Consider the following 57,671-nt stretch of genomic DNA (forward strand, 5'->3'; position numbering starts at 1 on the left):
TCTCTTATTAGGCCTAGTTATATAGTCCCTATTCATGGAGAGACAAGGATGCTTAAGGCTTTGTCTAGAAACTGTGGAGAGATTGGCTTTGATACCAATAAGGTGTTTATTGTTAAGAATGGAGATGTTGTTCATTTGTTGAATAAGGTTGCTTATGTTTCAGATGAGAAGGTTGATGCTTCTCTTGTTTATATAGATGGAGACGAGACTACAAGCGAAGGTTTAGAGATATCTCAAGCTAGATCTGATTTAGGCAATAGAGGATTGGTTCTTCTTCATGTTTATTTAGATAGTGCTAAAGGTGAAGTTCATTGTGTTTCTCCTTTAGCTAATGCTGGTAGTTATTTTGTGTCAGATTCTAATTTTTCTAGAACACTTCAGTACAACTTACAACAGGATGTGAAGAAGAAGATTAAGGAAAAAGTTTCAATAGATGAGATTAAGAGTAGTTTGGAAAAGGCAATTTCTAAGGAGTTGTATAACCAGAAGAAGCAGAAACCAATAGTTGAAGTCTTTATTACTGATTTATCTAAGGAAGATATGATGAAGGATCCTATTATGCCTAAGGAAATAGAGGGAGCTACTCCTGCCCCTGCAAAGAAAGAGGGAGAAGACAAAGGAGGTAATGGAGATTTAGATGATGCAGGACTTATAGTTGGAGCCGAGGATTCTACTGAAGGATCTGTTGTCTAGTTAGTAAGATATTTTTGATTTCTTCCGCTATATCTTCTATAGTTCTTCCATCGCTATTTATTTCTATGGCATCATTTGGTTTAGTAAGGGGATCTAGTTCTCTTTTTGAATCTGCAGAATCTCTCTGTTCTATTTCTAGTTTGATATCTTCTATGGTTCTGTTTTCAAGCATATTTGTTTGTTTGAGTTCTGTGTATCTTCTTTCTGATCGGGTTTCTATGCTTGCGGTTAGATAAATCTTTAGTATGGCGTTTGGAAATACTTTACTTCCTATATCTCTTCCTTCCATAACTATGTTGTTCTTAGAAGCTATTTCTTTTTCTATTAGTTGGACATAATTTCTAATAGAGGCTATAGCAGCGATTGTTGAAGCTTTTTTAGTTATGTGTTTTGTTTTTAATTCTTCTGGGGAGATAGATTCTCCGTTTAGAAACCAAGTGTTGTTTTCAAATACAAAGTTTTTGTGTTTTGCTATGTCAGTTATTGCATAATTAATGGAATTATCAGGTATTTGATACTTGTCTAGATATCATGCGATTCCTCTAAAGATAAGGCCTGTATTTACGTATAGGTAACCTAAAGTTTTGGAAAGAGATTTTGCTAATGTCGATTTTCCTACTCCACTGGGACCATCTATTGTTATTTGTGAATACATCTATATATAGTATTTAATATTTAAACATCATGAATAATAATAATTATCATCCAGATCTTGAACGTGTAGATAATTGAGAGTATAGTCCTGATCCAGCAACTATTAAGGGAATTGCTAGAAGTTCTGAAGCTATAGATACTGAAAATTTTTTTAGTAATAAGAAGAAGAAGTGGTTTTTGCTTTGAAGTTGCTTGTTGATAGTAATCATTATTATTGCTATTAAATTTCTATTAAATATCAGCATAGTTGAATTTTTCATTAAGTTAAATGCAGTTAATCAGGTACCTTATTTCTTAGCAACACTTCTATTTGGTTTCTCTACCTTTTTTTTCTGCGAAGTATTCATAAAAGTAAAGATTATCAAAGAAAAGCTGGGAAGTCAATTGCAGCATGTAAGCAAGCTTGAGTGATTTAATTTTTCTGTTATTTCTTTCTTAATCCAATCTATTACTCCTTTTTCTGTTGGTTCTGAGCCTTACAACATTTGATGATTGCATAAAAGAGGGGTCTCTCTTAGAGAAGCAGGGGCTGCTACTGCAGTTAATTCAATATGTTGATTTATCAGTCAATTTATAGTTACTTGACCTTCCTTTATTTACTTGACTGTTAATAATTGAGAGAAGATTTCAAGTCTCAATATCACTAATACTTATTGATTGATTTTGGTCGGTCTATTAATTGACATTATTGTTGGTACTTTTATATTCGTTATTAGTTATGTAAATAAAGCTCATTTCTTTATCTCTAAACAAGTCAATGAAATTAAGAGATACTTTGGATTTTCTTATTTAACAAGAGATGAATTGTTTCAGAAGTATTTGCATGAGAGTTCATTCAAAACACTTTATGTTCAATTTTTGTTGCACAGATCTACTCTTAAATTGATTCTCTTATATGTAATTTCTAATGTTTGGTCTTATATGTTGTTTGTTGCTATACATAGGTTATTTCTTTCAGTTGAAGGTACTGATGGAAAAGGATATTGAGATCCCAACTTCTCTGCTTTAAATTCCTATAACTTGATTAATGTAGCTACAACATCTAATAACTTTTTCCCATTGCCTAGTGCTGAGGGTTCTTTGCAAGTTGTGTTGCAGAAATTGATGGAGGATATGTCTAGTGTTAGATCAGGTGTAGATATGACAACGGAAGCAACTAAAAAAGCACTAGCTTCGGCTAATGATAATACTATTTTTCTATGACGTATATTTGGTAAATACTTTGGTTTATTTTTAGGTTTAATCTTTATTCTTTTCTTTGGAGTTAATGCTAAGACTAGAAATGGTAACTTCAGTGAGAAATTACAGAAGATTAGAAGTTGAAAAAAGACTGGCCAAACTCCTCACGAACTAGTCGTCTAATATATTGAAGTCTTGCTTTTAAAGAGATTTCAGTTAGTGCAAGTTGTTTACAAATTTCTTTGTTCTTATAACCTTGAGACTTCAATAGGATTATTTCTGCATACTCAGCATTTTTTGATTGCAGGAAGAAGATTACCCTTTCAAAAACCTCTCTCAAGTTAATTTCTCTTATGTGTTCTTCTTCGCTTGATATATCTTGTCTGATTTCTGCATGTGTTTTCTCTATTTCTTGTGTGTAATTAGTAATTACCCTATAGTTAAGTGTAGTCTTTAAATCTGAATATATTTGATATCTGATCATCAAATAGAAGTAGTTCTTGAAAGACAAACCTCCTTCTTTTTCTATCTTTATGTTTTTCAAAGTTTTTTCGAATGACTGATAAACAAGACTTACAATTTCATCGTCAGTTGGAATTATTAAATCTGTATATATAAGGCTGCTTATTACTTTTTTAGCTCATTTACAACCATCTGAAAAGTATAAGGAAAGAAGAGTGTTTTTTGATATTCTATCTTTTTCTTCCTTTGCTTTTTTAATTAACGCTGCTATTATTTTTGGGGTCTCTGTCATTGTTATTCAAATTACTTCGAATGAATGCGATTCTATGTTTTAAAGCTCTAAAAGTGAAAAAAATATATTTGTTTATAAGTTTAGGTGACTAATTTGTTTGAAATTTGAATATTTTATTCCAGTTTATTTATAAGAATTGTTGATTATTTCCTCCACTTTTTTTATTTTTTTACTTATATTTAAGTTCTTTAATTCCATTGGATCGATTTCTATTTTTTCTTCTTTAATTTCTTTAGGTTTAGATTTATTAGAAATAGGTTTTCCGTGTAGCTTATTGTCTAGATATCTAGTTATTTCTTCTCCTATAGGTGCATTTTTAATATTCAAAATTTTTTGTACTACTGATTTACCACATAGAATCAATAATTCTTCAAAGGATTCACCTATTTTTTCTATGAAGACGTTAAGAGGTGATTTTTGTTCTAGAGAGTGAAAGTGAACGTTATTTCTTAATTTGGTGACAAAGTCTAGATGTCATTGTCAAGCTTCATCAATAGAGATTAGGAATATTCTTTTTAAGAAATCGTTGTATTGTTCTAGTACGTATTTATTTTTTTTTATTTCTAGAGCTTTAGTTAGAACATCAGAGATGATTGCTTCTATTTCTGTTGTGTTTTTGTGTTCAAAGTCCATTTCTTTGAAAACTGGGTAGAAGAAGAATTCGTCATTTAAGCATTGAATTAAATTTCTTACATTAAGTCTCTTAAGTTCGTTGTTTTCTACAAAGTCTTTCATTAAGCTCTTTACTATTTTTTTTGCGACTTTTATTAGTATTTCTTGGTTGTTTTTGTTTGTTAATAGGAAGTATCTTTGCTTATAGATAAGTTGTTGTTGTTTAGATAAGATTTCGCTGTATTCAACCAGATTTTTTCTGGTATCGAAGTTTATTGACTGTATCTTTTTTTGAATATTGGTTAGAGTTTTTGAGATGAATTTGCTGTCGAAGAATTCGTCTTTTACTTTTTTAGCTAATTTATCGAATCTGTCTCCTCCAAATCTTTTGAATATATCGTCTTCTAGTGAGATAAAGAAAATTGATTTTCCTGGGTCTCCTTGTCTTCCTGATCTACCTCTTAATTGATTGTCTATTCTTCTGGATTCGTTTCTATCTGTACCTAAGACGAATAGTCCGCCTAGTTTTTTTACTTCATCAGTTAGTTTTATGTCTACTCCTCTTCCTGCAATGTTTGTAGCGATTGTTACAGCGTGTTTTCTTCCTGCTTGGGCGATGATTAAACCTTCTTTATCGTGGTTTTTGGCATTAAGAATTTCGCAAGGTATTTTTTGTTCTATTAGCTTTTGACATATTCTTTCTGAGTCAAAGACTGAGGAGGTACCAACTAGAACTGGTTGTCCAGTTATGTAGTGTCTTTTTATTTCATCTACTATTCCTTTTATTTTTGCTTTTTGAGTACCAAATATGATGTCTGGTAAATCTTTTCTGATTACTGGTTTATTTGTTGGAACTTGTACAACAATCATGTTGTAGGTTTCTGAGAATTCTTGTGCTTCTGAGATAGCTGTTCCTGATAGTGCCGCTATTCTGTTGTATAGTCTGAAGAATGATTGATATGTGATGTTGGCAACTATTTTGTTTTCTGGTTTAATTCTTATTCATTCTTTGGCCTGTATAGCTTGATGTAATCCTGCGTTGTAGGTTTGACCGTAGAGCAATCTACCTGTATAGTAGTCAACAATTATTATTTCTTCTTCTCCCTGACTATTTGTCGCAACAATATATTCTTTTCCGTTTTCGAATAGGAAGTTGGCAACTAGAGCATTTTGTATTTTGTGTATTAGTTCTGAGTTATCGAATACGTATAGTTTGGGTATTCCAAGTGCTTTTTCTATCTTTAGGATTCCTGTACTTTGTAGCGAAATAGTTTTTGTTTCGTGATCTATTATGTAGTCTTCTGGCTTTAAGTCTTTTACAAGCAAGTGAACATCTATGTATTTACTTACTCCTTCTTCTGCTGGACCTGAAATAATTAGGGGCGTTCTAGCTTCATCAATTAGGATTGAATCACCTTCATCTATTATTGCGAAGTGTAGTTTTGGTATAAGGATATCGTTTTCTGAATAGACCATGTTATCTCTTAAGTAATCAAAGGCTAGTTCTGAGTTAGTTGTGTAAGTTACATGACATGCATACATTTTTTTCTTAAGCTCTTTGCTTAAGTTTGAGGTTATGAAACCTACTGTAATTCCTAAAAAGTTAAGTATTTTTCTACAGAATTCTGCATCTCTTTTTACTAGGTAATCGTTTACTGTAACAACGTGAACCCCTTTACCTTCTAAGGAAGCAATGTAAGCAGCTAGAGCAATAGTTAGGGTTTTTCCTTCTCCAGTTTTCATTTCTGCGAAGTTTCCTCCGTAGATAATTAATGCGCTAGTTAATTGAGTTCTGTAGGCAAACATGCCATGAGCTCTGTAGCATGCTTCTCTTACTGTAGCTAGAGCTTCAGGAAGCAGGTCATCCATGCTTTCCCCTAGCTCTATTCTTTTTAAATAGCTTTGTGTTTTGTGTTTAAGTTCTAGATCAGAATAGGATCTGAATTCTTTCGTTAAATCGTCAATCTGGTTAAGTACTCCTTGGATCCTATTTAGTATTAAATGAGATGGCTTGAATACCGATACTATGTTCACTTTCTAAATTCACTTAGGGAAGTTTTCTGACCTCTAGACAAATAATATTTGGATACTTGTTGTTTAAATGAAGATATTTGACCTACATCTCCTTCAATTAAATCATATTTAGGGAATATTATTTTTCCGTTTTCATATAAACCTTTTGATCTAATAGGTTCTACGTAACCTTGTTTATCTGATGCATCGTACATTCTATATAGACCTATAACATGTCCATTCTCATCTGTAGCTAGAGAACCAGAAGCCCCGGCTCCAAGAATAGAGTTGTCTAGTAGATAGTTGTATCCTCAGTTGTTGTAAGGAATTCCATTCCAGTAAATAGATGTTTTGTTTCCGTATCTGAATGTTTCATCTATTTGTCCAACATCCACATGGCCTATGATTGGTTGATTATCTTTATTTTTTATTTCGTGTTCGTCTACAGATGAAAGTCTGTGATTTAGATAAGTTAATCTACTTGCTCCTTGTCTAACAGGAGAATAGTTACCGTAACTTCTGTATTTGTCTGGTACATTTGATGCATACCCTGCTATGAAGTAGTCGACTTTTTCATCAAATAATTGATCACTTGTCTTTTTAAGCATTAGTTCTTCTGAGAAGAAGTCAAGGGCTTTATTTTTTAGACTTCCGTTTGTTCTATCGTATTTTCCGTAGAAGTCTCTAGTTATTAATTTGGCAGTTTCTTCATTTTTGAAATCTATTTCTAATACTGCAAAGTCTTTGTAATAGTTAGTTTTTGTTCATTTGTAGCCTAGCCCCCTTGGATTTAGTCCTATGTAGTTCATTGGGGCATAGAAGAGCTTTACGTCTTCTTCTACGAAATATAGGTATTCTGGTTCTGTTGAATTTCCCCATGCTTTAGGTTCGCTTGCGTTGTATGCGTATGTATTTCCTATTGAATAATGAGAAACTTTACTTCATAGTTCTGGAACAAAGTTAACTAATTCTTTTGTGTCAGTTGTTTGACTTATCTGTTTAGTTTTTTCTTTGAATAAGAAAACAGGTGTTTTGTATTCTCCTCTTCTTAAACAACCACGTCATCTAGGTTGCGGTAGAAGTTGCTGGTAGGGATTATCTCAGAAGGAGATTTGGTCTATTACGTGAGCATTGGTTGCAACAAATCATTTAGTTGGATATTTTTGGCTTCCTGTTGGAAGAACATAGTCTAGAAACCATCCTGTTCCTGAACCACATGAGGTTTGTATTTTTATGCTGTAGTCTTGAATTATGTGTATTCTCTCTTGGCCTCTATCTGCGTTGATTGGTTTATTTCTTACTTGATAGTAATCTGGATAGTAAGTTCTAAGGTCATAACTGTCTCAGTGCTCTTTAACTCCTTTTGTGTTGTGACTGTTGTAGGCAGCTAGAGAAGGAGAGTAACCAGATTCTTGAGATTTTTTTAAATCTTCTACTAGTTCTATGTTTTCTGAAGCAAATGGTATATGTATGTAATTTGCATATCATTTTGAGGGATTGTTAGCATAATAAAGACCAAGACCAGTTGCTCCGAAAACTGGTATAAGTACTGATAATAAGAACGTCCTTTTCATCTTTGTATTAGATTAACTGAATCTTAAGATAATTATTCATTTTTGCCTGCCATTATATTAATTCATATAAAAAGTATTGTTTTTTATAGATTAATAGTTGTATTGATAAGACAATTCTTAGAGTATTTTTTAATTTATTTTCTTGGATTTAAGTTAGTTGACCTTAAAAAAGTTTTTGCATTTGGATAATACTTATCTAATTGTGATCTGTAGCTCTCTTTTTGACCCGGAACTCCTCTAATTAAGTCATATCTAGGAAATACTATCATTCCATTTCTGTATACACCTTCGGATCTAAGTGGAGTTACTGTTGATCATAATCCATTTAGTCGAGACGTGTATAAACCTAGGACTCCTCCATCAATATTAGTTACTAGAGAGCCGGAAGTTCCTGGACCCATTCCCAAATTATTTACTACGTATTTGTAACCTCATTCCTGGTATTTTTTTCCTCCTCAAAGTAGTTTTGAAAATGGACATTTTTGAGTGATTAATCCTGTGTTAGCGAAACCTATGAGATCTTGATTATTGTTGTTTTTTACAGAGGTAGGTCTACCTTCTATGCTTGTACTTCAACTTTCTAGGTGAGAAACAGTTCCAGTTGCGGGATTGTAATTGTCAATTGGTTTGTATTGATGTTGTGGATCGCCTGCATATCCTAGAGAGAATAATTGTGGATTTTCACTTACCATTTGGTTTCCGGTGTACATATACATTAGGTCTGGATATAAGAAATCTAGTCTTTTAAATTTATGGTTCTTTGTATAGTACTTGTTGTAAATATTAGAAGTCATTACTCTGGCCTCTTCTTCGCTGCTGAACTCAATTTCTAAAATTGCAAAATCTTTAAAGTAATCTTCGTAACGTCTTGTTTCTGTGTTGAATTTTGGTCCTAAGAAGTTAAGTGGAACATAGAAGAGTTTTGGGTCTTCTATTCAAGAGAAAAATACTTTTCTTTCTGTATTCTTTTTTCTAGTTACAGTTGGAGTTTGAAACCTATTTCAACTTAAAACTCTTTCAGGTTCTTGGATGTTTATTTCTTGTCTTCTATCTTTCGAGATGATGATTGGCGTGTGTTGGAAATTGTAGTTTCAACATCATCCATTAGGTTGTGGTTGATTGTATGGATTGTTTTTGAATCTCATACCAATAAGCACATGAGCATTGGTTGCTACAAATCATTTAGTTGGGTATTTTCCATCTTCTGGAATTATGTAGTCTAGAAACCATCCTGTTCCTGAAAAGCATGGATATTTAAGGCTGAAAGTATGATCTCTTATTCTTTGCATAGTTTCTCTTACTTCTTGAGAAGTTGGTTTTGGTAAATTGGATATGTATTCTTCGTATTTCTCTACTTTTACTGTTGGATGTTCTTTGGACATAAGATCCAGCCATATTAGATCTTCGTTTTCTGGGGTTATTTTTTCTGTTAGCGCTGGCAGAGGTCTTCCTAGCCCATATTGCCTTAAATCTGCTCTTAATTCTGGATTTGATTCTATGTATCCTCCTTGGTTTTCTGTTCATGCAACGTTGGTTGGGCCAACTATGCTTGCATATGCTACTTCTGTTAAGCCGTGAGCTCTAAGTCAGGATAGTGATGGGTAATATTCAAACATTTTTATAAATTTGTTTAGCTACGAGAGGTGATTTTATTTTGAATTTTGTTTAATTGAGTTTTAATTTTTATTTATTGTTTTTAGAGGTTATTTTTTTGCTAATTATTGAAATATATTTGTTGTGAGAAAATTAATCAAAGGGATACGTAATTAAGTATTTAGGGGAGTTATGTTAAAGATTGGTGTAAATATGTATATAGGAGGTGAGTTTTTATATATTTCAAATAGATTATTAGGGCTTAGTATTAGTTAGTTGTTTTTGAGCGCTATATTAATTCTTATAAGTCTAGTTATTGATTATGTTTAAGTCTTTGAAACTTCCTTCAAGTGTTAATTTAAAAAACCCTTATTTATTTGGAGTACCTTTAACAGCTTTAACTGGATCTTCTGCTTATTCTATTTACAAGAATGTTGATTTTGTTCCCCATATAGAACATCACTATCTTGCTAGAGTTCAGTTAACTAAGAATGATGGAGATAGCTCTAGTTCTGATATTCAGGAATTAGCTAAAGAGGATAGAGGTAGATTAATTAATTATTACAAGAGGTATGACTCTAAGTATTCAAGTGTTAATACTTCTGATGATTATACAGACGATAAAGCAACTTTTTTCTTGCATGTAAGGGATAAATCTACAGCTCCTAATCTGAATAATCTTTGACTTAATAATGTTTCTTTAAATCAGCTTTCTATAGATAGATATGGTTATGAGTATGATGAAAGCGGTAATAAGAAAACAGATTCTAATTCAGCAAAGCTAACAAAGTTAGTCGAATGGAAGAATATAGATCTTTCTAATTTTGCCTATAAGACTATTAAGGAAACTACTATTCCTTCTATTTCTTTCAATATAAAAGAAAACATTCTTAAAGATCAAGTTTCTATCTTGATGAACGAGGAAGAAGGCAAATATAAGATAGAGGAAAGCGAAAAAGATGCAAGTAATGATTGGTTTGTTTGATTAGATAAGGATTTATTAACTCTAAAACTTAATTATGCTCTTCAGACTTATGTTTTTAATCAGAGCGGAGCGCATGTTGAATCTACTGTTAAATCAATTGTTGGAGAAAGCTCAAGTAGAAATAATGATCAAAGTATCAAGTGAGAGTCTATTCAAAACAATTTGAAGGAGTTGCCAGAGGGATATGAACAGTTTGCTAAAGACTATATATCTTCTTTTGTAGATACATCTGCTACCAACGGAAAGCCTTCTAATTGATCTACGGTTGTTAATAAAGTTACTTCTACCGATCAATTCATAAAAACAGATGAATTGAATCAAATTTACAATAGATTTCAAAAGACTAGTAAAGCTATTACTTTATTTAAACCTCATGTAGTAACTAAGATCACTTCAGGGAAAACAGGTAACTGGAAAGTTGTTTTAGATTTAGAAAAAAAGGAGGAGGAAAAGAAAGAAGAAGAGAAGAAATTAGAGGACGACAAGAAACAAGAAACAAAGTATGAGGCAAGAGATATTAAGAAACTAGAAACCAGCACTACAAACGATGAAAAAGAAAAAAACAAGATTAATTTAATTTTTGATGTGTCAACTGACACAACTGTTAAATTTGATGAGTTATTTAATAGAGTAAGTAAATATAGCGTTAAGAACTTTAAGTTTGACGATACTGTAAAAACAGTTTCAGCTGTTTATTCAGCTAGTGATTCAGATAGAGCAAAAGAAGCTTTAAGAATACTTGATATTCAACATGAGAATGAGTATGGAATTTATAAACAAGAAAAGTGATTGCCTAGCATATTGTCAGTTGTTTTTTTATTAGGAATAATTGCATATTTAACTACTTCATTTAAAAAACCAGGAGCTATTTTTTCTGCTGGAGTAGTTGTGTCAGCAGTTAATGTTGCTGGAGTATTTTTTGCTTTAGGTTCTAAGTTATCTTTGGTAGGTCTATTTGCTTCTTTTATAGGTGTTTTTTATGCACTTTTCTTGAGTTTGTTTGCTCTTAGTTTCCTTAAGAAAATCTTTTCTATTGAGTTTTTAGATAGGTCTAATGTTTGGGTTGTGTTTAAGAGAGGAATTGTTACTGCTACTGATGTATCTTTACCTCTGTTTGTGTTTTCTACTTTTATTGCTTTCTTAGCTCCTTTGCATTTAAGAGAGTTTGGTATTGTTCTTTCTTTATTTGTACTTATTTCTTACTTATGTGTATCAGTTATGAGTTGCTTGATGGCATTGAAATATGCAAATTCTAAGTTCGCTTCTATTGCTGATAAATATCAATCTGAAGAAGTTAGCTCAGATGTTTTATTGAGAGTATGTAATAGAGGTTTTGGTAATTGTAAGTTACTTACAGGTATTGGTAGTTCTTTAGCTGTAGTTCTATTGGTGGCTACTGTTCTTTTCTTTACAGTTGGATTTAATTCTTTCTCATTCTTAAAAGATAATTCTTTAATTACTTTTGATTTAGGTAGTTGATCTTTAGGGTCAGGAAAAACTTTGTCTGATTCTCAAAGTAAACTTTCTGATTCTGCAATAGCTCAACAATTACAAAGTTATCAACAGTTTGGAATTGGTTCAGGAACTACAAAGAGTTTCTTGATTCATGGATCTAATTGAGCTGGACTTAAAAATTTATTGAGTAGTAATTTAGCTGCAGGAACTTACTATATGCAATCTACAGATATGTTTAGTGATATACAGACTACAAAAGATTTATTTAAGGCTGTTGGATTTGCTGGAGCTTTAATTGCAATCTATCTATTTATTAGATTTGGTTTTAAAAACACTCTTATTTTCTTGTTGAATAATCTAATTTCATTTGCTTTATTTGTGTCTCTATTGCTTGTTACAAGAATAGTTGTGAGTTCTTCTATCTTCTTAGTTGTTTGTTCTTTCTTTGCTATTTCAACTATTTATCATGTGTTGTTGTTTAGTCTGGATAGTCATACTAAATCTACTTGATACTTACCTCTATTAGTAGATATTAGAAATATTCTTTATACAAAGATGAGATTCTCAATTTTGTGATTTATTTGTTGTCTTTCTTTAAGTGCTTTAGCTGGTTTTTGAATGATTTCAATATATGTAGGTCTTTCTGTTGTTATCGTTCACTTGTTAGTTACTTTCGTTTATTTCTTTTTGTCAGATAGATTTGAATTTATTAGAGATAGATATATGTGGAAAAGAGAATCTCTGAATACTGTTGTTTCATATGACAATACTGGTGCAGCTAGATTATCTGAGGAGGAAGAATCTCTTGATCCTTATGATGAGGAGATAATCTTAGGAGTTAATAAGAGTTGTTAGTTTTTAATGCGTATAGATAAAAGCCATTTAAGTTTTCCTGTATCTGGTTATTCAGTTTTTTTGATTGATAAGGATCAGTATAGGGTAGTAAAGGTAAATGATGATTTGTTGTCAAGTGAATATATAGAGGAAGAACATTTTTTAGATTCTGGAAGTTATTCTGTAGATTTAAAAACTCTTAGTCTTGCTGTAAATGGTGAACTAAGGCAGGATGTTGTTTGGTTTCAGGTAATTGAAGATAAGGCAGATAAATATGAGGTTAAGAGAAGAGCTATTGGATTTATTGATTATGTTCTGAGTATTCTTACACTTGGTATATACGGTTTAATACTTCTTAAAAGAAGCAATAATTTCAATTTTGAAACTACTTCTAATTTACAGGATGCGCAAGAGAAGTGTTGCAGGTTATCTCTTATAGAGGATGTAGTTGGGGTTTCTGATTTATTTGAAGATAGTTCAGAAGTATCAGTTGCTAAGAATTTAAGAGATGATTATGATGGTTTTTCTAGTATTCAGCAGAAGATAAGTGAATTAGAGGGTAGACAGAAGAGATTAGGTTCTGAAGAGGAAGTAGAAGTATTTGTTGAACTTAAAGATGAATTTGGCGATATTCAAGAAATTAAAGATCAGGTTAATGAATATAGAAATATTAGAAATTCACTTGGATCTAGTCAGAGTATTGAGGATGCTATTAGGTTAAAGAGAAATTATGGTGGTTTTGAAGTTGTTGAGAGAAAGATTAGTGATTTAGAGAACAAGAAGAATGAGCTCTTAATGCAGAGAGCTAAGTTAAATCTTGATGAAGAGTTTGATGTTGCTTTATCTTTAATTAGAAAATATGGAAATTTTTCAAGTATTAATTCTAGGCTAGAGAGAAGCGATTTAGGTGCGCCAGTTGGTGGATTAGAGGAAAATAGTGAATATAGAAGATTAAGAGATGTTTTTAATAAATTTGGTTCTGATGAAGAAATACAAGAGGCAATAGAGTTTAGAAGGAGACATGGTAGTTTTGAGAAGATAGAGAATGAAATAAATGATTTGAAGAAAAACAATTTTGAGTTATCTAATCAAGCTCAGAAGTTGTTGGGATCAGATGAATTTGAACAAGTTATAGAACTTAGAGATACCTATGGTAGTTGAAAGAAATTAAAAGAGAGAGTAAATGATTTAGAGGGAGATAGCCAACTTTGACAGCAAGTAGAACATAAATGAGATTCTTTAGATGAGTTGAATGATTGGACTCTTATAAAGAATAAGTTTAGAAATGCACAAGCTTTAGAAGAACAAATTAGAGAGTTAGAAAACTATAAATCCCTAATATCTCTTGGGGATTTAGGAGAAGTTAATAGTCTTAGAAATGAATTTGGTAGTTTTGAACAAATAAGAAGCAAAATACATTCTTTAAGTGTACTTAAGGAAGAGCTAACTAATAAGTTAGCAGTTATAGGAAATCAAGATGAGATTCAAAGAGCTATTGAACTGAAACAACAGCACGGCTCTTTCAATACCATACTTGAGAAATTAGAGGGAGTTCAAGAGTTACAGAAATTAAGGTTGGAGAATCAACAATTTAGAGATAAGGATGAAGAGATAAAAAAACAGATAACAGATCTTCAAGTTAGAAATTCTCAGTTAGATGCAAACAATAGACAACTATTAGGTCAAGAAGACTTTGATAGTGTAGTAGCTCTTAGAAATTCTTATGGTAATTGAAATAAATTGAAGGAAGAGATTAGTTCTTTATCAGAGAAAAATAGATGATTTGAAGAGAAGCAAAGACAATTGGGTTCAGACAAGGATTTAGAGGAAGCAGCAGAATTAAAAGAAAGATTTGGTAGTTTCCAGAAAATTCAAGATGATTTAGAAGGAGTTGATTCTTTGAAGAATGAGTTTGGTAATTTTGAACAAATAAGAAACAAGATTCATTATTTAGATTCAGATACTAAATCTTTAAGAGAGCAGCTGACAGTTATAGGAAATCAAGATGAGATTCAAAGAGCCATTGAGTTGAAACAGCAACATGGTTCATTCGAAACTATGTCTAATAAATTACAGAAGATTCAGGATTTAGAACAACTAAGACTGGAGAATAATCAACTTAGAGAGAAGAATCAGGAATTAGAAGAATGAGTTCCTATAAGAAATAGATATGGATCAGCAGGAGTTGTTGTGGATGAGATTAGAGAACTAGAGAACTATAAATCTTCAATATCATTTGGGGATTTAGAAAAAGTTAACAGTCTAAGGAATGAGTTTGGTGGCTTTGATCAGATAAGAAACAAGTTAAACAGTTTAGAAGTTGAATCTAATAATTTAAGCAGACAATTGATTTCTATTGGAAATCAGGATGAAATCGCTGCTGCTGTTCAATTGAAACAACAGTATGGATCGTTCCATAATATGTCTGAGAAATTACAAGGAATTAATGAATTAGAGCATTTGAGGTTAGAGAATAAGGAATTAAGAGACAAAGATAAGCAGTGAGAGAATTTAGCTAATAACAAAACTTTAGAGCAAGTTTTAAAAATGAGACTTGAACAAGAGAATGAAAATAAAACTGCTAAAGGTAAAGATTTAGAGTTGGAAATAGAGAATGTATTGGCTGATTTAAGTAATAATGGAGCTGTAGATATTTTGTGAGAGGCTCAACATTATATACCTAATACAAAAGAGAAAGCTGATTTTTTAATTGAATTTAAAGGTAATAAAGGCAATACTTTTAGGGTAGTAGTAGAGAGCAAGAGAAAAGAAGAAGTTGATTCTCTTCAGGAGTTATCTGGTGTAGATTCTCAGATAACTCCTGAGGATTGAAAGAAGTGAATGAATCAATTGTGTAGTTATTACACAAAAGCAGAGAAATCCATACAACTTGGTCTACTTGTAACTAACGCTCATGAAGTAGAAAAAATTGGGTTTAGAAAAATAGGTTTTAAAGATCTGGATAGTAAATATTCAAGTCAAGATATGAATTTATTGTTGGTTCACATTTCAGTATTTAAACAATTGATAACTCTTATTAGGGTGTTGAACAATGTATATGAGCCTGATGTTGAATGAACTTTCGAAAAACAAGAGGCATTCTATAGCGATCCTGATATGAGAAAAAGTTATGAGAAGTTGATTGCTTTCTTCAAGCATTGCAATAAGAATTTCAATTCTGCTGTTAATGCTTCTAAAGAGTGTTCTAAAAAAGCTTCAAGTGTTGAGAAAAACCTTAAAAAATATCTTGAATATTTTGATGAGGTACAGAAAGACTTTGAAAAGGTACTTGATAATGCAGAATATTACATGGATAAACCTTTGTTAGAAGGAACTGTTCCTCTAGAAGAGGAAATGATAGTTGGGGAAGATGAAGAATAGTTTGTTTCATTTATAGGAAGCGTTATTAAATCTAAAGATTTTGTCTGAATTCTTAAAAAATTGAAGAATGAACCTTGTTCTTCTTTAGCTATTCTTTCAGAAGTTAGAGTATTTTTATTAATTAGAAATTATGAGTTTATGTTTATATTGTCTATCTTAGGTTTTTATTTTGGATTTAACTAGTTTTTCAATTAATTTCACGGCTTTATTTATAGGTACTGTTTCAACTACCTGAGCCTTGACAGATAGTACTGATGGGCATGCAATTAGAGTTTGAGATCAGTTTGGAGAGCACTTAAGAAAAATTGAAGATTTAAATGAGAAAGGTGTTTGGGATAAGTGAGTTGAAAGATGGGTTTATTTGGTTGTTTCTTCATTTAGTCAACCTAATAAAAAAATAGAAACAGATTATTGAAAAGAAAAAGTTCTTGAACAAGATATATGGAAAAAGTTTTTAGACGAAAAAAGTGGTAAGAAAACTTCTTCTGCAGCTGATGATAAAGAGAGAGTAGCGGAAGCTCAAAAAGATGAATATAAAACTACTTTGAAACCAGCAATTAAAAGATTGCAAGATGAATGTAAGTGAGCTTACGGAAGATATATAAATAAGGATGTTACTTGGGAAAAGTCTTGATTAAATTCATGATCCATAAGAACGAAAGGCGGGGAAAATAAAAGTGAGAATTATAAATATTGAAAAGATGTGTTCATAGGCTGTTCTGACAAAGGAGATAATAATTCTGCTCCTTTTTATTGATTATCAAGCAGTTCTATTCATTTGTATGAAAAGAATGATAAAACTGCACAGAATAAAAGTTAGACCGCTTTAAAAAACAGATAATTGTTAAACCAATCAATTTAGCTTTAGTATTTAATTTTTTTAATTCTTAACTTATTTTTTTGATTGTCTTTTTATAAAAAACAAAAAAGCACACATCACTATATATAAATAGTTTTCTTATGACAACAATAAATATAGCTGTAAATGCTGTTTCTTTGATTACTGGAACTGCTGCAATAACTTATGTTGCTACTGGGGAAAGTCTAGATTGAACAGCTGTAAGAGTTTGAGATCAATTCTATAAAAATTTGTTGTCAATAGAAGATTTAGAGACTAACGATGAGAATTGAGTTCTTTGAGCGGAAAGATGAGTTTCTTTGGTTCACAATACATATGACTCTACTAATACTACTATAGAATTGAAACTTAAAACTGATTATTGAAAGAATCAAGTTATTAAGGCTGATAGCAATAATAAATTAAAAGAGGGGTCAAGAAGTACGTTAGAAAATAAAAAAACTTGAGCTAAAGATACAGCACAAAGAAAAGAATTATTGGAATCAGTAAAGAAATTACAAGATGAATGTAAATGGGCTTATGGTAGATATATAAACAGATCTATTAATTGAGACAGATCTTGATTTAAGTCTTTATCTAGAAGAGCAACTGGAGAAGATAAGAAAGATACTGATGAAGAAAACTATAAATATTGAAGTGATGTTTATTTAGCTTGTTCTAAGAGTGGAAGTGTTAGTGAATTACCTATTGCTTGGTTGACAGAAAAAAATATTGAACTATATAAACAACATTATGTTCCTGAACAAAAAACTGAATAGATTTTTTTGCAATATATAAATGATCGTTAATTAAAAACTATACAGCTTGCTTGTTGATGTCAGAAACGATTTTATAGGAGTTATTTAATTTCTCTTTTTCAATATCATTTATTGGAATTTCAACAACTCTTTCAATACCTGACTTACCCAACACACAAGGAACGCCCAATACAACATCTTTCAATCCGTATTCTCCATCTAAATAAGAACCGCAAACCATAATTTCTTTTTCATCTCTAGAAACAACACTTAACAATTTAGCCATTGCAGCACCAATACCGTAGAAGGTAGCTCTTTTTCTGTTGATAATTTCATAAGCTTTTCTTGCGACTGCTTTCTCAAGGATCTCTGAATAGTTTTCTTTTGTATATTGAGAACCTAACTGAGAAATGTGTTTTTGTCCTACTTGGATAGTTGAATATGTTGTTACAGATGAATCACCATGTTCCCCTATTACGTAAGCACCTTCTACGCTTGAAGTGGCCACTCCCATGTCTTTTGAAATAGCTAATCTAAGTCTTGCTGTATCTAATACAGTTCCTGAACCAATTACTTTAGATTTACTGAATCCTGTAGCTTTTAGATAGGCGTAGGTCAAAACATCAACTGGGTTAGCACATATAAATGTAATTCCTGTGAATCCGGAAGCTTTAATTTTTTCAGCGATTTCTTTAATAATTCTTACATTATCTTGAACCATTTGAAGTCTTGTCTCTTCTGGTTTTTGTGGTCTACCAGCAGCAATCATTATGTAATCTACGTCTTTAAGATTGTTGTAATCTGTAGCGTAGATTTTGAACTCCCTTGGAACGGATGCAATAGCATCTTCTAGGTCTAGAACGTTTCCGTCTCTTCCTGCTTCAAAAATATCTATGATTCCGTATTCACTTGCTAATCCCTGATTGATGGCAGAATAAAGGAATGAAGTCCCTACTGCACCTGAACCAATTAATACTACTTTGGGCATGTCGTCTGACTTTAGGATACTACAAAATTATATATCATTATTTGACGCAATAACATTATCTTTGACTACTATATCTGGCGGTTATGGTGAAGTGGTTAACACTCCTGATTGTGGTCCAGGCATGCGTGGGTTCGAATCCCACTAATCGCCCCATTTTTATTTGTTAAATAAATGCGTATACATGATTCATTTACTGATAATGAAATCTCTTTAGAGGAAGAAGAACAGAAGAAAAAGAGGCTTTTTAATAGAGGAGTTAAGCTTTCTTGAGCTTTATTTTTTCTGACTTTTGTTTTTTTTGTTTCTTGAATAACTGGTCATCCGAGAGAGCGTCTACTTGTTTCCAATACTAATTTTTTTTCTGAGGTTTTCTTTTTTTTGAATCCTCATTTATTTAGGAAAGTTTTTTTAGAAGGTCATGGACTTGTTTGATTGCAAGGAGCAGTTAGCATGGGCGCATTTGTTTTTTTGCTTTGTTATATAGTCTCTCTTATTTCTTTTGCTTTGATTATTGCTTGTGCTACTTGGTTATTCGTTATTTCTTATTACACATCTATCAAGCCTTTTCATTACATCTCTTGTCTGTCGGTGTTTCCGATAATAGGTTGATTACTTATTAATTGGTTCATATTTAAATTAGCTGTTTATCAATTTCAACGAAAAAGAAAGAAGACTTCTAAATTTGATGATGATTTTTTGCCGGAAGAGTTTGAGAGTGACGAGGCTTTGGAAGAATTGAGTCCAGATAAGTTAGCTACTAGACCGATTACTGTTCCTTTCGGTAAGAGGAATTATGATTTGTATTTCAAGAAAGGTACTAGGGATTATTTGCAGGAGTTTTATGATAAGTTAACTTCTTATATTTCTTAATTCAAAAGTTTTGTTTTTTAGTTGTTGTATGTTTTCTCCCTCTAATGAGTCGCTAAAGATTAATTTATAGGCAGTTAAGACTGGATAAGGATATTTCTTTTTATCTTTTTCTTGCCCGTATTTTTGATCTCCTCTGATTGGATAACCTAGATTTCATAGATGAACTCTAATTTGATGGGTTCTTCCTGTTATTAATTTCACTTCGAGTAGGGAGTTATTTTCGGAAATTAAGTGTTTTATTAATTTCACTTCACTTATTGCTTGTTTGGCACCTTTTGTGGTTTCTTCTACTACTTGCACTCTGTTTTCTTCAGGTAATTTAAGTAGGTAATTTTTTATTATTTTGGTCTTGAATGGAATCAATCCTGAAACTATCGTTGTATAGTATTTTTCTATTTTTCCGACTTTCATAGCAGTGTTTAACTCTAGATAGGCTTTGTAAGTTTTTGCTCCTATTAGTAGACCAGAGGTATTTCTGTCTAGACGGTGTATGAATGTGGGTTTTCATTGTTCTTCTGCATCTTTGTTTTCTCAATTTAAGTGATTCAATAGTCTATTGTTCATGTTATTTAGATTGTTGTGTTTGTCTGCTTGGACTGGAATTCCTATTTCTTTAGAAACTATTATTACTTTTTCATCTTCGTAAATTATTTGAAGAGGTCTTAATTTGCTTAGATTTAGTTTTTTTTCATTAGGTATTTCTGGATTAGACACTCCGTAGAATTCGACTACATCTCCTGTTTTTAGTTTGTAATTAATTTCTGTTTTTTTGTTGTTGACCAGAACATTTTTGGTTCTGATCATTTTTATTGCAAAAACTTTGGTTCAATTTGGTTGTACTATTTTGAGATATTTAAGTAGTAGATAATTGTCGTATTTTTCCGAAATTTTTTTAAATATCTTTTTCAACAAAAGAACAAAAAGTAAAAAATTAGCAAACGAATATTTATTCTGCTAAATATGGGTTTAATATTTATAAATATAGGAGTATAAATCAGGATAAGATATATTTTCTATTAAAAATAAATAGGGCGTAATTTATGGCAAAGGAAATAATTATCGGTATAGATTTAGGGACTACAAATTCATGTGTTGCTGTTGTTGAAGGGGGAAATCCTAAGATTCTTGAAACAAATGATGGAAAGAGAACAGTTCCTTCAGTTGTAGCTTTCAAAGGAGACGAAATAATAGTTGGGGATAGTGCTAAGAGACAGATGGTGACTAATAAAGACACCATTTCCTCAATTAAGAGATTGATTGGTACTGGAAAGAAAGTAACTGCTATAGGTAAAGAATTTACTCCTGAAGAGATTTCTGCTTATATTCTTAAGTACATAAAAAAATATGCTGAAGATAAATTAGGACAGCCGGTTAAGAAAGCAGTTATTACTGTTCCAGCTTACTTTAATGACTCCGAGAGACAAGCGACTAAAAATGCTGGTACTATTGCTGGTTTAGAAGTTGTAAGAATTGTTAATGAACCTACTGCCGCTGCCCTTGCTTACGGTATTAATAATGTAGATAAGGAACAAAAAATAATTGTTTATGACTTAGGCGGGGGTACTTTTGACGTTTCAGTTCTTGATATGTCTGAAGGTACTTTTGAAGTATTGGCTACTTCTGGAGATAACCATCTGGGTGGAGATGATTGAGACCAAGCTTTGATGAGTTGACTACTTGATGAGATTAATAAAGAACATGGAGTTGATTTGAGTAAAGATAAGTTGGCTCTTCAAAGAATTAAAGATGCTGCTGAGAAAGCAAAAATTGAGTTGTCTTCAGTTACACAAACCCAAATTCTTCTTCCTTTCATATCTATGGTTGGAGGGCAACCTTTAAACGTTGATAAGACCGTTACAAGAGTTCAGTTTGAATCTTTGACTAGGAATCTTCTGGATAGAACAAGAAAACCGTTTGAGGATGCTCTTAAGGAATCTAATTTAAGTGCGGGCGATATTGATCAAGTATTGTTGGTTGGAGGTTCTACAAAGATGCCTGCTGTTCAAGAGTTGGTTAAATCTTTATCTGGAAAAAATCCTAACTTGTCCATTAACCCTGATGAGGTAGTTGCTTTAGGAGCATCTGTTCAAGGCGCTATTTTGGCTGGTGATATTAAAGATATTCTTTTGTTAGATGTAACTCCTCTTACATTGAGTATTGAAACTCTAGGAGGGGTAGCTACTCCTTTAATTAAGAGAAATACTACTGTTCCTGCCGAAAAAACACAGATTTTTTCTACAGCAATGGATAATCAACCATCTGTTGATATTCATGTTGTACAAGGGGAGAGACCAATGGCAAATCAGAATAAATCTCTAGGTATTTTTACTCTTGACGGAATTGCTCCTGCTCCCAAAGGAGTTCCACAAATTCAAGTTACTTTTTCTATAGATGCGAATGGTATTCTTCAAGTAAAAGCTGAGGATAAAGGAACAGGTAAATCTAAGTCAATAACAATTAACCAATCTTCTGGTTTAAGCGATGAAGATATTCAAAGAATAATTAAGGAAGCTGAAGAAAATGCTGAGAAAGACCAACAGGCTAAAGAAGCTGTTGAGGTTAAAAATGAAGCACAAGCATGAATTTCTATAGTGGAAAAACAATTGAATGAAAATAGTGCAATTACTGAAGACCAAAAGAAAGACGCAATGGTTTTAATTGATAATCTTAAAAATCTGATAAAAGAGGAGAAGATAGATGAATTAAAAGCACAAATGGAGGCAATTAGGAAGTTAAGCCAAGAGTTAGTTAAAAATAATGGCAGCTCAGAAGGTGATTCCGGACAACAAGGGGATGAAACAAAGGATGCGGAGGTGGTTGATGCAGAAGTAGAATAGAGCTCCACTGTTTAGATGGATCCCAAGCTCAAGGAGGATTTACAAAATTCAATAGTTAAAGTTTTGGAAAGTGATCCAAGACCTATGACACTAAACTTTATGATGCATAAGGTCTTTAAAGAGATACAAGAGTTGCATCCTTCAGTCTACGTAACTCATAAGGATTTTTCAGTAGTTCTTGATGAATTACTTAAGAAGTATTGAGTTGGAAGAACCAAACATAATAAGTATTATTTGGATTATTTAGATTATGAAGAAACAGGTGTTGAAGGAGAGGGGTATTTAGAAGTAGATTTTTTTACTGGGCATGGTTATATAACTGTCAAAAGAAACTATAGAGAATATAAGAAAGCATCTTATTTTGTACATAAGAAAAATATAGGATCATCTAAAACTGGGGATTATGTTAGATTTGTTGGATTAAATAATACAAAACCAAGAGATTTTTCTTTTAAAGATGCAGCGGTTAAAGAGGTATTGCCGAAACCAAAAATCGCTCTTTAAATAGACATCAGAAATTGGATAAGGAATTAATAGAAGGTTTAAAACGTTCAATCGTCAAAGTCTTAGAGAATGACTCTAGGACAATGCCCTTAAATATTCTTATGCATAAGGTATTTAACGATATGAGGAATACATACAAAGAAGGAAGTTCTTTGTATGTTAAAAAAGAAGAATTCGATTTTGCTTTAGATGAATTAATGTCTAAATATCTTGTAGGAAAAAATAGGTTTGGAAAGTACTTTATAGATTACTTAGATTATGAAGAAACAGGAGTTGAGGGAGAAGGATATATAGATTTAGATAAGGATGGAAATGGTTTCATAACTATTAAGAGTCATAGGAATGAATATAGAAAATCATCTTATTTTGTACATAAGAAAAATATAGGAGAAGCTAAATCAGGCGACTATGTTAGGTTTGTTGAACTTAAGGTTACAAATAAAAAACAATTTGTTAAATTTGCTCTTATAGATGTAAAGGTAAAAGAAGTTTTAAGTCCACCTAACATTTCATAAGAATGAAGATACTCTTCATTGGAGATATATTTGGTTCTTCAGGAAGATCTGTTCTCGCTACTAATTTAAAAAAGATAATAGAGGAACAGTCTATAGATTTAGTTATTGCTAACGCTGAGAATTCAGCGCATGGAAAAGGTATAACTGAGAAGATATATCGTCAACTTAGTAGTTATGGAATTAATTTTTTTACTATGGGAAATCATACTTGGGCTAAGAAAGAAGGTTTGCCTGTATTGGAGATGTCTAATGTAGTTAGACCTCATAATTTGAAAGAAGAATTTGCTCACTCTAATATTGGTTTAGGTTCAAAGTTATTTGTTTGTAAAGGGTTGAAGATAAGAATTACTAATTTACTAGGAAATAGTGTCTATTTCAAACATATGCAGGAGAACGTTTTTGTTTCTATGAAAAATCTTTTGGAAGCTGTTGATAAACCGGATGTACATATAGTAGATTTGCACGCCGAAACTACTTCTGAAAAATATGCTTTTCTGTGAGCTTTTAATGGGCAGGTAGATGCTATATTGGGGACACATACTCATGTTCCTACTAATGATGCTTGTATCACTAAAGAAGGAACAGCTTTTGTGTGCGATGTAGGAATGACTGGCCCCGCTCATGGAGTAATAGGAGGTAAAAAAGATGAAATTATCAACAAATTTTTTAATCCTTCGGTTAGTTTTACTTTGGAGGTTCAGAAGGGTCCTAAACAATTGTGTTCGGTTATTCTTGAATTTGATGAGGATAAAAAGAGAATGTCTAAGATAACTCCTTTGATTATTAGAGAAGGATTTGAATGACTAGGCAAAAGCAATATTTATTAGTGTTGGAGAATAAGAATATAAATCTCTATAACAAATATAGACCTAAGACTTTCAAAGAAGTAATAGGGCAAAATGTAGTAAAGACCCTGTTGTTACAGACTTTTAAGAGAGAGAAATTATTACAGTCCTTTCTTTTTTATGGTTCGCATGGTACGGGTAAGACTTCTTTAGCAAGAATATTTGCTAAGGCTTGAAATTGTAAGAATTTTGAAAAGCTGGGAGATGTATGTAATGAATGTAAGGCTTGTAAGTTGATTAATGAAGCAAGAACTACTGATATTTATGAGGTGGATGCTGCTTCACATAGTGGAGTTGAGCATGTGAGAGAGTTGACACAGAATAGTCAATATATGCCCCTTGATTTGAGTAAGAAAATTTATTTAATTGATGAGTGCCATAACTTAAGTTCTGCTGCATGAAATGCTTTACTTAAAGCGATAGAAGAGCCGTATTCAGAAAATGTAATTTTTATTTTTTTAACTACTAACATTTCAAAGATTCCTGAAACTATTCTTTCTAGATGTCAGAAGTATAGTTTTTCTAGGTTGAGTGATGAAGAGTTGTTTGAGTTAATTGATTTAGTTGCTGAAAAAGAAGGTAGGAAATTGGTTGATGGAGCTAAGAAGTTATTGGTTGGACTATCTCAGGGCTCTGCAAGAGAATGTTTATCTTTGATAGAACAAGTATTTTTAACTTCTGATAGCGAAAAAGAGGTAGATGTTAAACATATAGAAACTGTATTTGCTCTTGCTAATAAAGATGATCAATTGAAGTTTTTGAATTTATTGGTAGATTGTTACCTAACTAATTCTGAGGATATTAAGTCTCAATTAATTGTTGAGGTTGAGAAATCAGTGGTTCATAGCAAGAATTTATTGAATTATTTTGTTTCCATATTAGGAATATTTATGGATATTTACATATATGAATTAACTAGGGATAGTAATCTTTTGAAGATACTTAGTTTGGAAGAAGTAAATAAATTTGCTTTTAAGGGCATAGATTATCTTAGATTGTGTGATGTTGTTAATAGATCAGTAGATAGGTATAACTTTGCTTATTCAAAAGGCGATTGAGCAAAGATAGCTGTTTTACATATGTTGCCTTTTGAACAACAATCTCTCCAACAACAATCTCTCCCGGTTAAAAACGGAGAGATTGTTAATTCTTCAGATGATTTATCTCTTCCAGAAGATGTGAAATATAAGTTTATGTATGGAATTAAAAAAGAGAATCAAGATAAAACTATCTCTGCTCATAACTATGAAACATATTGCGCATTGAAAAACAAAAATGATTTGCCTGCGGATTTGAAAGAAGTTTTGTTGAAAAAATGTTGTTTTCCTAAGAATTTATTAGCTAGTACAAATAGAACAGTAATTTTTATTTTTCAGGAAAAGAAAGATGCAGATGCATTTAATGAATTACTGAAAAAGAAACCGGAATATGTTGATAAATTAAATAACTTATTTATAGGAAATTTCTTTTGAATAGGGACTACTACGCAGCAGATTTTGCTGTACAAAGAGGAGATGAAAACTGTTGATCAATCGAAGATTAATGAAGCATTTTCTCTTTTAAACGGGAATGATAAATTTGAAACTATGCTAAAGATTTTGACAGAGTAGTAAAAATAAAATAGTTGGGGAATTATGTGTTTATTTAGATAGTAGAGATTTTTAATGAACGATCAAGAGCGAGATAGAAGAAAGAAGTGAGAGAGTCTTAAAAAGAATAATTTAGATCCGTATTCTTTAGAGAAAGTTGAATGTGATTTTTCTATTGCTCAGATAGGAGAAAAGTTTAAGAAATTAAGTGACTACGATTTAAATAATTTAAATGTTTCTTTTATTGGTAGAGTGGTTTCTATTAGGCAAAGTTTTTTAAATGTTAGAGATGGATGAGATTCATTGCAAGTTTACGTATCTAATAAAGATTGTTCTAAAGAGTTGTTGGAGTGTTTCAAAAGTTGTTTAGATATTGGAGATGTTATTTATGTAAAAGGATCTTGTTTTAAGACTAAGACAGGAATTCCTACTGTGAAAGTTAAAGATTTCAAGATAGTTTCTAAGTGTTTAAATCCTTTTCCTAGCGAATATTATGGAATTCAAAATGAAGAATTGAAAGTTAGAAATAGAGTAGGTAGAGCTCTTATTGATCAACAGTTTTTTAATAATTTATTAACTAGATCGAAAATTATTTCTCAAATTAGAGAGTACCTGAATAGTAGGGGTTATGTGGAGTTTGAGACTCCTATATTGGAGCAAGTTTATGGAGGAGCTAATGCTGTTCCTTTTGTAACTCATTTTGAAGCTTTGAAAGAAGATTTCTTTTTAAGAATAGCAACTGAAATATCTTTGAAGAAAGCAGCTATTGCTGGTTTTTCTAAGGTATATGAAATAGGAAAAGTATTTAGAAATGAAGGGATTGATTCTACTCATAATCCTGAATTTACTTCAATAGAGATATATACGATGAATTATGGTTTGAAGGATGTTATGGATTTAACTGAAAATTTAATACATTATGTTTCTGATAAGTTGGGAATTAAAGATGTGCTTATAGGAGAGAAAAGTATAGATATTTCTAAACCTTTTAAAAGAATATCTATGACGGATTTAGTTAAAGAAAAAACGAAAATTGATTTTTATAGAGATGAAGTAACTTTAGATGATGCGCTTTATTGAGCTAAAAAATATTTAATTGAATTAGAGCCATTTGAGAAAACTGTTGGTCATATTTTTACTAAATTATTTGAAAAATTAGTGGAAGGTGAATTAATGGAGCCGACTTTTGTATATTGTTTTCATAAGGATGTTTCGCCTTTAGCTAAGTCAGATCCAGTCAATAAAGATTTTGTTCTTAGATATGAACTTTACATAGGAGGAAAAGAGTTTTCTAATGGTTTTGCAGAGTTGAATGACCCTGATGATCAAAGGGAGAGATTTGAAAAACAGAAAAGAGAAAAAATAGATGGGAATAAGGAGGCTTTTGGTGTAGATGAATCTTATTTATTTGCTTTGAAGTATGGTTTGCCTCCAACAGGAGGAATTGGGATAGGGATAGATAGATTGGTTATGTTGTTTACTCAACAAAAATCTATTAAAGATGTAATTTTTATTCCTCAGATAAAGAAAAATAGTTAATTGTCAGTACCTTCTTTATTAACTAAATCTAATTATTCTTTTCTTAGTTCTGCTTTAACTATTCAAGAGATAGTTGATTATGCAGTTTCTAAGGATCATAAGTATGTGGTTATTTCTGATTTCGAAAATGCACATGCTTGAGCAAGTTTTTATAGAGAAGCAAATAGAAAATCTTTAATACCTGTATTTGGTTTGCAGTTGAACTATAAGAATTCTTCTATTTTGTTTCTGGCTAAGAATAAGGAAGGATACAAGGAATTATTGAGGATTGTTAATAGTAAAAATCCAAAAGATTTGAAACCAGGGAATCTTATATTGATTCATTTGGATGGTCAAGATCATTTTGAAAAATGAGGGGAGGATAAATATATAGCTAATTCTGATGAAGAGAATGGAGTTTATATAAGGGAGAATAAGTTTTTAAAAGCTGATGATTTTGAGTTTTTTTGTGTTTTGAGGGCAATAGCTAATAATACGGTTATTTCTAAAGAATTATCTTTGAATTCACAGTTTGTAAATGATTATTTGGATTTTCCTTTGGATAAGTCGTTTTTGGAGTCTAAACAGGTAAAGAATATTTACAAGATATTGGAGTCTTGCAGTAAGTATGAAATAGATTCTGAGAGGGATACTTTAAATTTTTTTGATAATCCAGAAGAGATAATAAGAGGAATATTAGAGGAGAGTTTTGAGAAGTTAGAAGTTGAAAACAAAACTAAGTATAGGGATAGGTTGGAGAGTGAATTGAAAGTAATCATAGATAAAGGATTTTGTGAGTATTTTTTGATTGTTCATGATGCAGTTAAATGATCTAAGAATAATGGAGTATATGTAGGGCCTGGTAGAGGATCAGTTTGTGGTTCTTTAATAGCTTATTTATTGGATATTACAGAGATAGATCCTATTAAATATGAACTTTATTTTGAGAGATTTTTAAATGCTACCAGATCTACTATTCCTGATATAGATGTTGATTTAGCTAATAACAAAAGAGATTTATTGTTTGAGTATCTAAAGAATAAATATGGAGAGGATCATGTAGCTTTGATAGCCACTTATCAGACATTCAAGATAAAGAATTCAATTAGAGAGTTAGCAAAGGTCTATGAAGTTTCGGATATTGAGATTGATCAGTGTATTAATAGTTTGAATTCTGTGGAATATGGAAATAATTTGAATCTTGATGAGATTTTTAAACTTCCAAATCCTATTAGAACACTTTTAATTAACTATCCAATAATTAGGGAGCATTTAAAGAAAATCAGGGATTATCCCAAGAATTTGTCTGTTCATGCTGCTGGAGTTATTATTTCTTCTAAACCTTTGATTAATTTTGTTCCTCTAATAAATTCTTTTTCTCTTAAGAGCACTCAGTGAGATGCAGATGAATTAAAGAAATTAGGGTTAATTAAGTTTGATTTTTTAGCTCTTCAGTATTTGACCGGTTTGAGTAATATGGAGAGCAAGATTAATGTTGATTGAAAGACAGTTGATTTAAATGACCCTAAGGTTTATGAAACTATTATTTCGGGAAGAAATGCCTTTATTTTTCAATTTGAAAATCCTAAGATTAGATCTTTAATTCAGAACTATAGACCTACTTGTTTGTTAGATTTGGCTTTGATTTCAAGTATTTATAGACCAGGAGCTTCTGATCAGATTCCTGCTTTGTTGGCTAAGAAATCTACAGAGGAGAAAAAGGGATATCACGAAGGATTAGTAGCTATAGATGAGAAAGCGGATATTTTCTCGAAGATGTTGAAGGACACTTATGGTTTTTTGATTTATCAAGAGCAATTGATGAAGCTTGTTTCAACTGTTACTTATTGTTCTTTTGGCGAAGCAGATACTTTTAGAAGAGAGTTGTTAGAGAAGGAAGAAGAGGTTAAGAAGTGATTTTTCAAGAAGGCTGAGAGGAATTTTGAAAAAGAGGAAATTGATGTTATGTGGGAGTCTATATCTAAGTTTGCTAAGTATGGGTTTAATAAATCACATGCTGTGGCATATGCAATGATTTCTTATAGATTGATGTGAATTAAGACTTATTATCCAGAGGTTTTTTATGCTGAACTTATGTCATTGACTATGAGTAAAGAATGTTTGTTTGAGTTGGAGGAGAGGAACTTTTCTATTGCTTTGCCTTCTTATGGTAAGTCTTTGTATGATGAATTTAGATTTATAGATTGTGTTTGTTATTTTCCACTCAATAAGATTGTTGGTTTAAGTTCTGATTTTCAGGAACAGTTTGGAAAAATTGAGTTTAATAAGTCAAATGCTTTAGAAGCAATACAAGAATTTATAAAGGCTGGAGTAAGTTTAGAGAATCTTAAGTTGTTAATAAGAGCTGGCTATTTCAATATTCTTTTCGCAAATTCTGAAAGTGAGTATTATTGAGAAAAAAATTTGCAAGAAATTTATGATCACACAATATATATAAAAAACGAGAAACCTCTTTTTGATTTAAATTTAATCCCTGTCTCTCCTGATAAAGAAGTTATAGAAAAGTACAAAGAGTATAAAAATATTCTTCTAGGGATTAATTTTTATAAGAACAGAATACCGTCAAAAATATTTGAAAAGTATTCAAATTTAAAGAGATTAAATACTTTAATCAGGCAGAAATCTGGTTCTTTTTTTGAAAAATATATAGGTTTTGTGGTTGCCGTTAAAGAGAGAAGGACATTTAAGGATATTCCTTTTGTTTGATTGAAGTTGGCAGATGGTTTTTATACTTCACCAGATATCGCTTTTTTTGGAGATGAAAAGTTAAGAAATGCTTTGAAAGAAGCTGCGGTTGAGAATAAACCTGCAATAGTTGATGTTGAAAGGTCAGAAGATTTTTTTAAAGCTTTAAAAATTAGGGTTATTAAATAATGGATTTTGAAGCTCAAGCAATTGTATTGGATGGAAATTCAATTATGTATAGGGCTTATTATGCTACCCAGAAAGGCAAGGAAGAGATTAAGGCTGAAAAGGAATTTGCAGCTACTTTGGAGGCAATAAGGAGGACTATTAAGAATATAGCTGCAACAGGAGGTAAATATAAGTATGGTGTAGTTGCTTTTGATAGTAGTAGAAAGACTTTCAGGAGAGAGAAATTTAGTGAATATAAGTCAAACAGGATTTCTATGCCAATTCCTTTGGCAAATAACTTAAATAAGATTAGAAACTTGTTTATTAAAGAGGGCTTTGTGATTGTCGATGCGCCTTTTCCTTATGAGGGCGATGATGTGATAGCTACTATTATCGAAATATTTTCTTCTAGTAAGGTGAAAACGCTAGTTTTTTCTACTGATAGAGATTTATTGCAGTTAGTGGGAAAGTATGTTTCAGTTTGTTTGTTTAAACCTATGAAACCTTTTGTTATGCATACTGAAGAGAATTTTGAATCTTTAAATGATGGTTTGAAGCCTAATCAAATTCCTTTTCATAAAGCTTTATCTGGAGATTCTTCTGATAACTATAAGGGATTGTCGGGCATTGGACCGATTACGGCTACATCTTGGTTGATTAAATATGGAGATATAGACAATCTCTATAAAAATTTAGATGATTTGAAACCTAAGCAAAAACAGACTTTATTGGACAATAAAGAAACTGTTTCTACTTTTCTAGAATTAGCTTTATTAGTTAGGAATATAGACTTATCAAATAACCTTAAAAATTATGAATTTTTTAGTAATAAAGTAGATGAAACTGATAGTGGGTCTAGGAAATCCAGGGAGTAAGTTTGAAAATACGAGACATAATGTTGGTTTTATAGTTGTTGATAGTTTTGTTGAATTTTTAAGTAATAAGTTTGGAGATTCTGTTGTTTGGAGGGTTGAGCATCAGGGTTTAGTTTGCAAGAGTAGTTCTGTTATTTTTTTTAAGCCCATTACTTATATGAATTTGTCTGGCAATGCTGTTTGTAGTCTTAAAAATTTTTACAAGATTAGTAATTCAGATATTTTGATTGTGTACGATGATCTTTATTTGGCAGAAGGTAAATATAGATTTTCTATTAACAGGAATTCAGGAGGACATAATGGGGTTAAGAACATAATAGAAAAGTTAGGAGGTAAAGATTTTTTGACGCTTAGAGTTGGGATTGGGCCTAGAGAAAAAGCAACTGTTATTTCTGATTATGTTTTGGAAAATATGAGTGAAGAAACGATGGATAATATAGGCAGTCTTTATCAGACTATTTTTGAGGCTATGGAATTTTTTATAGATGGAGCTAACATATCTGAATTGCAGAATAAATACAACAGATAAATTTTTTTATTCCAAATTTAAAAATCGAAGACATTAATTAAATGTTGTTCGATTTATGGTTGATTGAATTTCTTTGTTGTCTGCTTTATTGGGGGAGAATAATTACAATTCTACTTCTAATTTAGAGATACCTGTTGATTTGCATATTTATGATACCTATTATGGGTATCATGACTCATACAAATTCATAGATGAATATTCTTTCGATAACAAAATATTAATTTTTGATCAGAAGTTACACAGAGATCAAAGTAGTTCAAACAATCACGGTTTAGAAAATATCAAGTATTTAAATAAGACTAGATTTTTAAATAGAGAGTACCAGAAAGAAAAACATCATAGAGATCATAGGATAGATTGGACTAATAACAATGGAAGAACAAACTTAAAAGATATTCTGAGATTAGATCTTACAAAGAAAGATATTTTTACTCCTATAGCGAAGAATATTTATCTTGATTATTCTCACAAACACTCTTCTAAGATTGATTTCTATTCTTTCTATTTTGATAAAGGCGATGAAGATAATAAAGTTTGAAAACTTTCTTTTGGGAAATTGAAGTCTAACAAAAAGACTCTTGAGAATTTATATACATCAGGAGTAAATATAGATCATAGTTCTAAATGTAGTTCTGCTACTAGAAATTATCATAGGTCTCAGATAAAAAATTTTTATTTTGAAGAAGAGGGATTTGAAGGTGTATGTGAACAGTTAGATATTGCTTGGTACAACATAAATTTTCCTAGTCAAAAAACTTTATGGTCTACTCCTTATGTCGCCTATAAATATACTGAAACTAATTATTGAAAAAAATCTTGACATTATTTCATTCTTGGGCACTTATTAGAGAATCAGGGAAGGAGCAGAAACTTAATTCAGAACTCTAAAGATAACCATATCTGATTTGTAAATTATGATGATGTTTTTTCTTTAGTTTTTGAAGAGGGTAAATTTAAGCTTAAGTTAAATGAGTTTTCTGAGTTGGTTCAGAAATTGAAAGAATCTGGGAATAATAAAGAAAATACTCAACTTGTTAATTTTTTAAAGGTATCTTCTTATCTAGATTTCAAGGTTTCTTATTTTGATGGAAATAAAAAACAAGAAAAAGAGTTTAAGTTCAAAGATGTATTAGAAGACAAGGCTGTTTTTGTTGAGTCTAGTAACAAAAATGTCATTTCTCAAGCTTCATTATCTGTTGTTCCGAGTGATAAAAATAAGGTTTCTCTAGTAGATTTTACGAGCTATAAATACAAGATTAATTTAGATAATTTGGCCATCAAATCTAAGATATTTGATGATGTTTATTTTGATGTAAATTTAGCTAATCAATTGTTCCCTTCTGAATTATTAGATGTTGAAAAATTAAATTCTTTGTTTGTTTTTACTTTTGATAATGAGAAATATAAATTTAGTTCATCTTCTGATGCAATTAAACAATTGGATATTAGAGGTTGGATCAACGATTGAGATGGAACTGCGCAAATTAGTTATTTGTTTAACAATAAGAGACATACATATAACTTGAATGATATGCAGAGAATGCCTAATTTAGATGGAATTTCTTTAGAGGGAAAAAATATAGAAGATATTCAAAGTCAATTAAAGGAAAGATATTCTGATGTTCCTTCTTATTTTTGGGGAATGATTAAATACAAACCTAGACTCTTAAATTATTTTTCTAATTCAAATATTAAGTTAGATATTGAATATCCTAAATTTCATGATTCTGCTTTAGTCAATATTGTTAATAGAAAGGCTTGGGAGGTTAAGAGGCAGAACATAACTATTCCTAATACTGAAGATGTTTTTCCTGTTTTGAAGAGTAACTTAAGTAAATATGATCAGATTTCTGATTTGTTTTACTTAAATGAATATTCAGCAAGCGCAGGACTTAAAAAATCAGACTACAAATTTGAGATTGCTGATGTTTCAGAAACTCGTATGTTGATTGATGTAACCCTTGAAAAATCATCAGAAAGAATTGATAGGTTCAAATCAATGAAAGAAAAACCTTACAAAAGATACACAGTAGATTTAGAGAATGTGTCTAATAAGCTAGATAAAGATAAGAAAAATAAGGATGAAAATTCTTATTCAGGTATTGAAAATGGAATTATGTGAGGTGCTGGATCTATATTCACTTTAACTTCTTTCCTGATGCTTATCAAGAAATTTCCTATTTTGAAATCTAAATTTCTGAAATTTAAAATTATGTAAAATTAATTGATAGGATGGCAGTTTCACCTAGGAGAGTTTCAAAATCTAGAAAGAAAATGAGGAATTCTCATGTAGCATTAACGCCTACTCAGTTGGGCGTTTGCTCAAACTGTTCTAAGTATATTAGATCACATGCAGTCTGCAGTTGCGGATACTACAAAGGAAAAGAAATTATTAGGAGAGGTAGTTATTAAGACTACAAAGGAAGAGGAGAAAGAGTCTGAGAGACTTTCTACTCTTTTTAGGAAGTATAAGATAAAGCAATATTTTTGAAGAAATTACAAAGACACTGAAAGACTTAAATCTTCGGTTTTAATTGTTGTAACTACAATAGCCGCAATAATACTAGGAATAATTTTTTGTGGTTTGGTTCTGTAGTTTTAGGAGGTGTACATAATCTTTAGAAATAAGGCTATAGAGAAAGATATATTAGCGGGCTTTTTATCTTTTTTAGCTGGACTAATTTTCTTTTTTGAATTATTAGTAAGTATCTCAATTAATTTTTCTTTTAAGGCTTTAATTGAACAATTAGGAAAAATTACTTGTCAGAGTAATTTATTGGCTTTTTTCGTAGCTGCTTTATACTGCGTTAATCCTAATCATAGAGTTTTTAGAACTAATTTTTTACCTTTAGCTGCCGCTACTTTAATTTGATTTGCTGGATTGGGTTTTTGAATCTTGTTGTTTCCTATTTATTACATTGATTTAGGTAGTTTTTTGATTTCTCCTGAGAATATGGAGCAATCATTTGTCTTTGTATTTTTTTCAATATGAAATCATACTGTTACTCCTTTTTTCTTTCTTATATTTTTCTATTTCTTAAATAAAAAGAAGAATCTTTGACATTTGATTCCTATTAAGACCAAGAATTTGATTTTGGTTCTTCATCTATATGAGATATTGTGAGTTTCTTGAAATATCTTTATTAGTTTGCTTGGGGATATATTCCCTACTTATGGAATCCTAACTAACTTCAATCCCTATACTAAATTTGAGACAGACGATTTTTCTAACTTATTTAGTATTAGATTCTTGATAGCTTCACATCTTTTCTGTTGATTCTTATCTTTAGCTATTGGAGTTATTTTTTCTTCCGTGGCTATTAAATTTAGAGCAATGAATTTTTACGATTTAACGGGATATACTACTGTGAATACTGCTGATAGGGTTTGAAGATAAGAAAGTTTTTTAAAACTGAAAGTCTTCGTCTTTAACTTCTTCTATTTTTGTTGGTTTTATGTAGCCATTTCCTTTAGAGCTAAAGAAATCATGATTTTTAGTTGTTGTTTTTAATCCGTTAAATACTATTGAGCTGATATCTTCAGCTGTTGTATCATATTCTTCCTTTAGTTGTAAGTTTTGTAACGCTTTATTGGCGTTGTATTCTAAAAATTTTTTTACTTCGTCTACTAATCCTATTTTGGTATATATTTCTTTCGTATATTCGATTTCATTTTCCATCAGTTCTTTTAGTAGTTCTCTAGCTTTTTTATCAAACATAGCTTGTTTTTCTGGATTTCAAGTTTTGTAGATTTCGTTTGCTAAAAGTCCTATATATACACCGTGTATGGCTTCATCCCTAATTATTAAATTTATTATCTCTCCGCTGTTGACCATTAATCCTTTTCCTGAAAGGAGGAGAATGTAATAGAAACCGGAGTAAAAAAGAAAACTTTCTAGGAAAACAGATGCTACCATTGCCATGTAAAGTGTTTCTTCATTTTCTATAGTTTCATAGTATTTGACTACTATAGATAGTTTTTTTTGTAAGTGAATTTGTTTTTCTGATCATGCAAATAGTTCGTCTATTTCTTCTGTAGTGCATAGAGTTGAGAAGATAGAAGAGTAACTTTTGGCGTGCATATGTTCCATCATGGCCATGAATTGAAGAACAGCTACAGTGTGATGACTTTCTATAGCGCTAGCTATACTGTTCATCCCTATAGTTCCTTGGTGAGTATCTAGAAGAGTTAATCCTACTAGTACTTTTTTGTAAACATCTCTTTCATCTTCAGACAGTTCATTTCAGACTATCTTGTCTCCGCTAAGAGGTATTTCTTCATCAATTCAAAATTGTCTAACGTTTTGGTCTCAAAACGCTTTTGAATACGTATCGTCTATTTTGTTTCAGTTTACGCCAGTAAAGACAGGTTTTTTGCTTTTAAATATCACTTCTGATAAGAGATTTAATTTTCACTATGATTAAATTTTACGGTTTGTTATTTTTAAAACAATTGAAGTTAAATTTTTTGAAATTTGTATTGCTAAATAATCTATGAAATTAGTTTATGCTTCAAGAACTAATAATATTGAGAGGATAGTTCAAAAGTTGAATTTGCCTGAAGAACAACTTTTGAATATATCGAATGGATATTCAGGAGTTATTAACGAAGAGTATTGTTTATTTACTTATACAGATATGTTGGGTTCAATACCAAAAGTAGTTGATGATTTTTTAAAAATTAATCATAAATATTTAAAAGGAGTAGCAGGAAGCGGCAATAGAAACTTTGGAGCTAATTTTTGTTTAGCTGCAGAAAAAATATCTATAAAGTACGGAGTTGAATTATTGGCTAAATTTGAATTAGCAGGAAGTGATAAAGAGATAGAAAGATTCAAAAAAAAATACAAAGAATTATTTTCTTAAATTCTTTAAATAAAGATTCTTCGAGAGCGTCGAATTAACTTTGACACACATAAAATACTACTTGAGAATTTTCATTTTTTTATTATTGTTTAGGGGTTATGGAAGGGGATAGGTTGAGAAAGTCCTTGGAGTTAAACAGCAGGATAACTCTTAGAAATTCTGATGGTTTTTTTAGGTTGGAATATGACAAGGAAGCCATTCAAGAATTCGAATCTTATGTAAATGAAAATTTAGAGATAGATTTATTCGGTATAGACAAGATTAAGTGATTGATAGAGAATAATTTTTATGTTGAAGATTTGATGCAGGGGTATGAGGAAGAGCAAGTTAAAGAGATAATTGATTTTGTTTATGGTTACAAATTTAAGTTTTCCAGTTATATGGCCATTAAGAAGTTTTATGATAGCTATGTTCTTAAGACTGATGATAAGAAGAAATTTTTAGAGAAATATGAAGACAGAATAATTGCATGCGCTTTATTTTTAGGAAAAGGTAATTTTGCTTTCGCTAAGAGGTTAGCGAAGGTAATGATTGAGCAGAAGTATCAACCAGCAACTCCTAGTTTTTCAAATGCAGGTAAGAAAAGATCTGGAGAGTTGGTTTCTTGTTTTTTATTGGAAATGGATGATTCTATAAATTCCATTAATTTCATTATTTCTACTTCTATTCAATTGTCAAAACTTGGCGGAGGAGTATCAATTAATTTGAGTCGTTTAAGAGCTAGGGGGGCAAGAATTAAGAATATAGCTGCTGCAGCTTCTGGAATAATTCCGGTTATGAAGATACTTGAGAATGTTTTTGATTATGCAGATCAGTTGGGACAAAGAAGAGGTGCAGGAGCTGCTTTCTTGAATATTTTTCATATGGATGTTATTGATTTCTTGGACTGTAAAAAAATTAATGCAGATGAAAAATCTAGGATTCAAACACTTTCAATTGGTTTGATAGTGCCTGATAAATTTATTGAACTTTGCAAGAAAGGCGAAGATCTTTATATGTTTGAGCCGCATTCCATTTTTAGAAAATATGGGGTTTCTATATCAGATATAGATATGAACGAATGATATGAAAAGTTGGCCGCCGATAAAGACGTTATTAAGAAATCTATTTCTGCTAGAAGTATGTTGAATTTGATAGCTCGTATACAGTTTGAATCTGGTTATCCTTACTTAATTTTTGTAGATACGGCAAATAAAAACAATCCTCTTAAAGAGATTGGAAAGATAGGGATGAGTAATCTTTGTACAGAGATATTTCAAATACAGGAGGTTTCAAATATTAAGGATTATGGTGAACCAGATGATATTAAGTATGATGTTTCTTGCAATTTAGGATCTCTTAATATTCATTCTCTTTTTGAGGGAGATAAGAATTTACAGGAAGTGGTTGATGTTGCTATGAGAGCACTTACAGCTGTTTCCGACATAACTAAGATTGTGAATGCTCCTGGTGTTTTAAAAGCTAATAAAGAATTACATTCTGTTGGATTGGGAGCTATGAATTTGGCTGGATTTTTGGCCAAAAACAAAATAGGTTACGATGATCCTCTTACTATAGAGTTTGCTGATGTTTTGTTTGCTGCAATTAATTATTACTCTATATTGTCTAGCGCAAATATAGCTAAAGAAAGAGGGCAAACTTTTAAGGGTTTTGAAAAGTCTGAATATGCTAATGGAAATTATTGGAAGCAATATTTAGAGAATGATTTCTTGCCTAAATCGCAAAAGGTTAAGGAATTATTTGAGGGCATGAAGTTGCCTACGAAAGAGGATTGAGCAAATTTAAAAACGTTTGTAGAAAAATATGGTTTATTTAATGCTTATAGAATGGCTATTGCTCCAACTCAAACTATTAGTTATGTTCAGAATTCTACTTCTTCTGTTGGACCAATAGTGGATTTGATAGAGACTAGGTTGTATGGGAATTCTTTAACTTATTATCCTATGCCTTTCTTGGATAAGAGTACTCTTTTTTATTACAAAACAGCTTATACCCTTGACCAGACAAAAATAATTGATTTGGTTTCTACTATTCAGAAGCATGTAGATCAAGGTATTTCTACAATCTTGTACGTAACCAATAAAACTTCAACCAGAGAATTAATTAAGTTGTATTTGTATGCTTGAAATAAAGGATTGAAGTCTCTTTACTATACAAGAACTAAGAATTTAGAAATAGAAGAGTGTATTGCCTGTTCAGTTTAAAAGTTGTTCTAAAAAAGGATTAATAATCCAGTTGATTGTAACATCTAGGGTAAGTAATAGCATCTTTTATGTTTTTTAATCCGGTAGCGTAAAGAACTAGTCTCTCAAAGCCGCATCCAAATCCTGCTGAAGAGTGATATCCATATCTTCTTAGTTGAACATATCAACTTAAGCAATCTATTGATATTTCTTTCTCTCTAGCTTTTTGTTCTATTAAATCAAGAGTACTTTCTCTTTCTGACCCTCCCATTAATTCCCCTACACCTGGAACTAATAAATCTACTGAACTTACTACTATTCCATCTACTTCTTTCATGTAGAAAGATTTAATTTTTTTAGGATAGTTGTATACGAATACTGGCTTATCGAAAGTTTCAGTTATATATTTTTCTTGTTCTGAACTCAAGTCATCTCCAAAACTTACTTCAAATGAACCTTTCTTCAGGATCTCGATTGCGTCTTTGTATTCTAATCTTTCGAAGTCTCTTTTAACTAGGTGATCTAGTTTCTCAAGAAGCTTTAAATTATCTGGCAGTCTTTCGCTTAAGAATAGTAATTCTGTTTTGAAATCTTTCATAATTCCTTTTATTACGGTTTTCATGAAATGCTCCATTATGTGCATCAATTCGTTTAGATCACAAAAGGCTATTTCTGGTTCTATCATTCAGAATTCGGCTAAGTGGTTAGATGTATTAGATTTTTCTGCTCTGAAAGTAGGTCCAAATGTGTAGACTTTGTGCAAGCCTAAAGCTAACGCTTCTGCATGAAATTGGCCACTAACACTTAACAAAGCTTTCTTTTTGAAAAATTTTTCTGAGTCAGAAATTACGAATGCTTCTGCTCCTCCTTCGCAGTTATTTCCAGTTATTATTGGCGCTTGTATTCAGAAGAAACCCTCATCATAGAAAAATTTATGAATGTAATGGTTAAGACCATTTTTTATTGCGTTAACGGCTGTGAATATGCCAGTTCTATGTCTTATGTGCGCTATTTCTCTCAAATATTCAAATGAATGTCCTTTCTTTTGAATTGGAAATTCTTCTGATCTTCTGATTACTGTTAATTTGTCTGCAGCAAACTCATAGTCTTGTTTTTCTCCTTTTGATGCAACTACTTTGCCATGGGCTTCAATAGCACTTCCTATGCTTATATCTGTTATTGGTTTTCTATAAGTTATCTGTAAGTTTTCAAACGTACTTCCATCGTTTATTCTGATGAAAGAAATAGTTTTTCCGTGTAATTGGTGACTTTTTACTCAACCTCTTATGGTTAATTCTTCACCCAACTTATCTCCTTTTAGTATTTTCTTTATGTTTATTAGGTGTTCTGTTGTATGTGACATTTCAATCCTTTTTTACAAATGTTAATTTTGTTTTTCTTGCTATAAATATTTTCTTTTAAAAAAAGCAACACTTATTATTCTCCTAATTGTTGCAATATTTCTTCCTCTGTAAGTATTTGTATTTCTTTTTCTTCTGCTTTTGCCAATTTAGAACCAGCTTCTTCACCTGCTATCAAGATATCTGTATTAGAGCTGATATTGTTTTGTATTATTGCTCCGTATTTCTTAGAAAGTAGTTTTGAGAATTCATTTCTAGGTTTACTTAGTTTTCCTGTAATGACTATTCTTTTTCCAGTAATAAAGCTTTCTTTTATAGTTTCTTTAGATGGATTAAATTCTGTATTTTTAAATAGCCCGAATTCTTGTAGTTCTTTTATAAGTTGCCTATTTTTTTCCTGATTTATTCAATTGAATATAGATTCAGCTCCTTTTTCTCCAATTCCGGTAACTTGTCTAAGAGATTCTATATTTGTGTCTAAAAGAGCGTTTATATTTGGATAGATCTGACCTATATTTTGTGTCGCTTCTTCCCCTATGAAAGTTATTCCTAAACCGAATAGAAGGTTGGTTCATTCTCTATCTTTGCTTTTTTCTATTGCTTCAATTAGGTTATTAAAAGACTTTTCTTTTATTTTGATATCTGCCTCTATTATTTCTTGTTTTTTGTCTTTTATTTTGTAGATATCTGTTATTTCATCGAGTATTCCTAATTTGTGTAACTTAACTATTATGTGAATGCTTAAGCCCTCTATATCTGCCGCTTCTCTCGAGCATCAGTGAGCTAGTCTGGCATATTTTTTTTCTGTGCAGTTTTCATTTACACAGAATTGAGTAGTTAATTGTTCTCTTTCTTCTAATAAAGATTCACAACTAGGACATTTATCTGTGATTTCTCATTTTGGTAAATCTTCTTCTCTTTTTTCTTTGTTGTACCCTACTATCTTTGGAACTACTTCGCCTGATTTGTAAATTGTTACGTAATCTCCAATTCTTAAATCTAGATCTTGTATGTATTTAGCGTTATGTAATGTTGCATATTGAATTACGCTTCCTTCTATTTCAACTGGCTCTATTTGTGCTGAATAAGTAATTTTTCCTGTTCTACCTACTGTTGCAAATATGCTTAGCAATTTACTTTCTTTTATTAGTGAAGGATATTTGTAGGCTACAGCTCATTTAGGAAATTTACTTGTATACCCTATTTCATCTAATATTCCTAGATCGTTTACTTTTATTACTAGGCCATCATAGGGTATGTTTGATTTAGATTTGTTTTCTCCAAAATCCTTTATGTATTTAAATATTTCTTCCTTGTCTGAAAGTACTATTAATTTTTCATGACATTCAAAACCTAATTTTCCCAGCGTTTCTAAAACTTCACTTTGTTTTTTTAGACCTAAAGATTCTGAATTTAAGATCTGATAGGCTCTTAGTCTTAATTTTTTTCCTTTTATTTTTCCTGCTTCCTTTAGTCTTAGGGTTCCGGCTACATAGTTTCTGTGGTTAGCAAAAGTTTTTTCTCCTGAATTTTTTATTTTTTCAAAATCACTTTTAGTTACATATATTTCTCCTCTTATTATTAGTTTTTCTGGAATTGGCTTTTTGCTTAATATCCTTAAAGGTACGGAATCTACATAGATTATTTTGTTTGTTAGATCCTCTCCTTTTTTTCCATCTCCTCTACTTAATGCTCTTTTTAAAAAGCCATTTTCATAGAATAGGCTTATTGAAGCTCCATCTATTTTTGGTTCGAAAACATATTCGAAATTTTTGGCAGAAGTTATTTCTTCACAATGAATAAAAAATAAGTCTAAATCTTCAAAATTAAATATGTTGTTTAGAGATAGCATAGGAATTTCATGTTCAACATTTATTTCTCCTGAGTTATAGAAACCTACTCTTTGGGTGGGGGAATCTGGAGTTATTAATTCTGGGTTTTGCTTTTCTAGTTCTATTAATTCTTTTAATTTGTAGTCGTATATGTCATCACTCTCTAAATCTCCTAAACCTGAGTAGTATGCTTCCTCTAGTTTTTTAAGCTCATCTCTCAGAGTTTTTATTTTTTCTTCTAGTGTAGACATGTTCTAAATTTCAATAAATAAATAATAAATGTATGAAGGTGATAATTGCTTTGTCAGGAGGTGTTGATTCTGCAGTAGCTGCATTTTTGTTGAAGAAGCAGAATTATGAAGTTATTGGAGTTCATATGCAAAATTGGGATGTTGAATTAAACGAAGGTTTGATTAGAAGTGAAAAAGGCTGCAGTGGGAAAAGGGATTTAGAAGACGTAAAAAGAATATGCGATACATTGAATATCCCTTTACACGTGTACACTTTTGTTCCTGAATATTGAGAGAAAGTATTTATTCCTTATATAGATTCTCTTGAAGAAAATCTGAATACTAATCCCGATATTTTTTGTAATTATCACATCAAATTTGGGGTTCTGTTTGATAAGGTTGTTGAGGATTTTGGAAAAGACATAAAGTTAGCTACTGGCCATTGAGCAAAAATAATACAGGAAAATAACAGGTATTATTTAGGCGTTTGTTCTAATAAGTTTAAAGATCAAACTTATTTTTTAAGTGCGTTGACAGAGCAAAAATTATCTAAAGTTATCTTTCCTCTTGCGGAATTTACTTCTAAAGAAGAAATAAGAGAAATAGCTAAACAAATAGGAATTTTTACTTGAGATAAAAAGGATTCTGTTGGCATTTGCTTTATAGGTAAGAGGAATTATCGAGATTTTTTAAGTAATTACATAGAAGAGAAAGAGGGAAATTTAGTGGATATTGAAACTAATGAAATTTTGGGAAAACATAGAGGAACTCATTTATATGTATTACATCAAAGGGAGGGTTTATTTTTGAAAGGATATGAGGAGAAATATTATGTTTGCGGAAAAGATGTGGAGAAGAATATTGTTTATTTGTGTAGAAAGTCAGCTATTCCTAAATACTTACATAAGTCTTTAACAAGATGTAAAAAATTACATTGAATAAATAAAGATAAGAAATTAAATATTGGTGATGATGTTTATGTTAAGGCTAGACATAGTCCAAAATTTTTTAAGGCAAGAATTTTGGAAATAGATGATTTTGAGTGTCTTATGGAGCATGAAAAAATGTATGTCACTTCTCCTGGCCAGGCTATTGTTTTTTACGAGATGGGAGATTCAATTAAGTGTTTAGGTATGGGAATATACTTTGACCATAAATAAAGATTTTGCAAACGATATTTATAAGGTTTGTGGATGCTATGATTTTGTTTAAAGTAGGGATTTAAGTGATTATTTTTAGTTCTTGATAAAGTCTGAATTTTTGTGCTTGTTTGGCACTTGTAAAAATAAATTTGATTTTTAAAATCAGAACTGTTTGGTAATGGAATGGACGGCAAAAAAAGTAAGAGAGACTTGAATTAATTTTTTTGAGAAGAAAGGGTATAAAGACGTATCTAATAGATCCGTAATACCTCCACCTTCTGATAAATCGCTTTTATTTATTAATTCAGGCGTAGCTGCTATTAAGTCTTATTTCTGTGGGGATATTAGTAGACCTGGAGATAAGTTGGTTAGCGCGCAGAAGGTAATAAGAACAGGGGATATAGATTCAATCGGAGAATCATTTAGACACCATACATATTTTGAAATGCTTGGAAATTTTTCTATTGGCAATGCTTCTAGAAAAGAAGCAATAGAATTGGCTTGAGAGTTGTTGACCGTTGAATATCAGATAGATCCTTCGAAACTTTATGTAACTGTTTTTGAAAAAGACGAGGATGCATACGAGGTTTGGAAAAGTATTTTTGGAAGCGAAGAGAGAATAGTTAAATGCGGAAAAGATACTAATTTTTGGGATATGGGTGTAGGTCCTTGCGGGCCTTGCACTGAAATTTACTATGACAAAGGGGAAGAGCATGACTTAAATAAAAAAGGCTTAGATTTACTGAGATACGACATTGAAAATAATAGGTATCTTGAAATTTGAAATTTAGTATTCAGTGATTTTTTGAATGTAGATGGAGTAATAAAAGAATCTCCTACTAAGAATCTAGATACAGGGGCTGGTTTGGAGAGGTTATTGGCTATTTTGCAGAATAAATCAAATAATTTTGAAACCACTCTTTTTCAGCCGATTATTGATTTTTTGGTAAATGAAACTGGAATTTCAGAACGAAAAAAATTGTGGGCGTCAGCAGATTATTTTCGCACTTCATTTCTATTGTTGAAAGAAGGTGTCAAGTTTGGAAATAAAGGTAGAGAGTATGTTCTTAGGAAGATATTTAGAACAGCTTATTTATCAATACAAAAAGATTCAAGTTGGAAAGCAAATTTCGGATTTTTTTTATCTTTAATAAAAGTTATTGATGAGACTTTGAATTTTTATCCAAGTTTAGATGAGCATGAGTTGAAATTTTTAGCCTCTGAAATGATGGTTGAAGGCCATACATTGCATGTTATTCAAGATATATTTCAGAAGTTTTTGATAGAAATTCTGGATAAATATGAAAAAGAAATTCCTGCACAGGAGGTATTTAATTTAGTTACTAGACACGGCTTATCTTTAAATATGGTTAAGACCGCTTTGTCTCAGCAAGAGAGAGTATTTTCGGAAGAAGAATATGAGAAATTATGAGTTGAACATAAACAGAAATCTTTTAATAAGAAAATTACTTCTGCTTTTTCTAAACAGGCGCCAGACTTGTTGTTGGAGTCATTGCCAACGAAATTTAATTATCGAGCAGAATCGATAGAGACAAAGATTATTTGTGCCTATGATCAGCACTTTAAGAAAGTAGAGGATATAGAAAAGGTTCTTGTTGGATCAGAGATATATGTTGTTTTGGAAGAGACGGTTATTTTTCCTGAAGCAGCTGGTCAAGTTAGTGACGAAGGTTCTATTTGAGATATTTCTCGTAATTTTTGCGTTTCTATACAAGAAACTATTAAAGCCCCAAATGAGCAAATACTTCATCGAATAGTAGTTCCTGATTTTGATAATTGAAAAAGTATTATTTCTAGTTCATTTGTTCTATTGAATATGCCTAGGAGGTTGAAAATTGAGAGGAATCATACATCAGAGCATTTGCTTTATTCAATATTAAAAAAGAAAATTAATTCTGAAATTACCAGGCATTCTGGGATGAAGAATGATCAAGTTTTTAATTTATCAATTCAAGTACCTTCTAAGGTTCAAAAAGAAAATTTTGATTTGTTTTTAATTAATGATGAATTGAACAAAGCAATTAAAGAATCGATTGTAGTTAATACTTATTGAGGAAATTTACAACAAGCGAAATCAAAAGGAATAGTAGGTAAATTTGAGGAAATTTATGAGAAAAATTATGATCGTTTGAGATTTGTAGATATTGGAAATTATGGTACTGAGTTGTGTATTGGAACTCATGTTGATAATACTTCTCAAATAGAGGAGGCTTTGATTGTTTCTTTTAAGAAAGAACAGAAAGATATTTATAAGTTTGAAGTAATAACTGGACAAGCAGAAATTGAGTTGTTTTTAGCTTCATCTGAAATTAAGGATAAGAATAAATTTTTAGATAATTTGCAGAATAAGGAGAAACTTGAAAAGGAAAGACTACAGAAAGAAAAAGAGGCTTTTTTAGAAGATAAGAAAATGTTACTTGAACAACTTTTGAGCTCGGAAGAGTCTTTAAATAAAGTAAAGATTTTGGAAAAAGAAACTAGATCTGATGTGGCTATGGCTACTTTTAAGGATTTAAGGAATTACATTCAGAATCAGATAGTTATTCTCTTCTTTAAAGAAGGGGAAGGATTTAGATTTTTTGCTGCTAGCAACAATATAGATTTGAATAGTTTGTTTGTTAAATTGAGAGAAGTAGGGTGTAAGTGCGGCGGAAGTTCAAATTTTGGTAGTGGTATGTTTTATGGAGAAAACTTTAAAAACTTATTGATTGAATTTTTAAGATAGAGATTGTCCAGGAACAGAACAGTATCTTCAAGCGTCTTCTTTTTCTTGAAGGCTTGGAGATGTTTTCTTATAAACCAGATAACAAGCCCTGTTTAAGGGAGAATTTAAATCGTACGCTCCAAATCCTCCATCTATATTTTTAAAAAGATTGCTCTTTGGAGTTGTGCCTTTTCATCTGTTTTCATAAGACCAATTTCATCATCTTTTATTGTCTACTTTTCTTTCTTCTACAAATGAATCGCTTTTGCTTTCTGCTCAATTAACTTTTGAATTACTACTATTTCTGGTCTTAAGTCCTTCGTAATTTAATACAGGTATTTTGTTTGAGTAAAGATAACCTACCCCCCCTATTAATGCCGCAATAATTCCTCCTGTTCCAAGGTAGATTTTTAGTTTGTTGTTAATAGCCATATTCGGATTAAGAATTTTAAATTTTAAATAGGCAAATAAGAGATCAAAATTAAGATTTAACTTAGGTTACTTAAATTAGATGGCAATAGGAGAATTAGAGAGAAGGCTTTTGTTAGCTAAATCTACTCAAGAGGCTTTAGATGTTAAAAAAAAATGAAATGATGAGTTTATATTGCCTATTCAAAATCAGTTACTTGCAGCTTCTAATGAAGAAAAAAGAGATATCGGGAAGAAATTAAATGTTCTTAAGAATCAAGGGAATGAGATATTTAATCAAATTAAAAATAGATTGGAATTAGGGTTAAGAGTTGAAAAAGTTAAGAATTTGGATTTGTCAGTATCTAATTACGACTTTTTAGATTCTTCTTTTAATCCTCTTTGCGCTATTAGAAGTCAATTAATAGAGATATTTAATAATCTAGGTTTTTTTATTGAAAGCGGGAAGGAGATAGTTACTGTAGAAGAAAATTTTGAAAATCTAAAAGTTCCTGATGATCATCCTTCTAGATCTCCCCTTGAAACTTTTTATATAGATTCTGAAAGGTTATTGAGACCTCATTGTACTGTTCATTCGATTAACTATTTAAAGAAAATAGATAAGAATCTTGAGAATGTTAGGTTAGCTACTATTGGATCTGTTTATAGAAGAGATGATGAGACTTCTAGACATACTCATCAGTTTTCTCAGTTAGATTTTTTGTGATTGCAAAAAGGACTTACAGTTTCGAACTTAAAAAATTTTTTGGAATTCTTATTTTCCTCTTTGTTTGGAAAATCTAAAGAGTTTAGATTTAGAAATTCTTATTTTCCTTTTACGCAACCGTCAGTTGAGTTAGATATGAGGTGTAATTGCGGAGAAGAGAGTAATTGCTCTATATGTGGAGGTTCAGGTTGAATAGAGATTTTGGGCGCTGGTTTGTTTAGAAGAGAAATATTGAGTGAAGCTGGTTTTTCAGAAGAATATGAGTGTTTGGCAGGAGGATTAGGTTTAGAAAGATTGGCTTTGATTAAGTATGAGATTTCAGATATTAGATATTTATATGAGAATAATTTTGAATTTTTGAAGTGTAATTGTTTAGATGATTGTAAGTAGAAATTTGCTAGCAGAGTTTTTTCCTGCTATTAAAGATTTTTCTTTAGAGGAAATATCTAAGGTTTTTTTTAGAAGCGGAATTGAGGTAGAAAAATGTGAGAAGATAGTTGCTCCTAGTGGGATTTACTATGGCGTCATTGAAAAAGTAGAAAAAGTTGGAAATAGTGATAAATTGAATCTTTGTCAGGTATTTATTCCTTTTAAAAAAGAAAGATTTAGTATTGTTTGCGGAGCTAGCAATGTTAGAGAAGGAATAAAAGTTTTGGTTGCTCTTCCTGGAGCTAAATTACTTAATGGAGATTTTGTTATATCTGAGAGAAAATTTGAGTCTTGGGGGATTGTTTCTTATGGAATGATTTGTGGATATACAGAATTGTATAAATCAAATTTATTAAAGGCTATATTTGAAAATCCGTTTGAAAAGGGACAGATAATAGAATTTTCTGAATTTTGAGACACTTCTAAGCCATTTGAACCATCCGATCTTTGGTTGGATGATTGAATTTTTGATTTATCTATACCAGCTAATAGAGGGGATTTGCATTCTGTTTGAGGTTTATCTAGAGAGCTTTGTAAATTGTTAGGAAAAGGTAAAAATGATTTGAAAAACGGAACTTTTTATCAAGATTTAAAAGATATTTGATTTTTGAAGAGAGCTTTATTAGTCAATAATCAGAGAGAAGTAAGTATAGATAGATATTTGTATTTGATTTTTAATGAAACCAATGGAGAAAGTAAGTTGTTAATTAGGAAGAAATCAGAGTACTTTAAAAAACTGAGAGATTGCTTTTTGAAGAAGGAATTATTAGAAGATTTTGAATTTAAGAAAATATCTATTTGTAGGAAAAGAATTTTTGATTTTTTAGGGCTAGATAAAGAATGTGAATTCAGAGGAGATTTTTTCGTTTTGGAAGATGATTATGCTTTAGTTCCTGAATGAAGAGTAGATATTCAAACCGAAAGAGATGTAGTGGATGAAATTGTTTGTTTTATAGGTTGAGACAATCTAATTAGCAAGCCTATTTCAAGTTCTATTGGGTTGTCACATTTAAACAAAAATCAACAGATATTGGCAGTAGAGAAAATAAGAGAGTTATGAAGAAGTTTGGGTTTTTATGAGTGTACTACTTTTAATTTGCATAGAAAAAATATAGACGAAATAAGTGTTAATAATCCTCTGTCAGAAGAACATGTTTCATTGAGAAAACATGCTTTGTTTGAGTTGTTGGAAGTTATTAAAAGGAACTATAGAGGTAAAAATGAATTGAAACCTGTTTTTGAGATATCTGAAGAACAATTTTTAAATAGAGAATCTAAATGAATACTTAATGTTTTGATTCCTGAAAAAAGAGATTTGTTTTTATTGGGGGAAACAAAATTAGCATTTGATTTGTTCGATATTAAAGCTTTAATAGAGAAAACATCTAGGTATTTGAATTCGAATTTTTGTTTTTTAAAGAGCGAAAATTTTGATGATCTTTTTAGCAAAACTAATTATTTAGAAATACAAGAAAATCAAATGAAGATTGGTTCTTTGGGATATTTAAAAACTGATTTACCTTTTAATGTGTGAGGCTTTTACATGGAGATTTTTTTCAATCCTTGCAAAAAAAATAAAACTTTTAGAATTTCCAAGTATCCTCCTTCATATAAAGATATTTCTTTGGAGATAGATAAGTCTAAGAACTTGAGTATAGGAAAAATAATTGGAGAATTAAGAAGTAAATATCTAGTTAGCACAAGAATAGTGGAGAAATATGAAACAGAAGATATTCTTAGTTATTTAATAAGAATTAAATTTCAGTCTTATGAAAATACTTTGTCTGGCGAAGAGATACAGCAAAGTATAAGTGAAATTAATCAAATACTTGAGAAAGTAGATGGAGTCAAGCTCAGGTAATGTTAGGCTGAAGAGTATCTACAGAGAAAAAGAAGCAACAGGCAGTTTCTAGATATTTAAGGCATAAATCAAATGATAAATATAGAAAATATTCTTTTAGGGAATTTAATGAAGGATATTTGATTTACAAAAATTCTTTGAATCCTTTCGTTCGAAAAACACTTAATTTATTTAGGTTATTAATTAAATGAATAATAGATAAAAGAAATGAAAATAGATTTGTTAATAAAAAAATATTTGCTGAAATTGGTTTGCCGGAAGATACTGATTTAGATAATCTCGATGCCTTTTACAGAAAAGAATTTAGAAAGAAGAAATATATCTATTTCTTCAAAGATAAACCCCACAGGGATTTGCGAGAACCGCCTCAATTCTTGTGCGAATACATTCCTAAGAAAATTCAGTCTAAGTCTAAAAAATCAGCCTCAGACTTTTTTAAGACATTTGAAAAGTAATTTCCGAAACTTATTTGTTGAACTTGATGGGAAACCAGAATTCCTGCCAGGAGAAGCAGAGGTTACTAGTTGTTTGTGCGATTATCATAAAAAATACAATGCTAGATTGTTCGATAATTTTAAGAGCTGAAAAGATGACTTTATAAGTCGCGAAGATAAATATCAGAAAAAATGTAGGAAACAAACTTATAGGATCATTAAGAAGCTTAATTCACAGAGAAGAGAGTCTAAATATATAAAGAATTCACCTGGTTATTTAATAGAAGTTAAAGGGGCGTCTAAGTGGTTTTCTAACTCAGTTTCTCTGCAAAATGTGAAAGTTTTGCATGATATTAATCTGAGAATAAAAGAAGGAGATTTTGTTGTTGTTTTAGGTTATTCGGGTTCCGGAAAGTCTACTCTGCTGAATATTCTTTCTGGAATAGAAAGGCCGTCTAATGGTCAAGTAATAGTGGCTAATCATAATTTGATTGCTTTATCTGCAAAAGAATTAACTCTATTTAGAAAAGATAATTTGTCGTTTATTTTTCAGAGTTATGCATTGCTCCCTGAATTGACTGTTCGAGAAAATATTATGCAAGGCGCTTCTCTGCAAGAGAATGTTTATAAAAGACTGGATTTGGATGAATTGGTTGAATTAATAGGAATTGAAGATCATTTAGATAAGTATGTAAATCAGCTTTCTGGCGGGCAACAGCAAAGAGTAGCTATAGTCAAATCAATTATTAAAAATCCTAAAATTTTGTTTGCTGATGAGCCTACTGCCGCTGTTGATGAAGATACAGCTAAAAACATTCTTAAGGTCTTTAAAGATATAAATCAAAAATATAAAACAACTATTGTTCTGATTACACACAATCCTATTATTTCTCTTATTGCTACTAAGAAAATAAAGGTCGCTAAAGGAAGAATAATTGAATGTATAAATCAACGACCGGTTGATATAGATAATTTACCTTGAGTTTCTGCTAAAAAGGATGCATAGCGGGATTCGCTATTCCTTGAAGGAATATTTATTAAGTCAATCAGTTAAGAAAAATCATTATCCATTCGGATATTGAATTCGAAATAAAAATTTATTTATTCAAATTTCTTTTTGATTGTGAGCTTTATGAGCCATATTGGCTATTTTTTCTATTTTTCTTCCTGTTAGTAATCAACAAAAGTTAGGTAGAGGGGTTATTGTAGTTTTTGAAACAGTATTTCAATACATTGTTAGGCTTTTAGGAAGCGATTCAGATGTTGTTAGTTCGGAAGATAAGGTAAATATTTCTCCTCCTTTTTGGAATTACGAGGCTTATTTATTTTTGTGTTTAACTATTTCAGTTATTTTTATAGGTGGTTATTGTGTTTTTTTGATTAGGAATTTTTTAATTGAGTTAGAGTCTTTGATCAAAAGAAATACTGTTTCTGCAGACTTAAGGCTTAAATTTTCTTTTTTTAGTAAGTGAATACATTATTTTTGAATTTTCTCTTCCCTTCTTACTGCTTGAACTGCTTTTTGTTTGTTGTATGTGCCTAAACCTAGCGGAAATGATATTTTTACTTTTTTATATAAATCTTTAGACGTTGATTCCAATAGTTTAGAGAGTACTAGGGTTTATCACAGAGATTTAACTAGTACTGGTTGAGTTACAGCAGGTTTAAATATTTTTTCAGTAGTTATTATTGTTGCTCTTTATTTCAAATATTCAAGAGAATTATTCAAAGGAAAACAATTCTTTTTTAGTAATTTGAGAATGGAGGAAAAAGTTAGTTCTGATGTTTTTATAGATCCTGTTATTAGTAAGGAAATTCTTAGATCTATGAGCATTTCTTCTAAGGAAGATTATGAAAAAAAGAATGATGAAGGCTTTATTGCTCAGTTGAGGGGAGTGAATAAATATTTTCACGTTAAGAATGAAATATTTCATGCCCTGAAAGACATAAATTTGGAAATTAGAAAAGGAGAATTTATTGTTATTTTGGGTTATTCCGGTTCTGGAAAGACAACCTTATTGAATATTCTCTCTGGAATAGATAGACCTACTACAGGGTCATGTGTTATAGCCGATTGCGATATTACTAAGATGGATGATAATGCTCTCAATTATTTCAGAAGAAAGAGAATTGGATATATATTTCAAAATTATGCTTTATTGCCTAATTTAACAGCTGCTGAGAATATTGCGATCGCGCAAGGCATGGATAATCCTTCTTTGAAAGAAAGAGTTAAGAATGTTTATTCACATATGCAAAAGGGTCAAATAAAAAGTAAGTTTGATTTTTTTAAGGAGTTATGCAAGGAGATTTTCTTATCTAAAGGAAATAAAGATGAGCTTTATTACATGATGGAATTTTTAGGTTTAATGGAACATAAAGATAAGTATCCTCATCAACTTTCTGGAGGCCAACAACAAAGAGTTGCTATTACTAGAGCTTTGATTAAAAAGCCACAGATTCTATTAGCTGATGAACCAACAGGAGCTATAGATCACGCCATGACTAAATCTATTCTTAATTTTTTCTATGACATCAACAAATATGCTAAAACTACGGTGATTGTTATTACACATAATCCTCTTATTGCTGAAATGGCTAAAAGAGTGCTGTATGTGTCGGGTGGTAGGATAGTTAAAGATATTGTTAATTCAAATCCTAAACACCCTTTAGAAATAGAGGGGTTGTAAAATAAAAGAGGCACCGAATAACAAAGGAAATATAGTTCAGTAGTAGAACACTCCCCTGATAAGGGAGAGGTCGGTGGTGCGATCCCGCCTATTTCCACCATTGTTCGGGGGGGTAGCTCAGATGGAAGAGCACATGCTTTGCAAGCATAAGGTCGTGGGTTCGAGACCCATCCTCTCCACCATTTTTTAAGGATTTATTCGTCCTCCAAAAAGAATTTATCTTCGTATTCTAGAGAGAATTTGATTTCAAAGTTGTAAGTGTATTCAGCATTTATTTCTCTAAGTGCGAATTGAACTTCTGCTTTCATAGCATTCAATCTGTCTCCGTGAAATTCACTCAATTTAATGAATATGTGTATGTAATTACCAGCATTTTGAGTTTGTACTTTTTCTATTCAAGGAATAACTAGTAATTTGCTTTCAATCATTTTTTTTCTTTGATCTATTAATTCGTTTTGTCTTGGTCGAGCTCCTTCTCTTCCTGCTGAAATTTTGTCAGCTACTTTTACTATTTTTGCGTAGTAGGTGTTAGCGCTTACTTTTCCATGATGAGATTCGATTGCGTTAATTATGTATTCTTCTAATCCGACTCTTTTGGCTATAGCTATTCCTTTTTCTACGTGGTCTTCGAAGTTAGCTATAGCTTTTCCTATGTCATGAAAAAAGCCGGCTCTCTTAGCTTTAACAGGATCTAATTCCATTTGAATAGCTATATCGGCGCATATTTGTGCTACTTCCATACTATGTTCAAGTATGTTTTGGTTGAATGAATAAACATACTCTAGAGCTCCGACGTGTCTAGCTAATTCTTCTGAAATAGGTTCTTCATACTTAAGAAATTCAGAAAGGGTTTTTTTTCCTGCAGCAATACATTCCACTTCTCATTCTTTGCATACTTCGTCATAAATTGATTGCATTTTTTCTGGATTTCATTTTCCAAGAGCCATTAATTTCTCTATTAACTTGCATGCCTTATTTACCTTCTCTGCATTGTATTTGCTGATAACTATAGTGCTAGTCGGTTTTTCTTCTTTATCTAGTTCCATATCAACACCAGTTGTGTTGACAAATATTTGTTTGTATTGACCTTTTCTGCCTAATAATTGACCTATGGTTTCTGTATTGAAATTTGGAAATTTAGAGAGATTTATTTTCTTACAGCATCTGTCTATAGGCTGCTTTATCTTCATGCATCCAATAGAATTTCATAGTATTTTTTTGTAGATCTGTTTCTTGCTTTCCTCTATATATTTTTCGTATGAACTTAATTCTTTTTGTACGTCTGGATCGTTTGATCAATCAAGTATCTTAGTTTTTTTTCTAATATCTTTAATCATGTACTCAGTAATTTATGAAGATGACGAATTTTTAATAGTTAATAAGAGGTCTGGGGTTTTAGTGCACAAAACTAAATTTGAAGAAGAGAATAATCTTGTTGATGAAATATCCAAAGATAGAAGAGAAAGTTACTTTTTAGCGCACAGAATTGATAAATACACTTCTGGAATAGTCCTCTTAATTAAGAATAAAGACAATCTTAAGTCTATTCAACAACTTTTTTCTGAAAATAAAGTAGAGAAGTGCTATTTGGCAATTGTTTCAAAAGAATTACCAGCTAAAAAAGTGAAAATAAGTTTGTCTCTTGGGAGAAGTAAAACTAATAAACTGATGTTTTCTAATCGAAACGCTAAAAATTATAAACACGCGATAACCGAAGTACAAGAAATAGATAGTAAATTTGTTTTTGTAAAGCCTATTACCGGTAGAACTCATCAAATTAGATCTCATTTGCATGATATTGGCTGCACTATTTTGAATGATCCAGTTTATTTGAAAGATAAAAGTCAGGTTTTTAATTCTGAGTTTGGTCAGTTTTTACATGCTTATAGGTTAAGCTTTAGATGTCCTTTTAGTGGTTCTTTTATAGAAGCCAAAGCTCCTCTTCCTGAAGAATTTGTCGCTTTGTTAAAAGAGATGAATGTTGATTATTCGAGTTATGAATAGAGTCAATAGGAGTATAGATCTGTATATATTTCATGGTCTTGAAGATGTAATCTTTAGTTTTTTTGAAGGAGAGAAGTTATTGAAGTGAAAAAATGTGAATAAGAAACAAATAGGAGAAAAATGGGTAGAGAGTTTTGAAATTTGTATGAAGAAATTGGGTATTGGCCTTGAAGATATAGAAGCGATTTACCTAAATAGTTCCTTTTCTACTTGGAATGCTTCGAGGTTGATAACTATATTTGTTAAGACTTTGACAACCTATAGAAATATAAATTTTTACATAAGAGAAGAGTCACAAGATAAGCTAGACCCAAATGTCGCTTTAAAATCTTTTTATAAAGATAAGAAAAACTTTAAGTCTGTACAAGAACCAGAAAGTATCGTACCTCTTTATAAAAAGTGTCCAAATATAAATATTTAATTGTTACAGATTTAGACGGCACTTTGCTTAACAGCAAAGGGGAGCTTAGTCCTCTAACAGTGGATTATGTTCGTAAGTTGAACAAAAGAGATGATGTGTTTTTTTCTTTCTCTACTGGAAGGTGTTGAAGAGATTCTGAGAAGATATACAGGGAACTTGAGCTTAAAGGATTTGTTTCTTGTTGTAACGGAGCTTTGCTATATGATCCTGTTAATGATATTTCCGTTTATTCTTATTTGTCCGAATTAGTTTGAGAAGGTGTTTTATCTAATGATGATTTTTTTAGAGATTTCTTAAAAGGGGATGTTCTTTCTGATAAAGAAAATATAAGTTTTGATGCTTCGACTGATAGAGTTGATCTTATAAGGAGATTGAAGGAGTCAAACGGCAATGTTTATGGCATTAAAACTTATTTTCGACAATTAGGAACTTCAGAAGATCAAGATAATGTCGATAAGAGATTGATGTTTTTAAAGTCTTTTGAATTACCACCTTATGTAACAATTTATTATTATGCTCATAATAAAACCATAAATATTGAAATACAGGCAGATTATGTAAGTAAAGAAAAAGCAGTGGAGTTTTTAAGTAATTACTATGGAGTAAATTTCAGAAATGTTCTTACCTATGGAGATCAAATTAACGATTTACCAGTAGCAGCAGGAAAATCTTTTTGTACATCTGTAAAAAATGCTATAGATTTAATGAAGTTTAAGTCAGATAAAGTATCTGAGTTTACTAACGACGAGGATGTGGTTGTCAGAGAGATAGATTTATTCTTGAAAAAGGCGGGAGTTTTATAGTTATTTATGTTGTCGGGAAAAATTGAAGAGCACAATAAACGTGCGATGAATCAGCGAGATAAAGATAGGAATCATTTTTTAAAGCATTTTCAGAATTTAGTTCTTCAATTTGATCACATTATTGTTTTCCACCACAATAATCCTGATGGAGATTGTTTAGGAAGTTCTTTTGGTTTGCAGGGTATCATTCATGCAAACTATCCGAATAAGAGAGTTTATGTTGTTGGTTCTAACCCTAATCAGCTTTATTCTTGGATGACCATGAAATTTGATAATTTGATTAATTATGATTTTGATTTTTCAAATGCTATGGCCATCATATTGGATGTAGGCCAAAGCAGCAGAATTGATTGTTTTAATAAGTTTTTCAGAAATAGTAGAGTTTCTTTTGGTGCGGTTGTGAAGATAGATCATCATGATTCTGTTTCAGATTTCCACGTTGATTTGTGTTGAGATGATCCTACTTACGCTTCTACTTGTTGTCAGATAGTTCAATTGTCCGAATTTTATGGTTGGAAAATGCCTCCTAAAGCTGCTACTTTCTTGTATATGGGTATTTGTTCAGATAGTCTTAGATTTTCTATTGATAGTGTAGTCCCTAGAACTCTTATATTAGCTGCTAAAACTTGAAGAAATGGAGCTAATTATGTTGACATTCATAGAAGGTTAAAGAGTAGATCTTGAGAACAAATTCAATTATCTAATTATTTGATAAGTAAGGCTATTAAGACAGAAGATGTGATTTATGGAATTGTTACATTGCAGGATATGCAGAAATTCAAAACTACTCATGTTAAATCTATGGTCAATGTTTATGAACATATTGATGATTGTTGAATTTGAATGTTGATGGTTGAGCAACCAAATGACATTTTCGAGGTAAGTATTAGGTCTCTTAATGCTAGTGCTAAAGATTTAGCTACTAAGTATGGCGGAGGAGGCCATGAAAATGCAGCTGGATGTAGGATTACATTGGATCAGATACAAGATTTAGTAAGTGATGCTGAATATATGGTTAAGACCGTTAAAGCTGAGTTGTATTATGAAAGTAATTTGAATAGGGAGGATAAGGATCCTGAAGAGGCTGAGAGAGTTAAACAGGTTGTGGCAAGAAAGAATCCTGAGGTTGTTAGAGATGCGAAAAATTTACTTAAAGATATTAAGAAGGAAAGAGAGGCAGGAGTTTATGATGTAGAACAGAATCCAGATAAAGATCTTGAACTAGGAATAGGCGAGAGGTTTGTTTCAAAAAAAGAAGTTGCAAAAGAATAACCAAAATTTCTACTTTCTATCTGTAGATTCGAGTTCTTCTTCGTGCAAAGTTTGTTTAATTAATTCTAGAACTGGAGAGATTGATTTTCTTTTTACTGAATCTATAAATACTTATTTTCCTAAACCTGGCTGAGTCGAACATGATGGAGATGAGATTTATGAAAAATTATTGTTATTACTTCAGAAAGCTGTATCTATAGTATCTAGGGAGAGAATTATAGGAATAGGAATTACTAATCAGAGAGAGAGCGTAATAGCTTGAGACAAGAACACTCTTAAGCCAGTTTGTGCAGTTATCTCTTGACAGGATTCTAGAAATGAAGATTTTTTGCATCGGTGAAGAGATAAAGAGGAGTTTATTAAATCTAAAACTGGGTTGTATCTAAATTCATATTTTTCTGCTTCGAAAATAGATTGAATAATTAAGAACATAGATTTTTCTTGAGAGGATATTAGATTTGGAACGGTTGATACTTGATTGATTGCCAATTTAACTGGAGGAGCAGAATTTGTTACCGATGTTACTAATGCCTCAAGAACTATGTGTATGAATTTAGAGAAAGAAATTTGAGATTTGGATTTATTAGAGATGTTTGGAATACCTCTTTATACTTTGCCAACAATTAAGCCTTCTGGAAGTTATTTTGGATCTTGAAGAAAGATTCCAATATTGGGAGTAATTGGGGATCAACAGGCTGCTCTTTTGAGCTTAGGTTCAAAGCCTGGAATTATTAAGTGTACATATGGAACTGGCTTATTTGTTCTTATAAATTCAGGAAATAAGAGAGTTTATGTCGATAACGCTTTAACTACTATAGGTTGAAAGATGGAGGGAGAAAAAACTGTTTATGCCTTAGAAAATGGTTCTTTTGTTTGCGGAAATATATTGACCAAATTGAAGAACGGTGGATTTATAGATAACTATTTAATTGAAGACAATACCATTGTGGATTGTATTTATATTGAGCCTATAGATGATAGGTTGTTTATTTTTGATAAGAAGAAATGAAAAAAATT

At 31.1% G+C, this 57,671-nt stretch carries 46 protein-coding genes and 3 tRNA genes (2 of these 49 cut by a window edge); 37 read left to right on the forward strand and 12 right to left on the reverse strand.

Features of this window, described 5'->3' with window-relative positions:
- Positions 1-693: the 3' end of a ribonuclease J gene (locus H6411_RS01365; protein ID WP_216082854.1), read on the forward strand. 1,221 nt of this gene lie to the left of the window's left edge; 693 of the gene's 1,914 nt are visible here — the last part of the coding sequence; its start codon lies off the left edge, out of view; the stop codon is at positions 691-693.
- Here H6411_RS01365 and cmk read toward each other — a convergent pair.
- Positions 671-1,348, reverse strand: coding sequence for a (d)CMP kinase (cmk, locus tag H6411_RS01370; protein WP_216082855.1), 678 nt, complete (start codon positions 1,346-1,348; stop codon positions 671-673). The two genes, H6411_RS01365 and cmk, sit on opposite strands and share 23 nt — an antisense overlap.
- A 29-nt stretch (positions 1,349-1,377) precedes the next feature.
- On the opposite strand from cmk, the gene H6411_RS01375 reads away from it, so the two are divergent.
- Positions 1,378-2,709 carry a lysylphosphatidylglycerol synthase domain-containing protein gene (locus tag H6411_RS01375; RefSeq protein WP_216082856.1) on the forward strand — a complete coding sequence of 444 codons (1,332 nt, stop codon included), beginning with the start codon at positions 1,378-1,380 and terminating at the stop codon, positions 2,707-2,709.
- On the opposite strand, the gene H6411_RS01380 is transcribed toward H6411_RS01375, so the two are convergent.
- From H6411_RS01380 to H6411_RS01395, 4 genes are all read right to left on the reverse strand, one after another.
- Positions 2,660-3,280: a sigma-70 RNA polymerase sigma factor region 4 domain-containing protein gene (locus H6411_RS01380; RefSeq protein WP_216082857.1), complete on the reverse strand. Its 621-nt coding sequence runs from the start codon at positions 3,278-3,280 to the stop codon at positions 2,660-2,662. The genes H6411_RS01375 and H6411_RS01380 overlap by 50 nt on opposite strands.
- Positions 3,281-3,403: 123 nt before the next feature.
- A complete protein-coding gene (locus tag H6411_RS01385) occupies positions 3,404-5,926 on the reverse strand; it encodes a preprotein translocase subunit SecA (RefSeq protein WP_216082858.1) in 2,523 nt (840 codons plus the stop codon).
- Entirely contained in the window at positions 5,917-7,479 is a 1,563-nt protein-coding gene (locus H6411_RS01390) for an MIP family Ig-specific serine endopeptidase (protein ID WP_216082859.1), read from the reverse strand. Before H6411_RS01390 ends, H6411_RS01385 begins: the two co-directional genes overlap by 10 nt.
- Before the next feature lie 134 nt (positions 7,480-7,613).
- Positions 7,614-9,095: an MIP family Ig-specific serine endopeptidase gene (locus H6411_RS01395; RefSeq protein WP_216082860.1), complete on the reverse strand. Its 1,482-nt coding sequence runs from the start codon at positions 9,093-9,095 to the stop codon at positions 7,614-7,616.
- Between the two features lie 299 nt (positions 9,096-9,394).
- Between H6411_RS01395 and H6411_RS01400 the strand changes: the two genes are divergently transcribed.
- From H6411_RS01400 to H6411_RS01415, 4 genes are all read left to right on the forward strand, one after another.
- On the forward strand, positions 9,395-12,367 hold the full coding sequence (locus tag H6411_RS01400; RefSeq protein WP_216082861.1) for a hypothetical protein: 2,973 nt from the start codon (positions 9,395-9,397) through the stop codon (positions 12,365-12,367).
- Positions 12,368-12,373: 6 nt separating this feature from the next.
- Positions 12,374-15,727 carry a coiled-coil domain-containing protein gene (locus H6411_RS01405; RefSeq protein WP_216082862.1) on the forward strand — a complete coding sequence of 1,118 codons (3,354 nt, stop codon included), beginning with the start codon at positions 12,374-12,376 and terminating at the stop codon, positions 15,725-15,727.
- 169 nt (positions 15,728-15,896) lie between these two features.
- Positions 15,897-16,547 (forward strand): hypothetical protein, encoded by a 651-nt coding sequence (locus H6411_RS01410; RefSeq protein WP_216082863.1) that lies wholly within the window; start codon positions 15,897-15,899, stop codon positions 16,545-16,547.
- A 140-nt stretch (positions 16,548-16,687) separates the two neighbouring features.
- Positions 16,688-17,344: a hypothetical protein gene (locus H6411_RS01415; RefSeq protein ID WP_216082864.1), complete on the forward strand. Its 657-nt coding sequence runs from the start codon at positions 16,688-16,690 to the stop codon at positions 17,342-17,344.
- A gap of 37 nt (positions 17,345-17,381) precedes the next feature.
- On the opposite strand, the gene H6411_RS01420 is transcribed toward H6411_RS01415, so the two are convergent.
- On the reverse strand, positions 17,382-18,311 hold the full coding sequence (locus tag H6411_RS01420) for an L-lactate dehydrogenase (protein ID WP_216082865.1): 930 nt from the start codon (positions 18,309-18,311) through the stop codon (positions 17,382-17,384).
- A 77-nt stretch (positions 18,312-18,388) separates the two neighbouring features.
- Here H6411_RS01420 and H6411_RS01425 point away from each other — a divergent pair.
- A tRNA-His gene (locus tag H6411_RS01425) sits at positions 18,389-18,464 on the forward strand.
- An 18-nt stretch (positions 18,465-18,482) separates the two neighbouring features.
- The gene (locus H6411_RS01430; RefSeq protein WP_216082866.1) at positions 18,483-19,181 is read left to right on the forward strand and encodes a hypothetical protein; all 699 of its coding nucleotides are present in this window, start codon (positions 18,483-18,485) and stop codon (positions 19,179-19,181) included.
- Here the strand turns inward: H6411_RS01430 and H6411_RS01435 are convergent.
- The gene (locus tag H6411_RS01435; RefSeq protein WP_246307716.1) at positions 19,161-19,985 is read right to left on the reverse strand and encodes an RluA family pseudouridine synthase; all 825 of its coding nucleotides are present in this window, start codon (positions 19,983-19,985) and stop codon (positions 19,161-19,163) included. The genes H6411_RS01430 and H6411_RS01435 overlap by 21 nt on opposite strands.
- 236 nt (positions 19,986-20,221) lie before the next feature.
- Here H6411_RS01435 and dnaK point away from each other — a divergent pair, with 236 nt between their 5' ends.
- The 13 genes from dnaK to H6411_RS01500 are packed head-to-tail and all read left to right on the forward strand — an operon-like array spanning position 20,222 to position 34,664.
- Entirely contained in the window at positions 20,222-22,018 is a 1,797-nt protein-coding gene (gene dnaK, locus H6411_RS01440; protein ID WP_216082867.1) for a molecular chaperone DnaK, read from the forward strand.
- Between the two features lie 15 nt (positions 22,019-22,033).
- On the forward strand, positions 22,034-22,522 hold the full coding sequence (locus H6411_RS01445) for a ribonuclease R (protein ID WP_216082868.1): 489 nt from the start codon (positions 22,034-22,036) through the stop codon (positions 22,520-22,522).
- 14 nt (positions 22,523-22,536) lie between these two features.
- Positions 22,537-23,037 (forward strand): ribonuclease R, encoded by a 501-nt coding sequence (locus H6411_RS01450; RefSeq protein ID WP_246307717.1) that lies wholly within the window; start codon positions 22,537-22,539, stop codon positions 23,035-23,037.
- Between the two features lie 2 nt (positions 23,038-23,039).
- Entirely contained in the window at positions 23,040-23,864 is an 825-nt protein-coding gene (locus H6411_RS01455; protein WP_216082869.1) for a TIGR00282 family metallophosphoesterase, read from the forward strand.
- Positions 23,837-25,492: a DNA polymerase III subunit gamma/tau gene (gene dnaX / locus H6411_RS01460; RefSeq protein ID WP_216082870.1), complete on the forward strand. Its 1,656-nt coding sequence runs from the start codon at positions 23,837-23,839 to the stop codon at positions 25,490-25,492. Before H6411_RS01455 ends, dnaX begins: the two co-directional genes overlap by 28 nt.
- Before the next feature lie 54 nt (positions 25,493-25,546).
- Positions 25,547-27,010 carry a lysine--tRNA ligase gene (gene lysS, locus H6411_RS01465; protein WP_216082871.1) on the forward strand — a complete coding sequence of 488 codons (1,464 nt, stop codon included), beginning with the start codon at positions 25,547-25,549 and terminating at the stop codon, positions 27,008-27,010.
- Complete coding sequence (gene dnaE / locus H6411_RS01470) at positions 27,011-29,884, forward strand: DNA polymerase III subunit alpha (RefSeq protein WP_216082872.1); 2,874 nt, start codon at positions 27,011-27,013, stop codon at positions 29,882-29,884.
- Positions 29,884-30,738, forward strand: a complete 855-nt coding sequence (locus tag H6411_RS01475; RefSeq protein WP_216082873.1) for a 5'-3' exonuclease — start codon at positions 29,884-29,886, stop codon at positions 30,736-30,738. The genes dnaE and H6411_RS01475 overlap by 1 nt, the downstream gene beginning before the upstream one ends.
- Positions 30,701-31,267 carry an aminoacyl-tRNA hydrolase gene (pth, locus tag H6411_RS01480; protein WP_216082874.1) on the forward strand — a complete coding sequence of 189 codons (567 nt, stop codon included), beginning with the start codon at positions 30,701-30,703 and terminating at the stop codon, positions 31,265-31,267. Before H6411_RS01475 ends, pth begins: the two co-directional genes overlap by 38 nt.
- 55 nt (positions 31,268-31,322) lie before the next feature.
- Complete coding sequence (locus H6411_RS01485; RefSeq protein WP_216082875.1) at positions 31,323-33,485, forward strand: hypothetical protein; 2,163 nt, start codon at positions 31,323-31,325, stop codon at positions 33,483-33,485.
- A gap of 56 nt (positions 33,486-33,541) precedes the next feature.
- Positions 33,542-33,679 carry a 50S ribosomal protein L32 gene (rpmF, locus tag H6411_RS01490; RefSeq protein ID WP_439647231.1) on the forward strand — a complete coding sequence of 46 codons (138 nt, stop codon included), beginning with the start codon at positions 33,542-33,544 and terminating at the stop codon, positions 33,677-33,679.
- The gene (locus H6411_RS01495) at positions 33,618-33,863 is read left to right on the forward strand and encodes a hypothetical protein (RefSeq protein WP_216082877.1); all 246 of its coding nucleotides are present in this window, start codon (positions 33,618-33,620) and stop codon (positions 33,861-33,863) included. Before rpmF ends, H6411_RS01495 begins: the two co-directional genes overlap by 62 nt.
- 9 nt (positions 33,864-33,872) lie before the next feature.
- Positions 33,873-34,664, forward strand: coding sequence for a hypothetical protein (locus H6411_RS01500; RefSeq protein ID WP_216082878.1), 792 nt, complete (start codon positions 33,873-33,875; stop codon positions 34,662-34,664).
- A 9-nt stretch (positions 34,665-34,673) separates the two neighbouring features.
- On the opposite strand, the gene nrdF is transcribed toward H6411_RS01500, so the two are convergent.
- Complete coding sequence (gene nrdF, locus H6411_RS01505) at positions 34,674-35,657, reverse strand: class 1b ribonucleoside-diphosphate reductase subunit beta (RefSeq protein WP_246307718.1); 984 nt, start codon at positions 35,655-35,657, stop codon at positions 34,674-34,676.
- Between the two features lie 103 nt (positions 35,658-35,760).
- Here nrdF and nrdI point away from each other — a divergent pair, with 103 nt between their 5' ends.
- Positions 35,761-36,132 (forward strand): class Ib ribonucleoside-diphosphate reductase assembly flavoprotein NrdI, encoded by a 372-nt coding sequence (gene nrdI, locus H6411_RS01510; protein WP_216082879.1) that lies wholly within the window; start codon positions 35,761-35,763, stop codon positions 36,130-36,132.
- A 98-nt stretch (positions 36,133-36,230) separates the two neighbouring features.
- Positions 36,231-38,336, forward strand: coding sequence for a class 1b ribonucleoside-diphosphate reductase subunit alpha (gene nrdE, locus H6411_RS01515; protein ID WP_216082880.1), 2,106 nt, complete (start codon positions 36,231-36,233; stop codon positions 38,334-38,336).
- A gap of 19 nt (positions 38,337-38,355) precedes the next feature.
- On the opposite strand, the gene asnS is transcribed toward nrdE, so the two are convergent.
- Together asnS and ligA are read right to left on the reverse strand one after the other, a co-directional pair.
- On the reverse strand, positions 38,356-39,678 hold the full coding sequence (gene asnS, locus H6411_RS01520) for an asparagine--tRNA ligase (protein WP_216082881.1): 1,323 nt from the start codon (positions 39,676-39,678) through the stop codon (positions 38,356-38,358).
- Between the two features lie 74 nt (positions 39,679-39,752).
- Positions 39,753-41,759 carry an NAD-dependent DNA ligase LigA gene (ligA, locus tag H6411_RS01525; protein WP_216082882.1) on the reverse strand — a complete coding sequence of 669 codons (2,007 nt, stop codon included), beginning with the start codon at positions 41,757-41,759 and terminating at the stop codon, positions 39,753-39,755.
- Positions 41,760-41,791: 32 nt separating this feature from the next.
- Here ligA and mnmA point away from each other — a divergent pair, with 32 nt between their 5' ends.
- A complete protein-coding gene (gene mnmA / locus H6411_RS01530; RefSeq protein ID WP_216082883.1) occupies positions 41,792-42,898 on the forward strand; it encodes a tRNA 2-thiouridine(34) synthase MnmA in 1,107 nt (368 codons plus the stop codon).
- Between the two features lie 160 nt (positions 42,899-43,058).
- A complete protein-coding gene (gene alaS / locus H6411_RS01535) occupies positions 43,059-45,626 on the forward strand; it encodes an alanine--tRNA ligase (RefSeq protein ID WP_216082884.1) in 2,568 nt (855 codons plus the stop codon).
- Here the strand turns inward: alaS and H6411_RS01540 are convergent.
- Complete coding sequence (locus tag H6411_RS01540) at positions 45,618-46,037, reverse strand: hypothetical protein (protein ID WP_216082885.1); 420 nt, start codon at positions 46,035-46,037, stop codon at positions 45,618-45,620. The two genes, alaS and H6411_RS01540, sit on opposite strands and share 9 nt — an antisense overlap.
- Positions 46,038-46,116: 79 nt before the next feature.
- Here H6411_RS01540 and pheS point away from each other — a divergent pair, with 79 nt between their 5' ends.
- The 7 genes from pheS to H6411_RS01570 all read left to right on the forward strand — a co-directional run bounded on the left by pheS (position 46,117) and on the right by H6411_RS01570 (position 52,336).
- Positions 46,117-47,130, forward strand: coding sequence for a phenylalanine--tRNA ligase subunit alpha (gene pheS / locus H6411_RS01545; RefSeq protein WP_216082886.1), 1,014 nt, complete (start codon positions 46,117-46,119; stop codon positions 47,128-47,130).
- Between the two features lie 4 nt (positions 47,131-47,134).
- A complete protein-coding gene (locus tag H6411_RS01550; RefSeq protein ID WP_216082887.1) occupies positions 47,135-49,030 on the forward strand; it encodes a phenylalanine--tRNA ligase subunit beta-related protein in 1,896 nt (631 codons plus the stop codon).
- Positions 49,030-49,485 carry a hypothetical protein gene (locus H6411_RS05855; protein WP_246307719.1) on the forward strand — a complete coding sequence of 152 codons (456 nt, stop codon included), beginning with the start codon at positions 49,030-49,032 and terminating at the stop codon, positions 49,483-49,485. Before H6411_RS01550 ends, H6411_RS05855 begins: the two co-directional genes overlap by 1 nt.
- Positions 49,475-50,470 (forward strand): ABC transporter ATP-binding protein, encoded by a 996-nt coding sequence (locus H6411_RS01555; RefSeq protein ID WP_246307720.1) that lies wholly within the window; start codon positions 49,475-49,477, stop codon positions 50,468-50,470. The genes H6411_RS05855 and H6411_RS01555 overlap by 11 nt, the downstream gene beginning before the upstream one ends.
- A gap of 115 nt (positions 50,471-50,585) precedes the next feature.
- Positions 50,586-52,154: an ABC transporter ATP-binding protein gene (locus tag H6411_RS01560; RefSeq protein WP_246307721.1), complete on the forward strand. Its 1,569-nt coding sequence runs from the start codon at positions 50,586-50,588 to the stop codon at positions 52,152-52,154.
- A 25-nt stretch (positions 52,155-52,179) separates the two neighbouring features.
- Positions 52,180-52,254 (forward strand) — tRNA-Ile (locus H6411_RS01565).
- Positions 52,255-52,260: 6 nt separating this feature from the next.
- Positions 52,261-52,336, forward strand: a tRNA-Ala gene (locus H6411_RS01570).
- 12 nt (positions 52,337-52,348) lie between these two features.
- On the opposite strand, the gene H6411_RS01575 is transcribed toward H6411_RS01570, so the two are convergent.
- The gene (locus H6411_RS01575) at positions 52,349-53,491 is read right to left on the reverse strand and encodes an HD domain-containing protein (RefSeq protein ID WP_216082890.1); all 1,143 of its coding nucleotides are present in this window, start codon (positions 53,489-53,491) and stop codon (positions 52,349-52,351) included.
- Between H6411_RS01575 and H6411_RS01580 the strand changes: the two genes are divergently transcribed.
- The 5 genes in view from H6411_RS01580 to H6411_RS01600 are tightly spaced (at most 6 nt apart) and all read left to right on the forward strand, a layout consistent with a single transcriptional unit that may run on beyond the window.
- Positions 53,490-54,158 carry an RluA family pseudouridine synthase gene (locus H6411_RS01580; protein ID WP_246307722.1) on the forward strand — a complete coding sequence of 223 codons (669 nt, stop codon included), beginning with the start codon at positions 53,490-53,492 and terminating at the stop codon, positions 54,156-54,158. The two genes, H6411_RS01575 and H6411_RS01580, sit on opposite strands and share 2 nt — an antisense overlap.
- Positions 54,133-54,579, forward strand: coding sequence for a hypothetical protein (locus H6411_RS01585; RefSeq protein WP_216082891.1), 447 nt, complete (start codon positions 54,133-54,135; stop codon positions 54,577-54,579). The genes H6411_RS01580 and H6411_RS01585 overlap by 26 nt, the downstream gene beginning before the upstream one ends.
- Positions 54,558-55,382, forward strand: a complete 825-nt coding sequence (locus H6411_RS01590) for an HAD-IIB family hydrolase (RefSeq protein WP_216082892.1) — start codon at positions 54,558-54,560, stop codon at positions 55,380-55,382. Before H6411_RS01585 ends, H6411_RS01590 begins: the two co-directional genes overlap by 22 nt.
- A 6-nt stretch (positions 55,383-55,388) precedes the next feature.
- A complete protein-coding gene (locus H6411_RS01595; protein ID WP_216082893.1) occupies positions 55,389-56,654 on the forward strand; it encodes a DHH family phosphoesterase in 1,266 nt (421 codons plus the stop codon).
- Positions 56,641-57,671 carry the 5' portion of an FGGY family carbohydrate kinase gene (locus H6411_RS01600; RefSeq protein ID WP_216082894.1) on the forward strand. 394 nt of this gene lie beyond the right edge of the window, so the window shows 1,031 of its 1,425 coding nt (coding positions 1-1,031); the start codon lies at positions 56,641-56,643; the stop codon falls past the right edge of the window. The genes H6411_RS01595 and H6411_RS01600 overlap by 14 nt, the downstream gene beginning before the upstream one ends.

The organism is Candidatus Mycoplasma haematohominis (assembly GCF_902712995.1).
In the GTDB taxonomy this organism is placed as follows: domain Bacteria; phylum Bacillota_I; class Bacilli_A; order Mycoplasmatales; family Mycoplasmoidaceae; genus Eperythrozoon_B; species Eperythrozoon_B haematohominis.